Consider the following 49,849-nt stretch of genomic DNA (forward strand, 5'->3'; position numbering starts at 1 on the left):
TTCCTTCTGGGCAGTGATTCACTTGGCCGGGATGTTGCCTCTGGCATCGCACATGGTGCGAAAACCTCTCTGCTCATCGGCTTGTTGGCCACACTGGTGGCCGTGTTCATCGGGGTGATCATGGGCGCGCTCGCGGGCTACTATGGTGGCATCATCGACAATCTGTTGATGCGCACCACCGAGATGTTCCAAACCATCCCATCTTTTCTTTTTGCCATCCTGCTTGTGGCGATCATGAAGCCGTCGATCCAGAGCATTGTGATCGCCATCGCCGTGGTTTCCTGGCCAGCTGTAGCGCGACTGGTACGCGGCGAGTTTCTCAGTCTCAGAAATCGAGAATTTGTTCAAGCCTGCCACACTTTGGGCATGGGCGACGTCCGGATTATGCTGGGAGAGATCTTGCCCAATTGCCTGTCACCGATCATCGTCATCGGCTCGCTTATGGTGGCAACAGCGATCCTGATCGAAAGCGGGTTGGCCTTTCTCGGCCTCGGTGATCCGAACATCATGAGTTGGGGGTTCCAAATCGGAGCGGGACGCACCTTGCTACGCTCGGCCTGGTGGGTCTGCACCTTTCCAGGCATCGCTATTCTGCTGACAGTGCTGGCCATAAATCTTGTGGGTGAGGGTTTGAACGACGCGCTCAACCCCCGTCTGAGGGACCGCTCATGACCGCTTTGCTTGAAATCACCGACCTGCATGTGGGCTTACCTGCCGGGGGGCAGCGTGAATTTGCGGTCGAATCTGCAAACCTGCACCTGGATGCAAATGAAATCCTCTGTGTGGTAGGCGAATCCGGATCCGGTAAATCCCTGACGGCGCGGGCCATTATGGGCTTGCTGCCCAAACCGCATGTGCATATCGCCAAAGGTCAGGTCAATTTTTTGGGGGAAGATCTCGCCAGCGCGAGTGAAGCCCGTCTTCGGCAGATACGCGGCTCAGAGATCTCGATGATCTTCCAGGAACCAATGACCGCCCTCAATCCGGTGATGACCATTGGCAACCAGATCGACGAAGTTTTTCGCTTTCACGAGAAAATGCCGGGTACTGAACGGCGTGATCGTGCATTGAAGCTGTTGCAAGACGTGCAACTCCCCGACCCTGAACAAGCTCTTGGCGCCTACCCGCATCAACTCTCGGGCGGACAACGACAGCGCGCCATGATCGCCATGGCATTGGCGCTTGACCCCAAAATTCTGATTGCAGATGAACCAACCACAGCGCTGGATGTCACCACGCAGGCTCAGGTATTGCGGTTGATCAAGCAGATGCAGGAATCTCATGGTACCGGTGTTGTTTTCATTACCCATGATTTTGGCGTGGTCGCGGATATCGCTGATCGTGTGGCCGTCATGCAGAACGGTTTGGTGGTTGAGACAGGTACCACCGAAGAAGTACTGCGTCACCCGACCCACCCTTATACGCAAGCCTTGATGACAGCGGTCCCAAGCCTGATCCCACGCGCCGCGCGGCCGCGGTCAGAAGAGACCGTGTTGAGGGTCAAAGGACTGACAAAAACCTATCGCGGCGGTGGCGGTCTTTTTGGTGGTAAGGCCCGTGTGGTGCATGCTGCCAAAGAGGTCACATTAGATCTGACGCGGGGCGAAACACTCGGGATTGTGGGGGAATCCGGCTCTGGCAAATCTACCGTGGCCAGATGTGTGGTGCGCCTGAATGACGCTGAAGCCGGAGAAATACTATTAGGCGACGTCGATCTACGTCCTTTGGGACGGGCGGCGATGCGTCCTCATCGCGCGCAGATCCAGATGGTGTTTCAAGATCCTTTCGCCTCTCTGAACCCGCGCGCCAAGGTCGGAAGGATCATAGCGCAAGGCCCGGAGATGTACGGCGCCAGCCGAACCGAAGCCCGCGAAAAGGCGCTGGAATTGCTGCGCATTGTCGGGTTGGACGACCGCGCCTATGATCGGTTTCCGCATGAATTCTCAGGCGGGCAACGGCAGCGCATTGGCATTGCGCGCGCGCTCGCGCTGGAGCCCAAAATTCTGGTTGCGGATGAGCCTGTTTCTGCTCTGGACGTCTCGATCCAGGCGCAAATCCTGGACCTTCTGGACGATATTCGCGATCGGATGAACCTATCGATGATCTTTATCACGCATGATCTGCGGGTGGCCGCACAGGTCTGCGACAGAATCGCTGTCATGCAACGCGGCGAAGTGGTTGAGATCGGGCCCACGGCTGATCTTTTTGCCAACCCTAAACACCCCTATACCACCGAGTTGCTGGCCGCTGTTCCGGGAAAAGGTTGGTTTGCAACGGAAGCGCCAGTATTGACTGAAGTTTCCTGACCGGTTTTTGCGCGGCATCCCTCGCTTTACCCGCGTCGGGAACGTTTATCGCATTCCATTCTTTGCCAATGACAACGCGCCGATGACCTAATTCCATATCTACAAACCCTTTTCCTTGCACTTGATGCGAATGGCATGAAAAGGGCTTGCGATCTGGTTCGTTCAAGCGAAAACTCACTGGACACTCCTGACAGTAAGTCACCTACAGTTTCACAATCTCAGGTGCGGTGTATATCTGGGTTGGTGAAGTGTCGGCAGGCGCAGCTTCGACCTCCACAAGACACGAATGCGCAATCGGTCCTTGAGCTAGCCGCGAGGTGCCTTTGTCCGGGGTGAGCACATTGGGGTTGCCGTTGCGACATGCCGTGCCTTCGGGATCGTACCATGCACCGGTCGAAATCTGAATTACACCCGGCATGATATCATCCGAGATTTGAAGTCCCGCAATGCAGGATCCGCGGGCATTAAACAGCCTTATGGTCTGCCCCGGATGTAACCCGCGAGCCGACGCATCAGACGGATTCATCAAACACGGCTCGCGGCTTTCAATCCGATCTGATTGGCTCACCGACCCATGATCCAGTTGCGAATGCAGCTTGTTGCGGGGCTGGTTTGAAATCATGTGGAGGGGGTAAACCCGCGCATTGCCCGCCCATTCCAGCGGCGCAATCCAAACCGGATGACCGGGGCAGTCATCGTAACCAAATCCGGCGATTTTTTCGGAGAATACCTCGATCTTACCGCTCGGCGTTTGCAATCGATGTGCCACGGGGTCCTTTCTGAACGCCTCTAACATGACCGTATCATGCTCCGGTGGCAGTACGCGATGTACTCCATCACGTTGAAAACTATCCCAATCCGGTAGTGTTACGCCTTCACGGGCAGCAGATTGACGCGAGATATCGTAAAGCCAGCGTTGCCATTCGACAGGACTACGCCCTTCGGTGAATTCCGCTTCGATCCCCAAATTGGATGCGATCCCTCGAAAGATATCATGATCACTTCTTGCCTGCCCAACTGGTTCTATGATCTGGTCCATAACAACCTGAAACGGGTCTTTTGGGGTCAAGGCGATATCACTGCGCTCCAGCGAAGTGGAACAGGGCAAAACGATGTCAGAATGGCGCGCCAGACTATTCCAGCACCATTCGTTCGCGATCACAGTTTCAGGTCGCACCCAAGCTCGGCGCATGCGGTTGAGGTCCTGATGATGGTGAAACGGGTTGCCACCAGCCCACCACACCAGCCGGACGTCCGGATAGGTCAGGCGCTGGCCGTTATAGTCAAAAGCGCCACCGGGGTTTTCCAGCATGTCAGTCACGCGCGCCACCGGAATGAATTCCGTCACCGGATTGCGCCCTTGCGGCAAGGAGGCATAGTCAATCTCGCGGCGTTGCGCCCCGACATTGTTTACGGCGGAATAGCCAAAGCCAATTCCCGTCCCTGGCAATCCGATCTGCCCCAACATTGCGGATAGGGTGATGGCGGCCCAATAGGGTTGTTCACCATGATCCTGACGAGTTAAGGACCAGCTCACCGAAATCATCGTACGGTTTTGCGCCATGCGACGGGCAAGCGTGCGAATGGTATCAGCAGACAGGGCACAGATTTCGCCCGCCCAATCTGCGCTTTTGGGAATACCGTCCGTATCGCCCCGAAGGTATGCAGCAAAAACATCGAAGCCGACCGTATACTTTTTCAAAAATGCCTTATCGTACAAGTCTTCGGTCAAAAGGACATGCGCCAAGCCCAACATCAGCGCTGCATCTGTAGACGGACGCGGTGCGATCCAATCAGACTGGGCAAATGGCGGCAAATCATTTTTGAGCGGAGAGATGTTCACGAATTTCACTCCGGCGTCGAAAGCCGCAGCCACACCCGCTTTTTGCACATGTTCGCCAAGCCCCCCTTGGGAGATCTGCCCGTTTTTAAGAGGCACGCCCCCAAAAGCAACAAAGAGTTCGCAGTGCTTGGCAATCGACTGCCAACTGGTCGTCTGATCCAGAGGCCCGCGAAAATCGCCCAACACATGGGGCACGACGACTTCCGCTGCAGCAAAACTGTAAGTGTTTTTGGAACGTGTAAAACCGCCGATACAATTGAGGAACCGTTTGAGTTGACCCTGAGCATGATGGAACCTGCCAGCACTCGCCCAACCATAGGAACCGGCATAAATGGCGCTGTTGCCATGGGCGTCGATCACGCGTTTCAGCTCATCCGCAACCAACCTGTTCGCCTCGGACCAACTAACTTCCACGAAGCCTTCATCGCCACGCAAATGCCCCGCCGTACCAGGACCGCCTTCCAGCCAGCTTTTGCGTATCATCGGCGCAGTAATCCGGGTGGGACCATCCAGCACATCGGAAATCCCATGGCCAATTGGCGATGGATCGCTGTCTTGGTCAAAGGTCCGCAGCCCTGTGACGCGGCCTTCTTTCACATCCACATGATAGGTGCCCCAATGGGCACTGGTCAGCCGGTCGCGCTGCGTTTGGTCCACGATACATACTCCCGTTCGCCGCATTGATCGTCAACGTGTGCGCACAGTCAAGACAATGGTCCCACTTCGGGTTCAATGCATTGCAATTTCGATAGAACTCGGCAAGTCTTCGAGCAAGAATTGATCAGAGCGGGCACGATGGCGAAACAAGAAAACGACTTGCCATTGCTGGGTTATGTGGACCCGCTGTCGGCCCGGCCCGGCGATACTCTGGAATTCAAGGTGTCGAGTTGCTGCACGGACCCTTTTGAGGCCCGTCTGATGCGCTCCATCAGCGCAGATCCAAATCCTGAAGGCCCTGGTATTGTTGAAGAAGACGCCTCGCAGTATTTCGCGACAGCGCATTTTCCATCGGTGCATCGACCTTTTCAGGCCGGCTCTTATGGGATGGGTCGAAAAGATGTGAAAGCGACACCTACTTCAGAAGTCACATTGTCCGCCGTCATCAATCCCATGTTTAGGAGCGATCAAACACAAACGATCCTGGCAATCGGCGACGATGAACTGAGACTTGACGCATCCGGCGTAGCTACGGCGGTCTTGAATGGGCACAGGGTCTCCACGGAACATCCCCTGCCCTTGCGGCGTTGGACACGGATTGAAGCCCGCTTCGCGGCGGATGAAATCTCAATCTCTCGTCAGCCTGTGCGTCAAAGCAGCGAGGTGTCGCACTCAACGAAAACAACCGCAGCATTGGACCTTACCATCTCCGGGGTGCCGACTGTCGCGGCCCGGCTGTTCAAAGGACAGCCTGCGCAGTTTTTCAACGGCAAGATCGAGGCGCCTTCTGTTACGGTGGATGGCAGGCCCCTGTGCCAATGGGACTTTTCGCGGGACATCTCGAGCGCGTGCGTGCCTGCGTGTCACGGGCCGGATTTGCAGCTGATCAACGCCCCAGCGTGCGCTATGACCGGTTCGGCCTGGGACGGCAGCGAAATGAACTGGACGCACAAACCGTCTCACTATGGTGCGATCCACTTCCACCAGGACGACATCTATGATTTCGAATGGGAAACGGATTTTTCCTTTACTTTGCCCGATGACATGCCCTCGGGCGTCTACGTTATGCGGATAAGCTGCGAAAAACATGAAGACGCGATACCGTTCTTTGTTTGCCCGCCTTTGGGTCAAAGACGCGCAAAACTCTGTGTCTTGTTCTCTACTTTTACCTACGCCATCTACGGCAACCATGCACGGCCAGATTTCAAACCGTCATGGCAGGACCAAATTCACGAATGGGGTTCTTATCCCTACAACCCAGCCTCACATCCGCAATATGGCTTGTCGACTTACAACTACCATGCTGATGGCTCCGGAATTTGCCACGCCTCGCACAAACGCCCATTGTTCAACCTCAAACCGGGCTACTTTACTTTTGGCCAGACGAGTTGCTCGGGCCTACGCCATTTTCCAGCTGATATGCATCTGATTTCGTGGCTCCATGCAAAGGGAATCGACTACGACATCATCACCGATCGGGAATTGCACAACGAAGGTGTAAGAGCGCTTGATGGCTATAGTGCCGTCACAACCGGCACGCATCCAGAATACCACACCAGCGAAAGCCTCGACGCGCTGCGCGACTATCGCGACGATGGTGGCAACCTGCTCTATCTGGGTGGCAATGGATTTTACTGGCGGATTGCCTTGCATCCAGAGCGCGAAGACTTGCTTGAAATTCGCAGAGCAGAAGATGGAATTCGCGCTTGGGCCGCCGAACCTGGCGAATACTACAACGCTTTTGATGGCACCTACGGAGGCTTGTGGCGTCGCAACGGTCGTCCACCCCAAGCGCTTGTAGGGGTCGGGTTCGCGGCCCAGGGCGAATTCTACGGCGACCCGTACCGGCGTGTCTGCATGGACCCTGCCTACGATTGGGTTTTTGATGGCGTCAAATCGGAGCTCATTGGCAACTACGGGTTTTCTGGGAACGGCGCCGCAGGGTTCGAACTGGACCACATGGATTTCCGCCTTGGAACCTTGTCAAACGCGGTCTTACTTGCGCAATCGGTCACACGGGAAAATGGCTTCATGCTGGTCCCTGAAGAGCAATTAACCCATTTGACGAACCTGACAGGCGGCAGCGCAAAAGACGCAATGCATGCCGATATGGTTCTAACCGAATACGAGGGCGGAGGATCTGTATTCACAACCGGGTCCATTACTTTTTGCGGCTGTCTGCCCTGGCAGAATTTTGACAATGACGTTTCGCAGTTGCTGCAAAACGTGGTGACACGTTTCCTGAAGTGATAGCGTCGCGTCAACGGTGAGGTTCCGCCTCAAAAACTTGGCTACCCGTGATCTTAAACCGAAACAGCATCAACTTGTACACAAGCCCTCTGTTAGTGGGGTTTACTTGGATGTTGGCTCGCGACCTTTGGCCCTTGCGTAAAAAAGCCAACTCTAAGGCGTTTTGGCCAGTACCGCTTTGATGGAGATTGCCAACAGATCCGCCCATAGCGAGATTTGCGCGTCACTGCGCAGTTGATCATTGCACACCTCGATCAGCGTATGGCGCAACTTGTTTGGCTCAGCGTGATGCGGAATGAACCAATCTCCCTGATCATCGATCTGGTAAGGTTCGTTGATCGCCAGCATCAGACCAGATGCGCGCTTTTTTATGGTATCGACGAATGTCTCTGCGGCAGCCACGTCCCGCCTGCATAAGAACCCCGCATCCCATTTTCGCCGAGGGCCTAGTTGCATCTGACGTGTAAAGGAGTGTACCGAAAAAGTAGCCTTGCGAGGATATAGTTCAAGTCCTTTTGCCATTGCAACGTCAAGCGGATCAAAGATCAACCGCCTGCGTGTCTTGCACGCGGTTGGATGCAGGTTTTGATTGCCGGGGATGACTAGCTGATCGCTGGTTTCAGGAATTGAATCAGGCACGCCCGGTGGTCGATTGCAATCAATCACCAATCGGCTGTAGCGTTGTAACACCAGCGGCGCATCCAGCTTCTCAGATAGCAACCGGGCCAATCGTGCCGCACCAATGTCCCACCCGATGTGGAGATCTATGGCGCCGACTGGCAACCCCAAACCCTTTAGATCAGTAGGGATCGCCTGACCGGCATGCTCGCAGACCAACAACACGGGGCTCTGGCTTTCCGGACGGACCCACTCAACGGGTTCTGGATCATGTGGACCAAAGTGCGCGTTTTCGATCAAGGCGGCATCTCCCGGGCAACGAAGCTCATTGGCGGCCAGCGGTCTTCGTTTTCAAGACCGGTTTGCATTGGTTGCCGGGATCAAGCCATCCGGACGCCACAGCAATGCTGCGATCACAAGGGCCAGAACAATGGCGTCGCGGTAGGGTGACAATCCGTCGGGCAAAAACGCTTGCGTCAGAACTTCGAGAATGCCAATGACGAATCCACCCAGCACAGCACCGCCCAAGCTTCCCAATCCGCCCAGAACCGTTGCGATAAAGGCCTTCAGCACCGGGAAGAACCCCATCATGGGATCGACAGAACCTCGTTGCGCCGTCCATATCACTGCCGCAATTCCTGCCAGAAGGCCTGAGAGCGCAAAGGCAAAAGCGACCACCCGGTTGGCCCGCACGCCCAGCAACTTGAGCATCTCGAGATCTTCGGCTGCAGCTCGCATCGCCATCCCCGTGGGTGTGCGACGCAAAAAAAGCGTCAACCCGGCCAGCGCAGCAAAGGCCACGATGATTGAAACCGTAGGCACGACGCCGATTGTTGCGCCGCCCATCTGGTATGTGCCCGACCATGCGGCCGGCAATGAAATGGGTACCGGACGCGCGGAAATGCCATTTTGGAAGAGCACTTTAAGGATTTCAGATACCGCAAAGCTCGTGATCAGCAAGGTTACAACATCCGCCCCTCTCATGGCCCGAAATGCCGTACGCTCCAGTGTCAATGCCATGACCACAGCAGCCCCGATGCCCACGGCCAGTGCAGATACAGGTGACATGCCAAAGGCAAGCGACAAGAATATGCCATAACCGCCAAAAGTCATGATATCACCATGGGCGAAATTGATCAGCCCAACGATGGAAAACACGATAGCCAATCCAAGTGCCAGCATCGCATAAACGCCGCCAAGGCTGATGGCATTGATGGATTGTTGTAAAATCAGGTCCATATGTCAGGCCGCCAGATAAGCTGCTTGTAGCAATTTGTCGTTTTTGAGATCCGCTGGTTTGCCGGCCGCTGCAACCGCTCCATTGGCCAGCAAGACCGCATGGTCGGCGACATCGAGCGCCAGTGTGGCATTCTGTTCGACCAGGAGGATGGAGATACCCTCGCCGCGAAGCTCTTCGACAAGGCCAAATATGGTATCCACCATCTGAGGTGCCAGCCCCAACGAGGGCTCATCCATCAACAGCAACCGAGGGCCGCTCATCAAAGCGCGCGCCACGGCCAACATTTGCTGTTCGCCGCCTGACAATAGTCCTGCCAATTGCTTTCGCCGTTCTCCGAGAATGGGAAACCGTTCCATCATCGCGCGTTTGCGTTCTGCCGCTACTGCCGCATCCGTGACCACCGAACCCGCAAGGATCAGGTTTTCCTCGACCGAAAGAGCAGCAAAAACACGTCGACCTTCGGGTGAAATGGCCACGCCCGCGCGCACGATGGCGTCGGGCGTGGCCCCCGTCATGTCTTCATCAAAGATGGAAACTGACCCGCCAGAAATCCGACGAGCCCCTGCGATGGCCATCACGGTAGAGGTTTTCCCAGCACCATTCGCGCCCAGCAAGGCGGTCACACCGCCCTTCACGGCGGTCAGATCCACGCCGAGTATGGCGCGGACCGGACCGTAACGAACATCAAGTCCTGTGATCTTCAGTGCAGTTTCCATCGCCACGGGATATTATGGCTGCGGCAGGGTTTCAGGATCGGCCTTGGTGCGGAGAACAAACTCCTTTTCACCACTGCCTGTAATCCGCGCCACTACGACTTCGCGGAGCGGCATCCGATCGGTGTCCTTGAAGGTGAAGTTCGACATGATCCCCGAGCCGTCTTCGATCTCTGCCATGGCCGCGGCCACGGCGGCAGGATCGGTCGATCCGGCGGCTGCAATGGCCTGTTCGATCATATTGGCAATATCACAACCGTTGACGTAGTAATTATTGTCCGGCGTAGTGCCCGTTGCAGCCTTGAAATCGTCGATAAACTGGGCATAGGCAGAACCTTCATCCGGAAAACCGCCCGAAGTATGGATCACACCATCCACCACTTCACCCAGACCACGTACCGTCGGCGTGTCCAACACATCACCGCCCATCACCGGCGTCTCTACGCCTGCGCCGCGCAGCGCTTTGATGAATGCTGGGAAATCTGGCTCCCAGGCCCAGGTCACGATAACATCCGGTGCAGGTTCCGTTGCTTTGATTGTGGTCACAATCGCTGAAAAGTCGGGCTGGTTGAGCGAATAGTTGGACTGTCCCGCGATACTGCCGCCAAGAGCCTCAAACGCTTCACCAAAATACTCTGGTCCGCCAAGCGTATAGGCACTGTCTGGTGACTTCACCAAGTAGACATTGTCCATACCCTGATCGCGCGCATAGGCCGCTAACACGGCCCCTTGCTGATTGTCCGCAGGATAGCTGCCGAAAACATGCGGTCCCACTTGCGTCAGAACCGGCGCTGTGCCTGCGAAAGTCATGGTCGGGATACCATCCGCCATGGTAATTTGCGCGGCAGCAATGGTCGGGTCGGCATCGGCAGACGAGACGATAAATTGTGCACCGTCATCCAGCATTTCCTGAACCACTTTGACACCTTCGGCAATGTCAGATCGGGTATCCTTTACGATGGTCTTCACCATATGCGTGCCATTTAGACCGCCGTTGGCATTTTTCTGGTCAATACAATATTGAAAGCCCGCATAAGCCGGGCCATCGTAAGGGGCGAGATAGCCTGATTGCGCGGACATCACGCCGATGATGTACTCTTCCGCGCTGGCCACGCCAACAACACCAAGCATACTGGTGGTTGTCAAAAGCAGATTTCTGAAAGTCATGGTTTTACTCCTTGTTTAGGGGGCAGTTTCTTTTTGATTGTGTGCAACAGCAGCCGCGGTGCGTCCACGACCGATATAAGCCTCGATGACGCCGGGGTCTTCGCGTACGTCTTCCGGGGTGCCTTCGGCGATCAATGTGCCCCTGTTCATGACTACCGTCCAACTGGAAAGGCGATTGACGAAACGCAGATCATGATCGATCAGCAAAATGCCAATACCGCGCGTATCACGCACTTTGATCAACCTATCCGCAAGATCTTCGGTTTCAGACGGGTTCATTCCAGCGGCAGGCTCATCCAGCATCAATATGACGGGGTCCTGTGCCAGCGAACGCGCGACTTCCAAGCGTTTCCGTGCGCCATAGGGCAGTTGATCCGCCCGGGTCGCTGCCAGCGCGCCCAAATCAAAGGCCTGCAGCTCACGCAATGCAATGGCTGCGGCGTCCGACCGCGCATGACCGGCGGCTAAAGCTGAGACCAATACGTTTTCGTAGACCGTCAAACCCTGAAACAGGCGCAGGTTCTGAAAGCTACGCGACACTCCGGCCCGCGCAATGCCTTCACGGGAAACGGCACTCAGATCAATGTCAGACAGCATCGTACTGCCAGCATCGGCATGGTATTGGCGCGTCATCAGATTGACGAGCGTTGATTTGCCCGCACCATTCGGACCAATCAAGCCGGTAACCTGTCCCGTCGGGGCGGTAAAACTCATGTTGGTGACGGCTTTTACGCCGGCGAAACTCTTTGACAGACCTTGCGCCGCAAGTGTCGTTTGCCGGACGCGCCCAGGCGGTGGCGCTGGATCTGTCCGTCGCGTCATCCGGTTAAACAGGCGCGCATCCGCACCCGGACCCAACTCGAACCCACCGACAATTCCAGTAGGACGCAGCCAGATCACCAACAGGATCGCCAGTCCCAACACCACCGTTGTCAATCCGAAAACCTCGGGCAATGCGAAACCAAAGAGATCCACGCCCCCTTCAAACTGGCGCACACCGTCCTGCAGCAGTGTTACGCCGATCACGCCAGTCACGGCGCCACCAACGGACGCCATGCCTCCCACGATCATCATAGCAACATGGGCAAAAACCAGCGACAGATAGAAGGACGCGGGCGAGAAAGCCCCCAGCATGTGCCCATACAGCGCGCCAGCGAGAGCGCACATCGTACCGGAAAGGCACCAGCTGACGTACCGAGTGCGCTGTGGATTAATCCCTAGGGCAGCGGCGGCATCTGCATCATCACGGGCTGCGCGCGCAAAAAGGCCCCGAGGACTCTCGCGATACAGGCGCGCGACCACGATAAAGACAAATGCTGCGCCAAAAGCCAGTGGTAGATCAACAATGCGCGGCACTCCGAAAAAGGTCTGGCTACCGCGCGTGATTTCGCGGGCGCCAACCGCGACACCATGCGTGATGATCAGCAGTCCCAGCGATGCGATCGCCGCCGAAGCCCCCGCCAACCGGGCAATTGCGCTTCCACTCAGAGCGGCAAAGCCCAGTCCTGCAAGCGCAACACAAGGCAACGCTATCCAGAATGAGAGTTCATGACCTGCCAGAAATACTGGGAGTTCGGGTAGAGCTGTGCGCTGAATGCCCGCTGGCATTGTCAGGATCCCCGACAGATATGCACCTATCGCCATAAATGCACAGTGGCCAAAGGACACGATACCAGTGTTGCCGCAAAACACCCCGAGCGCCACCACGGCGGCCACGTTCACGCACATCTGCACCGCGATACGTTCACCGGCACGTCCGAAAAACACCGTCAGAACAGCAACCGCAACGGCTAACAAGATCACACAGACCATCGTGCGGCTGACATTTGCCGCCCGCAAGCGCACGGGATGGGTCAGCAGCCCGGCATCACTCATGCAGACACCCTTTGTGTCCGGTCCATTTTACCCATGTTCGGCAAGCTCATCCAAAATCTGTTGAGTGGTAACCTGGCGGCAATAGCCCTTGATGGTGCTTAGCGAATTTTCGTGGCGTTCCATGGAGTACGTCAGACAGGCATCCGTGACTTGGGTTACCAAATATCCCAGATCGCAGGCGTCGCGGATGGCGCTTTCTACGCATTGGTCCGTAATTAAACCACTCAACACCAGTTGTTTGACGCCCAAATTGCGCAGGATGTAATCGATATGGGTGGATACAAAAACAGAAGAGGATGATTTGGGCAGCACGATCTCATCGTCACCCGGTGCGAGCTCTTCAATTACCTTGCCGTCCCAGGATCCTCTGGGCACGTTGAAGCCGGTGATTTTGTAATCCAGACTCCGATCCCTGCCGTCTTTGGTCAGGCTTTCGATGGTGGTATAGAGGACTTCGACCCCGGCCGTGCGGCATCCTGACTGAAGCGCTTGCATTTTGGGCACAACACGGCTTTCCAGCTGATCAAAAAACCATCCATAAGTTTCGTTAAACTCGGCATCCGAGAGGTCCTTGAATTCCGCCCCTTCGCGTTTTGCACTGAAGTTCTGAACATCAATTAACAAGAGCGCTGCGTGGTCAGGGTTCAACGAAACCTCACGCGTCAGTGCAAGATCAGGGTCTTCGACCATATCAAAATTCTCTCTCAAAACCACTACGCGCAGACCAAGAGCCGATGATTTTCGACCTCAACGGACCGTCACGCAAAAGTGTCTTGCTGCGCGTAAGGAAACGAAACTGCTGTTTCATTGTCAATAAAAATTGTTGACGTGAAAAAATTATTCGAACAACTTTGCCCAAAAGAAAAGCACGCATATTACCTATGATTGTTCGTGAACGCATCGAGAAGGCTGCTGAAAGCCTGACCATCGGAGAGCGCAAGCTTGCCGCAGCCATTTTGTCGGACTACCCTTTTTCGGGGCTGTCACCGATACATGAACTGGCCAGACATTCGGAAGTATCCGCACCATCTATTTCCCGTTTCGTGACCAAAATTGGCTTGGAAGGGTACCAGGAGTTTCAACGTGAACTCATATCTGAATTGAAGCAGGGCCTGCGATCGCCTATCGAGTTACACGCGCCGGGTCGCGAGGTAAAGGGCGGTTATCTTGGCGATTTCATTGCGAAATCCACCACGCAGATGGCCATTGCTGCAGACGCGATCACCGAAGAGCAGTTCAATCAAATCTGCGGTTTGTTGACTGATCCGAAACGCCGCATTTACGTGCTGGGCGGACGCATCAGCGATACCATCGCCAAACATCTGACCTTTCATTTGCAGTTCATCCGCAAGGATGTCTATCACCTTCCCGGCAACACCGAGTCCTGGCCAGACTACCTCTTACGCATGCGTCAGGGTGACATCCTCTATCTGGTAGACTTTCGACGCTATGAACCCATGCTGGAACAACTGGCGCGAAGGGCGGCGCAACAACGTCACGCCCGTGTGGTGCTGATGACCGACAAGTGGATTTCCCCGATTGCAAAACATGCACGCGAAGTCATGCCGGTGCCCATCGACAGCGGCACGCTTTGGGATACGTATTCCGCAGCACTGGCTGTGACCGAAGCAATCGTCACACACATTGCCGAACACCACTGGGACCAGACACGCAGTCGAATTGAAGCGTGGGAAGCCCTGAGATTAACACCAATGGATGACCCCAGATGACCCAGATGCCTCTTATTTTCGCAGCCATTTCCGACATCGCCGGCAAGGTGCGTGGTAAGGCTTTTCCTGCGGACCATTTGGAAAAACGCCTAATTCGCGGTGTCGGATGGACACCGACCAACGTACAAATCACCTGTTTTGATAGCATTGCCGACAGCCCGTTTGGTGCGCTGGGTGATCTGTTGTTGATTCCCGACCCAGAGGCTGCTGCAGATGTGGGTTTTAGCCAGGACTGCAACGAACATTTTATGCTGGGCGACATCACGACACTGGATGGTGACCCATGGGATCTGTGCACCCGATCCATGCTCAAAGCAGCTCTTAAAAGGCTTCACGATACAGCAGGCGTGCATTTGGTCAGTGCTTTCGAACATGAATTCCAATTATTGGCACCGCCAGCACGTGACCACCAAGCCTATGGCCGCGAAGGTTTTGAGCTGCAACGTGTTCTGTGTGAAACCCTGATGGCAGGTCTGAAGACAGCCGGGCTTGATCCAGACAGCATCATGAAAGAATACGGGCCCAACCAATATGAAGTTGTGGTCGGCCCAGTCCAAGGTGTCCGGTCCGCTGATCAGGCCGTGATCCTGCGTGAGCTCACCCGATCTGCAGCGCGATCATTGGGTGAGACCGCCACCTTCAGCCCAATCCGGGATCCCGCGAGCGTCGGCAATGGAGTGCACATCCATATGAGTTTTGTGGACGAAGCAGGCATGCCGGTAACCCATGACACAGCAGGTCCTTGCGGCATGTCACAAATCACCGATGCTTTTTCGGCAGGGGTTCTGCGGTATCTGCCTCACATCATTGCGCTGACCGCGCCTTCGGTAATTTCATACGTGCGTTTGACACCGCACCGGTGGTCGGCGGCCTACAACAACCTCGGGTTTCGCGACCGAGAAGCCGCTTTGCGTGTCTGTCCGGTGACGGCAAAAGACCCTGCCTCGATTGCACGCCAGTTCAATATCGAATACCGCGCTGCAGATGCCGCGGCCTCGCCCTACCTCGCCCTTGCCGCCATCGTCCACGCGGGCGCGCAGGGCATTGAAGACGGATTAAAGGCCCCTGCCCCGACAGAGGAAGATTTGTCGCTTTTGGACACTGAGACCCTTCAATCGCGGGGCATTGTGCGCCTGCCCGAAACACTGGAAGCCGCTCTTGACGCCTTTGAAGCCAGCGCGACCGTAACAGGTTGGTTTCCCAAAGACTTTGCTACGGTTTACCGTGCACACAAAGACGCCGAAATTGCGCATTTGGCCGACATGGACATCGCGGCATGCTGCGCCGCTTATGAGGCGACATATTAGTACGATCTGCGCCACTTGGATCGGTTCGGCGCGTGCAACTCGACAGGGACGCATAAGATAAGCAGAAACATTAGTTGCCTAGCGGCTGTTTTAGATTCCGACTATTTCGGCCTCAAAACCCTGCAATCCCTGAGGCGAGAAAACCACCGCCCGGCTCTCTGGCACGCGTTTTGCCCATTGCTTTTTTTCAAATTGCGACAGCATCGCGCGCCCCAAACTTCCCGCCAGATGCGAGCGCCGTGCGCTCCAATCAAGACATTCCTTGCACAATGGTGCCTTCCGCGCCCGCAGTTCGGCCAAACACACGCCAAAACCTTCGACAAATTCGCTCCCACCGTCCGTCAACGACAAGGCATTGTCTTCTATCCGGAGAAAGCCGCGCGCCACAAAACGATCAAACATCTGGATGCCCATATCGCCAGCCAGATGATTGTAACAAACGCGCGCTCTGCGGAGCATGGCGTCTTTCGGTCCGGTGCGTGTGCGCAAATGACCCGTTTTTGCCGCCAACCCCATGAGCCCTTCGAGAACGTCTGCCACGTCGTCGTTGGCCAATGAGAAATACTTGTGACGACCCTGTTTCAAAGGCCTTAACAACCCGCCAGCGTCCAGCTTTGCAAGGTGCGAACTCGCGGTCTGGCTAGTGATCCCGGCTTCGACCGCCAACTCACTGGCCGTCAATGCTTTACCAGTCATCAACGCGGTAAGCATGTTGGCTCGGGCCGGGTCACCAATCAAGGCCGCTATGCGCGCAATGTCAGGTCCTTCTTTCATAGTTCGATCGTAGTCGAAGCATTCACGACAATCAATCCACTATGATCAATGAGAACACAAAAGGACCAACGCCATGCTGACATGCATTATCCGCTACCAGATCGATCCAACAAAGACGACGCATTTCATACAGTACGCCCGAAATTGGGGTCAGGCCATACCGCGATGTGGCGCGGATTTGATTGGCTATTTCGCGCCGCATGAGGGATCATCCACTTTGGCATATGGGATCTACAACATCTCCAGCCTTGCCGAATACGAAGCCTATCGCGCACGTTTAGCCAATGACCCGCTCGGGCGCGAAAATTATGAGTTTGCGCAGAAGGAAAAGTTCCTTCTGCGGGAAGATCGGACCTTTTTGAAACTGGCCTCAGTGCCACATGGAGAACCCGGGTGATTGCCGTAATTTTCGAAGTTGAACCTGCTAAGGGTCGCAAGGAAGACTATCTTGAGATCGCAGCACGTATGCGCCCGATGCTGGAAGAAGTCGAAGGTTTCATCTCTGTCGAACGCTTTCAGAGCCTGACAGATCCTGCCAAGTTGCTGTCACTCTCCTTCTTCGAGGATGAGGCGGCCGTGAAACGGTGGCGCATGCTGGCTGCTCATCGCGGCGCACAGTCTGATGGGCGGTCCGGTGTCTTTGCTGGCTATCGTCTGCGTGTGGCCGGTGTGATCCGCGATTATGGCATGCACGACCGAGATCAGGCTCCGGATGACAGCAGAGCGGCTCACGATGGCCGTGATTAGAGCCGCTACCCCGCCAAAGATGGCAGGAACAAAACGATGCCCGGAAAGGCGACCAGAAGCGCAATCGTCACGCCATCTGCAACAAAGAAGGGGGTGACGCCTTTAAAAACGTCCTGAACAGTCAGGTCATCTCGCACACCGGCCACCACAAAGCAGTTGAGACCAATGGGCGGGGTGATTAGACAGAACTCCGCCATCTTGACCACCAGAATGCCGAACCAGATTGCACACATCGGGCCGGACATGCCAAAGGCGCTGTCTGCAGCACTCACCATTTCGCCGCCGTTCAACGCCATCACAGCCGGGTAAACGACCGGAAGGGTCAGCAGCAGCATACCGATTGCATCCATGAACATGCCCAACACAGCATAGGCGAGCAGAATGCAAATCAGGATCAGCATGGGCGACATTTCAAGTGAGGTGATCCAGTTGGCAAAAGCCTCCGGCAATTCGGCAAACCCGAGGAACCGCACGTAAATGAGTACACCCCAGATGATGGAGAAGATCATGACAGTCAGCTTTGCTGTATCCAAAAGGGCGTTTTTAAGCTGCGGCCAGCGCATGCCGCGAAAGAGCGCCATCAGGAAAATAATGAAGGCACCAATGGCGCCACCCTCTGTCGGGGTACCCCAGGCATCACCAAAAGGGTTGTAGACAAAAAAGATTATGATCACCACCACGGCCAGAATGGGCAAGGCAGGCGGGAGCGATTCAAAACGTTCGCGCCACGTGAACCCGCCAACTGGCGGGCCGACGTTTTTGAAAATCATCGCAATGCCAATAATGAGCGCGGCATAAACCACAGCTGAAAACATGCCCGGCAAAAACCCCGCAAGCAGTAGTTTGCCCACATCCTGCTCCACGATGATGGCATAGATCACCAGAATGGCCGAGGGCGGGATCAGCGAGGCAAGCGTACCGCCAGCTGCGACGACACCCGCAGCGAATTGTTTGTTGTAGCCAATCTTCAGCATTTCGGGGATCGCAATGCGCGCGAAAACCGCCGCCGTTGCAACCGAGGCGCCCGAGACAGCCGCAAACCCGGCTGTTGCAAATACGGTCGAGACCGCTAGCCCACCAGGCACCCAGGCAATCCACCTCTTGGCAGCGGTGAAAAGCGCCGTGGTCAGTTTGGCATAATACGCCAGATAACCGATCAGTATGAACACCGGGATCAGGCTGAGCACCTGAGCAGAAACTTTCGAATGCGGGGTCAGACCCGCAATTTTCACGCTGATTTCAAAGGCTTTCCAAAACCGTTCGGGATCATAGTCAAATCCGTTCCAGCGGAGCCAAACCAGCCCGACAAATCCCGCAAGAGCCGCAGCAAAAGCGACGCGCATGCCCAACACGACAAAAGTCAGCAGGCCGGCGCTGACCCATAATCCGATTTCAATGGGTTCCATCAGTCGGCCCCGTCCAATGCTTCGGCCTCAAGACGGGCCTGCTCTGCTACGCTGAGGTTTAGTGGCACTGCAACCGGGTTTTCCAGGCCCAAGATCAAAGCGCGCCCATACCCCCAGGCCTGCAAGATCAATCGCAGACACAAGACGGCAAAGGCGATTGGCACCACCAGTTTCGAGGGCCAGATCGGCAGGCCGATGTCAATCGAACTGTCGCGGCTGCACAGCGGTCTGGCGCAGTCAAAAGAGCGGCCAAAATGGTCCCAGGCACCCCAGGTCAGCGCGACAATCAAAAAAAGAATGAGGAGCACCGAGACCAATTCGAAGAACCACAACATGCGCCCCTTAAGCGCACTCACCAACATGTCCATGCGCACATGGGTGCCGTCGCGCTGGACATAGGACACGCCCATAATGGCGATGATCGGCATCGCTGCTTCAATGTAGTCGACGTATCCCGCAAGGGGTGAAGCAAAGAATTTGCGTCCCGTGACAGAATAAGCCGCCAGAAACATCAGCGAGAAAATCGCAATGCCGCTGAGCAAGGCACAAAACTTTTCGATTGGTAACAATGCACGATCCAGCCGGCTGAGCAGACTGGAATCTTCGAGCACGGCTGCGGAACCCGCCATCGCTCTGCCCCCTGATTATTATTTTGTGGACCGCCCCATATCGGGACGACCCATTTCTTTAGCTGCCACTTTTGGCGTCGGCAAGCGTTTTGACCACAAGATCATAGAGTTCCTGACCCGGCAGGCCTTGCGCCTCCATATTCGCGATCCATGCGTCTTTGGCAGGATCAGCCGCCTTCGCCCGGAATTCGCTGATCACGGCCGGGTCGATCTCGACCTTTTGCACACCCTTTTCTTCCAGCACCGCGTCCCATTTTTCCAGGAGCAAGCCGTAGTTGGTCAGATAGTGATCGATGGCTTCAGGAACTGAACTGTCCAGCGCCTCGCGCTCGGCATCGCTCAGCGCCTCATACGCGTCGATGTTCACCACAACCGGGCAATTCACCGTGCCGGGGTTGAGGTTCGCCGTCCACCAATCGGCCTGATTGATCGTGCCGAAACTCAGATGCGCGTGCTGTGCAAAGGCAACCGTATCGACCACGCCGCCTTCCATTGCCTGATAGGCTTCAGTAGCGGTTACCGACGTCGGCACACCACCCACGGCCTTAAAGGCCTCACCCAGGCCGCCAGTGGCCCGCACCCGCATGCCTTCGAAGTCTGCCAGTTCATCGCGAGGCTCGCCGGTACCTACGAGATTGTATTGCGGCATCGGCGAGGTCATCAGCAGTTTGGCATTCCACTGCGCCATTTCTTCGGTCGCCGCCGGGTGGGCGTATACGGCAGTTGAGACCGCAACCTCCTGTTCGAGATTTTCGACACCCAGGAAGGGCAGTTCCAGAACGGTGATCACCCGGTTCTTATCTGCGTGGTATCCCGCGCAGAACTGCGCCATTTCAAACGCACCAATAGAAATGCCGTCAAGGTTTTCGCGGTTCTTGGACAAACCGCCGTAGCTGACGTTCATCGTGAACTCGCCGTTGGTCTTTTCCGAGACCAGTTCTGCCAGCTTTTCGACGTGCTCGGTAAAGGCGCGGCGCTTGCCCCAAACGGAAACATTCCATTCAGTTGCAGCAGCTTCCGAGACGAAGGCAAAGCTGAGTGCTGCAACAGCAGCACCCGAAAGATATTTGTTCATTTGATTTCTCCCTTTTGACGTACCTTACGAAGGGCACGCTTGGCGCAAAGCTACCGAAGCCCGCGCGCAGTGCCAAGTCCAGAATGCGTCGACTGTGCAGCGACGACGGCTTATTTGATTCTCAAAGACGATAACGTTTTGTTGCTGCCGTCATGTCCATCGACCTATTGCTCGGTGCGCATCGGTCAGTGGCCAAGTGAAACGTCCAAAGAATTTCGCTCATTTTGGGGCCAAAAGCGCCGTTATTGGTATCGCAACCAAATGATTTTCAAACGGACAGGATAAAAATCAACAATGAAACCTTTTAATATCTGTGTCTTATTCCCTTCTTTCCCATTCACGTTATGATCCCGCCAAAAGGAGGAGCACGCCAAAGGCGATCTTGTTGCTCGTCCGTCACTTTGCGACCCTAGGGAGGAGCCTTCATGTCCGACACATCCACTTCCGCCAAAACCTATCCGCCCTCACCCGAAATGGCCGCCAAATCACATGTGGATGCGGCAAAATATGAGGAGATGTACGCGGCTTCTCTCGCGGACCCGGAAGCGTTCTGGCGAAAAGAGGCAGAACGCATCGATTGGATGACACCTTTCACCCAGGTCAGCGACGTCAATTTCGATCTGGGAGCGGTTTCGATCAACTGGTTCGCCGATGGCACTCTGAATGTGTCAGCCAATTGCATTGACCGCCACCTGGCAACACGCGGCGATCAAACGGCCATCATCTGGGAGCCGGACAGCCCGGACGAGGGCGCGTTGCACATAAGCTACAAGGAATTGCACACCTCGGTTTGCAAGATGGCCAATGTGCTCAAGAGTTTGGGCGTCGGAAAAGGCGATCGGGCCATCATATATATGCCGATGATCCCCGAAGCGGCCTATGCCATGCTTGCCTGCGCGCGCATCGGCGCTATTCATTCCATCGTATTCGCCGGTTTTTCGCCAGATGCCCTGGCCGCACGGGTCAACGGGTGCGAAGCAAAGGTTGTTATCACGGCGGATCACGCGCCTCGCGGCGGGCGCGCCACTCCCTTGAAATCCAACGCAGATCAGGCCCTGCTGCATTGCTCGGACAAGGTCAAATGTCTGGTTGTCAAACGTACAGGTGATCAGACCACGTGGATTGACGGACGTGACTATGACTACAATGCGCTGGCCGCTGAAGCCTCCCCCGATTGCGCACCTGAAGAGATGGCTGCCGAAGACCCGCTCTTCATTCTCTATACATCGGGTTCCACCGGACAGCCAAAAGGGGTCGTGCACACGACCGGCGGTTACATCGTATATGCCGCCATGACCCATGAAATCACGTTCGATTATCATGATGGCGACATATTCTGGTGCACAGCAGACGTAGGTTGGGTCACAGGCCACAGCTACATCGTCTATGGCCCGCTGGCGAATGGCGCCACAACGCTGATGTTTGAAGGCGTGCCAACCTACCCCGATGCCAGCCGGTTCTGGGAGGTTTGTGACAAGCATCAGGTCAACCAGTTCTACACTGCGCCCACAGCCATTCGCGCCCTGATGGGTCAGGGTACCCAATTTGTGGAGAAGTGCGACCTCTCTAGTCTGCGCCTGTTGGGGACCGTTGGTGAGCCGATTAACCCTGAGGCGTGGAATTGGTACAATGACGTCGTGGGTAAAGGTAAATGCCCGATTGTAGACACCTGGTGGCAGACCGAAACCGGAGGTCACTTGATGACGCCCCTGCCCGGTGCGCACGCGATGAAGCCCGGCTCGGCGATGAAACCCTTCTTTGGCATCAAACCGGTCGTGCTCGAACCCACAACCGGCGAGGAGATAAGCGGCAATGATGTAGAAGGCGTCTTGTGTATTGCGAGCAGTTGGCCCGGACAAATGCGGTCGGTTTGGGGTGATCATGAGCGTTTCGAGAAAACCTATTTCGCGGACTACGCCGGATATTACTTCACTGGAGACGGCTGCAAACGGGACGCAGATGGCGATTATTGGATCACCGGTCGCGTGGACGATGTGATCAATGTTTCCGGTCACCGCATGGGTACGGCCGAAGTCGAAAGCGCTCTGGTCGCCCATGCCAAGGTGGCTGAAGCTGCCGTCGTTGGATACCCGCACGACATCAAAGGTCAGGGCATATACTGCTACGTGACCCTGATGGGCGGGGAAGAACCAACCGAAGAATTGCGCAAAGAATTGCGAACATGGGTGCGCACGGAGATCGGGCCAATCGCCAGTCCCGATATGATCCAATGGGCGCCTGGCCTGCCAAAAACCCGTTCCGGAAAGATCATGCGCCGCATTCTGCGTAAAATCGCCGAGGATGATTTCGGGGCTTTGGGGGATACTTCGACTCTCGCGGATCCATCCGTCGTCGAAGATCTTATCGAAAACCGCATGAACAAGGGCTGAGGCAAAGCAGTCACCGTTATCATACAAGGCCGACCCGTACCGGGTCGACCCGTTTTATCAATTGCCAATCAAGATCGTCAGATACGATAATTGTCTTGCCACGCAGCCTTTACGTAATACCTAGCAGACAACCGAAGAACAGGACATCGCACATCATGAAAGCACGCCACGCCCAATTGCACAAAGTGCCTAACGATGTCCGGTAATGCTGCGCTTTTCGAGCCCACACCTGACCGTCAACGCGAATTACGGCACGCATTTGCCTGCTTCGGTACTGGCGTTACGGTTGTAACGACCCAAACAGATGCAGGGCCCCTTGGCATCACGGCGAACTCCTTTTCATCCGTGTCGCTAGATCCACCTCTGGTCCTTTGGTCGCCAGCAGTGGCCTCGGGCCGCCATGATGCATTTGCAGAGGCTCAGACATTCTGCATCCATGTTCTCAGCGCCAGCCAATTGGATCTGGCACAGCATTTCGCGCGCAATGGCGACGGTTTTGAAAACTTTGACTGGTCTGTTGGACCCGTCGGCGTCCCTCGGTTTTCCGGGTGTTTGGCAGAGTTCCATTGTATCAGGTACGCGGTACACCCAGCGGGCGACCACACGGTTGTACTAGGCGAAGTTACCCAAGTGCTGCACGCAACAGACAATTCGCCAGGGCTTCTGTTCAAGCATGGTCAGTTTGGTCAGTTTTCCGCCAACACCGAGTGATACCGCCTCAATAGTCTCGCTCGAAAAACAGGCCAAGGCCCGTATTGCCGTCATTTTCAACAGTGCCACGCGCTTTTAGCGAATCTGTCAGTTCAAGGTTGATCGACAGTTCCGTTTCACCACCGCCTGTAAAGACATCGGTGTAAATGGTGTCTGTCAAGTATTTGCCCGCACGCACCGCAGCCTCGCCGTCGTCCGTTGTGGTCACGTCAAAGTCGTCCAGTCCAAACCCGTCGCGCAGGCTTCCCACCACACCAATGCCACTCCGGCCCGCCAGAACAGCAACCGCATTTGCCAGTTGCAGCGCTTGAAATCCGGAAATCTCGCTCAGGTTCCTGCCAAAAAGCAATTGCGACAGAACCTCATCCTGCGGGGCTTCCGGTACAGATTCAAACTTAACTTCCGGCAGATCTACAGGGCCTTCCAAGACAATACTTGCTGTGCCGTCATCCGTATCAGATATCGTTTTGAAAAGTATATAAGGCACCAGATCGCCCTGAAACTGTATGGTTCCTTCTTCGAGCGTAAATCGCTTGCCAAGAATATCGATCCGTCCGCGCACCAAGTCCAGCTCGCCTGCTGAAATCACCCGCGCTGTCGTGCCGGTGACCTCCAAAGAGCCGCCTAATTCCGCGTCCACACCGCGCCCACGTACAAAGATCTTTCTGGGGGCATTGATTTGCAAACCGAGCCCATAAACGCTGCTCGGTCCTGCGTTTCCTTCGGTTGTGGGTTCCGGGATCACACCTGCCCGATCGCGGGTTGTGGTCACCGATTGAGGCGCGCCAACATGGATGATCTCAGGGATTTCGCCAATACTGGTAAGACCCGAAGAAGGAACGGTAATCAACGTCTCGCCGATATTGATCGTCCCATCTACACGCGCACCGCCTGACAAGGGCCCCGCAACTGCAATATCGCCGCTGATCACGGTCGAATAGAGCCGCGGATCTGATAATACGACGCTATTCAGCAGAATCTTCAAATCCGCAGCGAGGCTGGTCAAGTTCAATCCTCCGGCAACTGAAACCGAGCCACCGCTCTCTACCGCGCCCTTTACGTCGAGATTTGCATTGCCGTTGGCGAGATTGATCTTGGTAACCAAATTGCTCAACGCCAACCGCAGGTTAGGCTCAGTAAACCGCGCGTCATCCGTTGAAATGGTCCCTGATATCGCGTCGAGCCCAGGCGCGCCCTTGGCGGCCAGATCAAACGTCGCCTGTCCCTGTAAGACGCGGGGCTCGAGAAACGGCTCCGACAGGCCCAAAGGTAGTGCACCTTTGATTGTCAGATCGAGCATTCCGTCTTCCGCAACGCGCCCTGCAACTTTGGCCTGCGTGCCAGCGGGGCCTTCGGCGGCGGTATCAATTTGCCATTGATCCCCTGCACGCATCACGTCACCTTCGATGGAAAAGGGGCCGTTAATCTTGGGAACAAAAACGCTGATATCCGGCAAGGCTGCCAAGAAGGTCAAAGCCGCATCCGGACCGGTGGCCAGACCGGCCACGCTCACCGCGGATTGAAACGGCCCGCCTGCATCGACGTCCACATTATAGCCCGCTTCTGTCAGCCATACCCGTCCGTCGGCATCCAGCGGCCCGTTGATCGACGCAACCAGCGGTCGCACCTCCGGCACGGACAGGTTGAATCTTAGGTCCGTATCCGGACCTGTCGCCTTACCCACAGCACTGAAGGAGCTGTCATACGGGGCTTTTGCGAGCAAATCCACAGACCAGCCAGACAGGTCCTGCGTGGCCTGTGCATCTACCGTAAGCGCGCCTGTATATTGAGGTGTCACCAGAGCCACATCGTTCAAACGCGCGATGACATTCACGTCGCTGTTGTTTTCTTGCAATGACACGTCACCAGTGATGAAGAGCGCTTCATTCGTCAGCGTCAGGTCGTTGACAAAGGTGCCGGTTTCGTCGCGCCGGGCTTGCAAATTGAGCGCAGTGAGCCCCGCCAAGATTGCGTCTGCTTGAGGAATGTCCAGTTTCAAGTCTCGGGTTGTGCCTTCGATGTTGAGATCGAACATGCTGCTCAGAGGCGTAATCATGCCCGCTACGTCCAAGCGCGCATTACCCGCAATCGGCTGTCCTGCAATACCCGCAAAGCGCGCGAGCTCTTTGGCTTGAACCGAAAGATCAAGCTCCATCGGAAAGCCCCCCGCCAAACCCTGAACGACGACGTCACCCGCCAATCCATAGTCCGCTCCGGCCAGTTCCAGCCCGTTGATCTGAATGGGTTGATCTGCGGCATAGTCAATGTTCGCTTTGCCACGAATGTCCTGACCAAGTGCTTCTGCCGCTTGTGCATTGTCTAGTTCAAGCCCACGCGTTACCAGATCAAGATCGCCCAGAAAGCGTCCGACCGTTCCTGCTGCGCTTTGCAATGTGCCATCCAAAGTGAGTGCCGTATTTTCGAACCGAATGCCCTCACGCGCGAATTCAGAGATATCAAATTCTCCGAGAAAAGCGTCGCCTGAGCTAGCATCAAAGTCGACGCTCAGCGTCACCGAACCCACGGTGGTCTCGGCCCCAGAGCCAGGCAACAAAACTGGCTGGCCATTGGTCTGCGCAATTTTGCCATCGACATCCACAAATTCTGGCCAGTGATCCTTGTTGAGACGCACCTGGCCAGCCAGTTGCATCGCTTTGGCGTTCAGATCAAAAGCAGACACATCGATAGCGCCATCTGCACGGCTTAGAGCGTCCACTGTCAAGGCAACCTTGGTGCCAAAGAAATCGCGGGATTGCGGCGCCACCAAAGCAGTAATGTCGCCCCCCAAATTGGCGCGGATACGTCGGTCCGGCCCTGCGCCTTCGTCGTCAACTGGCAAAGCTGTTAACACGACCTGTCCCGCAATGCGCTGCATACCGTCCGTGGCCAGAGCAATATCAGCGGTGAAATCGTCCAATGGGCCTGTGCCTGCGACCGTCAAGTCGATCTCCGGTTGACCCGGCAAATTCAGAAGCCGTCCGGCGATCCCGCCTGGGGCTTCATCCAAATCAATGTTGATATCGATCTGAGATCCTTCGCGCGCAAAACTGCCGTCAATAACATAGTTGCCTCGTGTTTCATCTATGCGGTTTGCAGACAGTTCAACAAAGGCTCCTTCATCATTCAGTTGAATGGATGCTTGTACTGCCAACGCTGCCTCGGCACCGAGAATAGGCGCGCCAAGATTGATCCTGGAAACCTCAAATACCTCTATGTCCACCGACACAGGAAGTTCAGGCAAGGCAAAAGGCGCGGCTTCTGCAGAGGGTATCTCGGTGGTTTCCTCGGCCTCGGGCAGTCGTGGTAAATCCAAGGACGCAGCGCTCAGATTGTTTACCTCCAACCTACCGCGCAGCAGAGCCAACCGGCTCCAATTCAGCTTCACATCTTCAAGCGTCAGCCAGATGCCTTCGCGGTCCGAAATCGTCATACGTTCAAAGGAGGCCTCGGAACTCAACGCTCCCGCAAAACCCGTGATCTTGACCTCACGTCCGGCCCCAGACAGAAGGTCCTGTATTGTGCGAGTTAAGAACCCCGCGTCATCATCGTCTTGTGCAGCGAGGCCGAGGGGTATCAGCAAAAATACGACCAGAAAGGTCCTTTTGATCCAGCGAAACTGCATTAAAACGCTTGCCCTATCCCAATATATACTTGCCAAGACGACCCATCGTCATCGCCCGAAGTGGGCACAGCAACGTCAAATCGGATCGGTCCGATTGGCGTATCATATCGCAAACCGAGACCAGCGCCACTTTGCCATTCTCCCGAACCGTCGGGGAAGGCTTCCTCGCCAATATAGCCGGCGTCAATAAACCCGACATATCCCAAACTGCCTTCCGTACGGTAGCGTACTTCCGCGGAAAGCCCCAAAAACGAACGCCCGCCCACAATCTGATCATTGCCAATATCGACACCCAGCGATTGATAGTCATGCCCGCGTACGGTGTCCCCACCGCCCGAATAGAAAAGAAAGTCTGCCGGTGCATCAGCAAGGCTGGGTCCAACGACTGACCCGAGCTGACCGCGAAGGGCAAATGTTGTGGTCGAAACCGTGCCGAAAGTTTTGTAAACCCGCGCGTCCACCTCGGTCAGCAGGCCATTGTCTGCGCCATCTATTGCATAAAAAGGTGTCAGATTGGCGTCCAGATAGTAGCCCTTTCGAGCGTCAAGTAATTTGTCCCGGTAATCGAATGTCGCACCCGCCGGAAACAGCAACAAGGTGTACTGATCGTCACCAAAGGCATCCCGGGTGTTGGCACGCCTTATTGCAACCCCAAACCGATAGGATCGTTGATCTGAGGCAAACCGTTCAATGCCCGCGCCAATGGTGGCCTGACGCGAGAAGTAGTTCACTTCATCTTCCTGTTCGATTTCGCCAAGAATATAAAGATCCGTATCCTCGTTAAAAGTGGATGGACGCTGATATCGCGTACCAATCAGGAAATCTGTGCCACCGGTATCGCCGCCAATGCCTGCGATTTCCGCTTCAACGCGCAACCGTTCTGCGCCGCCAAACAGGTTTCTATGCACCCAAAACGCACTGACCGAGAGACCTTCAATGGTAGAGATCTCGCCGCCAAAGCCAAATCGTCTTGGTTTGTTGTCAGCCACGCGTGCTGTCACGCCCAACTGATCGCCCGGTCCGGCATCTTCTGCCTCGATCATCGCAACCGAACTGAACGCACCGGTGCGGCGTAAGCGACTTGCCGCATCTTCCAGTTCCTTGGGAGAATAGACGGTACCTACGGGTAAACCCGCTATTTCAAGGATGCGTTCTGCGCGCACGGTACTGTCTCCTGCCACGTCAAGATCACCGAACCGCAACTTTGGCCCCGGGTTGAGACGCACGTCCGCAGCAATCGTGGCATCAGTATGCCGTGCTGTAATGGTCTGGCTATCCAGTTTAACCTTGGCGTGCCCCTGATCCCGCCAGGCTTTGGTTGCCGCATTGACCGTATCGCGCATCAAACTCAAACGTGCTGTTTCACCCTTTTTGAAGCCTTTGGGCAACTCGGTTCCGTCCGCAAGCGGGGCAATGGTTGCCGCATTAAATCGAAAGGGTTTTCCGGGATCGATTGTAATTTCTGCACGTGATACATCGCTGGGGGGCGATACCGATTTGATCGACGACGCTTCGCGACCGTCCACCGATATGCCAATTGTCGCACCATAAAACCCATAGTCGTAAAGAACCGCCAGAACGCGTTTGTAGTCGGCTTGTGCAATGGCAACCAACTCTTGAGGAGAAACTTCTGTTTCAAGTTTGGACTGCTCCACCAATAATGACCCGCCCTCTAAGGCCGTGCGCAAATCTTCTTCCAACGTGCCCGTTATGGTCACCTCCAGAGCGGAAGCGGGTAGATTTGAAAACAACGTGAAAAGTACTGTTGCGAGGAATCTGAAACAGGGAGAACCGTTCCTCTTTTTCGAAATCCGCACAACATTCCCCCGGTTCGGCGTTATTTTTATTGTCATCGATTGGGTTGGACCCAGCAGGACAAGTGACTCGCCATCGTCCTTCTTTTAACGGAATTCAAGCATTGCCTGCAAACAGCAATAGACGCTCCGGGAAAAAGGTGTATTTCGCCTACAGCAACGAATTGAAATGGTAAGTTTCAAGCAGTTTCACCTGTCCCAAAGAACGGAAAGAACAGGGTCGAAAAACCCTGAGCTTTGCAAGGCACGAAAGGTCCGATGGGGTTCACCAAGTGCAACTTCAATTACGATGCATTCTATGTCGCTTTAAGATCTCATCTGAACCTGGATTTACAGGGCAGACATGGAGCGTGGCTTGCTTCGAAGTTGAAAACCAAGCCGTCTCAAGCGTTTATCTTCTGGTGACCGACCCATCCGCAGGGTCAACGGTATCGATTGAACTTCAAATTACAATCTTTCAACGTGAAGCAAATCCGCGCCTGCGACTCTTTTCAGCCGGCGACGTACCAGACACCGGCTTGTCATGTCACATTGTTGGGAACAAAGGACGCTCGCACCTTTCCCAGGCCCATAGCTAGCGCAATTGGCGCTTTGGTCTTTGGTCTTTGGTCTTTGGTCTTTGGTCTTTGATAACTGCCTAATTTACAGATAAGCGGCATTCGGTGCAAAAAATGCGAATCCCAAACCGACCATGGTCGTGCGACAACCCTGAATTACAATTCCCGCTAGAAAACCCGGCATTGGATACCCCGAATTTATGTGTGATGACCAAAACCGCTGACCGACCTTAAGTCCGCCAAGGTACAGCATCCAACAGGATCAAGCAACCAAACCCCAGGAAAGCCAGCCCCAAATCATCGCTATGTAGGTCACCTGATGCAAGGCTTGATCAACGCCCGTTGCGCGCCAATAGCCGGCATCTTGTGGCGTCAGGTTTTGCCGATAGGTGTAGTGGCCTTTCCACCAATCAATATGGAAATGGATAGCCCATTCGATCAAGATAACCGGTAATATGAAAGCGAGGTGCGTTCCGACCACTACAAAGACAATCATTGAGCCTGTCGCATGGATACCAGCGTGCAGGAACCGACCGAAATGTTTGTACTCGGCTCGTCCATCGAGCATGCTTCTGGTCTGAAGGAAATAGTCCGCTAGCATGTGTTTTACTTGAAAAAGGCACAGTAAAACAAAAAGTGTGCCGTAACTCGTAACCAATACAAATTTCCTTTCAGTTCACAGCATGAAGGCCAGTTTCTTCTGACCACCCCCGCAAATCCAAAACTCTTAAATTGCCTAGGGCAGCTGTCTCCTTAAACCCCGAACTGTGCCTAAGATATACGGTCAAAGCAAGCGCCGGAGCAACGCACCAGCGCCTGCCTTCCGCTCTAGTCGCGATATAAAAGCGAATGACCGTTGGCAAACAAATGCACCTTGTCAGGGCTCGCTGAGAGCTTCAATGTTTTACCCCGCATGTTAGTGTGAATGCCCGCCAGCTTCGCGATCACTGTATCCGTGTTCTTGGAGGAGCTTGGCGCCTCAAAGTAAAGCTGTGTCACTTCGCCGAGGGCCTCCACGATGGTCACCTTGTCCGCAAACGCGTAGTTTTCGCCATCGGTGGCAATCATGTCTTCTGGCCGGATGCCGACATTGACCTTCATACCCTTGTCAGAGGGCAGCGTTGGCACATTCGATTGAAAGGTGCCGCCTCCTTCCGGGCAGGACAGCGTTGTTACCTCTCCCGTTTCGATGACCTCACCCGCCAGCAGGTTCATTGCAGGTGACCCAATAAACTGCGCCACGAATTCGTTTTCCGGGCGTTCGTAAAGTTCCAGCGGTGTACCAACCTGCGCTATCCCCTTGTTGGCCAAGACGACGATGCGGCTAGCCAGAGTCATGGCTTCCACCTGATCGTGGGTCACATAGATCATGGTGGAGTTGGGCATGCTTTCCTTAAGCTGTGCGATCTCGATCCGCGTGGCCACACGCAATGACGCGTCCAGGTTGGAGAGCGGCTCGTCAAAGAGGTAGACCTTGGGATCCCGCACAATCGACCGGCCAATGGCAACCCGTTGGCGTTGCCCGCCAGACAAGGCCTTGGGCAGACGGTCGAGGTATTCATCGAGTTGCAACACCTTAGCTGCACGGTTTACCGCTGCGTCAATGTCGCTTGGTGATTTCTTGGCCAACTTCAGCGCAAACGCCATGTTGTCCCGCACGGTCATATGCGGATAAAGCGCATAGGACTGGAACACCATGGCGATGCCACGCTGCGCGGGGGGGACGTCATTCATCCGATCTCCATCAATCAGCAATTCGCCGCCGGTGATCTTTTCCAACCCGGCAATCATACGCAGCAAAGTCGATTTTCCGCAGCCTGAGGGTCCGACAAAAACGATCAGCTCCCCGGTCGTGATGTCCAGGTTGATGTTTTTGAGCACTTCGACGCCGCCGCCGTAGGACTTCCCCACATCTGTCAGTTTCAGATCGGCCATATTCTTGTCCCTCCCAAGACGCGGGTTAGTCCTGTTTCACAGCCAGACATGCCTGCCATGGCTCCAGGTGAAGTGTATGATCAATTGACGGGGTGGCCCCGCCCAATTCTTGCCCAATGGAAACCCAATCGCCAGTGGGCATGTCATGAGATAGCGGCGTACCGGACAGGTTAAACGCGCAATACAATGTCTGACCCTGGTGCCGGCGCGTAAAGTGCAAGACCTGACCATCGGCACAGACACCACCGTGAGCACCCTTGGTGAGCGCCGGGTACTTTTTGCGTAACGCAATCGCGCGCCGATAGTGATGCAGGATCGCTTCCGGATCATCTTCCTGTGCGTTGGTCGATCGGTTGAGATGGTCGGGACTTACCGGCAGCCAAGGCGTGTTTACAGAAAAACCACCGTTTGTATTGGACTTCTCCCAGACCATCGGCGTGCGGCACCCATCTCGGCCTTTGAATTCAGGCCAGAACGCGATGCCATAAGGATCCTGCAGATCTCCAAAATCGACATCCGCCTCGGGCAGTCCAAGTTCTTCGCCCTGGTAAATACACACCGATCCGCGCAGGCACATTAAGAGCGTCGCAAAGAGCCTCTGTGCCGCTGGCGACAGGTCCCAGCGAGAGGTGTGGCGCATAACGTCGTGGTTGGAAAAGGCCCAGCAGGGCCAGCCGTCCTTTGCCACACGGCCCAATTCATCGAAAACCTGTACGACACGCGGCGCGTCCAACTTGGTATTGGCCAGAAATTCAAATGCATAACACATGTGTACCATTTCCGGTCCACTGGTGTATTGCCCCAACAACTCCAAACCGCGCTGTGCGTCACCAACCTCGCCAACGCAGGCCGTCGCCGGGTATTCATCCAGAAGGGCGCGGAATCGCTTGAGAAATGCAATGTTCTCAGGTTGGTTCTTGGAGTGAATATGTTCCTGGTGATTATAGGGGTTTACAGATGGTGCGATATTCGCATTGCGCCGTTCTGGCGGCAACGCAGGGTTATCGCGCAGGTCCTTGTCGGCAAAATAAAAATTAATTGTGTCAAGACGGAACCCATCCACACCCAGGTCTAGCCAGAACCGTGTGGCCGCCAGCAATGCGTCCTGCACTTCATCACAGTGGAAATTCAGATCCGGCTGCTCAAGAAGGAAATTATGCAGGTAATACTGTTCGCGTCCCGCGTCCCACTGCCAGGCCGGGCCTCCAAAGATCGACAACCAGTTGTTAGGCGGCGTGCCATCTGGTTTTGGGTCGGACCAAACGTACCAGTCTGATTTGGGATTTGTCCGGTCTGCTTTGCTCTCCTGAAACCAGGGGTGTTGATCGGAAGTGTGACTGAGAACAAGGTCAATCATCACCTTCAACCCATGCTGATGCGCCGTTGCCACCACAACATCGAAGTCGGCCAGCGACCCGAACATCGGATCGACATCACAGTAGTCGCTGACATCATATCCGAAGTCTTTCATGGGCGAGGTGAAGAACGGCGAGATCCAGATCGCGTCCACACCCAGCGAGGCGATATAGCCCATGCGCTGCGCGATTCCGATCAGGTCACCAATGCCGTCGCCATTGCTGTCTTGAAAGCTGCGCGGGTAAATCTGATAGATCACAGCGCCCCGCCACCAGTCTTGATCAACAAGCGGCGCGTTCAGCTGATGTTCCATTTTGCTCATCAAAAGATCGCTTTTCTATTTAACGGAGCCGGCCAACAGACCGCGCACCAAGTAACGTTGCATGGTGAAGAAAACGATGAGCGGCACCGCTATCGAAATGAAGGCCGCGGATGCCAGAATGCCCCAATCTCCGCCGCGAGACCCCAGCAGATCATCGGCGATCTTGACCGTCATCACCCAGCTTTCGGAATTGGACGGCAGGAACACCTTGGCCACCAGCAGATCGTTCCAGGTCCATAAGAACTGGAAGATGGCAAAGGAGGCCAATGCCGGAAAGCTGAGCGGCAGCACGATTTTTGTGAAGACCTGAAAATCAGTGGCCCCATCGACTTTGGCGGACTCGATGATGTCGCGGGGCAAGCCGACCATATAGTTTCGCAAGAGATAAATCGCGAGCGGCAACCCGAAGCCGGTGTGCGCCATCCAGATCCCAAGAAAACTTTGCCCGATGCCAATCTTGTTGTGAAACTGCAGGAGTGGAACCAATGCCAGCTGCAGCGGTACTACCAGCAAGCCCACGACCACCGCGATCAACAGACCCCTACCTGCGAAATCCATCCACGCCAAGGCATAGGCCGCGAAAGCCGCAATCAGAATGGGAATGATCGTTGCGGGAATAGTCACCGTCAGCGTGTTGATGAATGCGATGTCCATGTTGTTGGAAAACAGGATGTTTCGATAGTTCGATAGAGAGAAATCGGGCGGGGTCGCAGTCGAGTAATAAACGCTTGGATCCCGTTTGATCTCGGCTGGAGAGAAATAGACAAAATCGCCGTTTTCCTGAACCGTCAGTGATCGATCACGTGTCAGTTCAGCAGTTTCCCCTGCCGCCGCAATTGTTGGGTTGGACCGCGCGCCACCAAAACGCATGACTTCAGTGTCTGCACCGCCAAAAATGTTGCCTTCGATGACAAAACCATTGTTGCCCGGTTTGGCCTCTTCTGCAGGGATTTTGGCTTGATAGTTCTGCTCTACCGCGAAGGGCGAGAGCCACCATCCCGAGGCCGAGATCTGGTCTCTGTCACGGAAAGAGGACACTAACAACCCAACCGTGGGGATCAGCCAGATCACGACCAGAAAAATCACTGAAAGATTTACTGCCCAGCTGAGCGCGGATTTGGTACCGGCGATATTGTCCATTATCTCATCTCCGCTCTGGCTTGCCGGATGTTCCAGATCATTACAGGCAAGACGATGATCATGATCACGAAAGCCACCGCCGTCGCGCGCCCGTCATCCCGGAACATGTAGGACATCATGTAACTGGGCAGAATTTCCGTGCCGAAATTGCCACCTGTCATGGTGTAGACGATGTCAAACACCTTAAGCACCAAGATGGTGATTGTTGTCCAAACCACGACAATGGTGCCCATAATCTGCGGCACCTTGATCTTGAAAAACACCTGAAACGGGTTTGCTCCGTCGATGATCGCGGCCTCGATGGTTTCTTCGGGAATGCCACGCAGAGCGGCAGAGAGGATGACCATGGCAAAGCCGGTCTGAATCCAGACCAGAATGAACATCAGGAAAAAATTGTTCCAAAAACGCACTTGCAGCACGTCCAGAGGTTCCGCAGCGCCAAAAAATTCGCGAATGGCATTGATCAGACCGATATCTGCGTTGTTGGCGTAAACAAATTTCCAGATCAGCGATGCGCCGACAAACGAAATCGCCATGGGCATGAAAATCAGTGATTTTGCGATATTGCCCCACCTGAGCCGATCGGTAAGTTGCGCTACGAGCAGCCCGAAGAAAGTGGCTGAAGCCGGAACCACCAAAACCCAGAGAAAGTTGTTGAAGAGCGCGGTTTGGAACCCTGTGTCCGCAAACATGACCGAGTAGTTGCCAAATCCAATGAACTCATCGCCCGACCGGTTGTAGAGAGACCGCCAGAATGAGCCGACGACGGGGTAAACCAGGTAGAGGCCCAAAGCCGCGATCGCCGGGAATAGAAACAACCAGGGACGGACCAGATTGGCACGGTTGATGTTGCGGCCGGGGTTATCGGCTCGCGGTGGAAAGATGATCTTGTCGAGGATGAGATTGGATAAAAAGAAGTACCCGACACATCCACCGACCCCCACGATGACCGTTACGATTCCCTGTAGCAGCGGTGACATGGCGCGCTCTCCCAAGATGCGGTTAAGTGGTCCGGCACCAAGTGATGCCGGACCGGTGTTTCAAAAACGCACTACTGGATCGTATCCCAGCGTTCCTGGATGCTTTTGGCGACGTCTTCCGCGCTTGCGCCGGTGGTGTAGTCAACCATGCCAGTCCAGAATGCCCCTGCGCCGATTTCACCAGGCATCAGGTCGGATGCGTCAAAACGGAATGTGGTTGCGTTGAGCAGAATGTCACCCTGTGCCTTCAGGCTTGCGTCGGCATAGAGGTCCGTATTCACGCCAGCATGAGCTGTCAGAAAGCCGCCCTGTGCCATCCATAATTCATGCGCAATCGGCGTTTTCAAGAACTCGATGAAAGCATTTGCGGCGTCAGACGGATTGGTGATGGCGACCACTGTGCCAGCACCTAGAACCGGCTTGCCGAGATCCTTTTCCGCGTAAGCCGGGAAGTAGAAGAAATCCACATCATCGCCAACGCTTGTTCCTTCTGGGAAAAAGGCAGGAATGAACGATGCCTGACGGTGCATGTAGCACTTTGGCGGGATCGAAAAGAGACCCGATGGGCTGTCGCGGAAGTCGGTGTTCGCCACGGCGGACGCGCCGCCATCGACATAGGCATCATTTCGCGCGAAAGCGCCGAACTCTTCGATGGCTTCGATCACTTTGGGATCATCGAACTTCATCTCATTGCTGACCCAAGCGTCATAATCCGCGGGCGATTGGGTGCGCAGCATCATTTCCTCGACCCAATCCGTCGCTGGCCAGCCGGTTGCAGCTCCAGACCCCAGACCGATACACCAGGGCGTACCTCCTTCTTCAACGATCTGATCTGTCAGCGCTTTAAGATCTTCCATCGTTTCAGGGATGTCATACCCTGCCTCATCAAAGGCTTCCGGCGAGTACCATACCAGCGATTTTACATCGACCCGATAGAAGATACCGTACATCTGGTCCGTTCCATCTGCATCGGCATATGTACCCAGATCGACCCAAGACTGACCAGCCGCGTAATTGTCTTTAACCCAATCGGCTGACCCGTCGGCAAGCGGTGTCAAAAGCCCCTGGCTGGCCATGTCCGCTGCCAGACCGGGCTGCGGGAAAACGGCAAGGTTTGGAGCAGAGCCAGAGCGTGACGAGATCACGATGTCCTGTTCAAAGCTGTCAGACCCCGAATAGTTGACAGTCGCACCTGTTGCGCTTGTGAAATAGGAAAACGCGATATCCACTTTCTCTTTTTCATTACCCGTCCAAGGCCCAGTGATTTCGATTGTCTGGCCGCTCAGGTCATATGCATCAGCAAATGCGGTATAGCTGTCCCAACTGAAATCACCCTCACCTACGGCAAATGGCTGATGCCCATCTGCCTGCACCATACCGGTGCAGAGTGCCAGCGCAGCCGCGCCCGCGTAAAAACGTGCCTTCATGATTTCCTCCCGTTGCGGCGCCCATTTTGACGCCATAGTGCTTATTATCTACGCTCAAAGAATCACCTCAAAGCGCTTTGGATATGAAGAAAGTGGCTTACAGCTCTAATTCTGTCAACTGGTGGTTAGGTTTCCCACACGTTTTCAAAGGGCTAGTTTTTGGATCACAAAAAGATCTTTTCTGCTTTGACGTGCCCCGCATCGCTGCATAGGCTGGCGCGACTGCAGAAGCAAAAGACAACCGATCTTATGAACTTACGTGAACTGTCAGAGCGTTTGAAACTGTCACAAACGACAGTCAGCCGCGCCTTAAACGGCTATCCGGAGGTCAATGAAGCCACGCGGAAACGGGTGGCGGATGCTGCTGCATTTTATCACTACCGCCCGAATGTGCTCGCACAAACACTGGCAACCGGGCGGTCCATGTCTATCGGGCACATCATACCTTTCTCAAAACAAAACGAGATGGTGAATATCGTTTTTGCCGATTTCATCGCGGGTGCCGGGGAGGTCTATTCCCGCCATGGCTACAATATGACCCTTTCCGTTGTGCGGGACGAAGACGAATTAAGTGCATACCGCGGGATCGCCGAAAAAGGTGTGGTTGACGGCATCATCGTGCACTCGCCCACCCGCAATGACCCGCGTATCGATTTTTTGTCCGATCTCGACATTCCGTTTCTGGTCCATGGTCGGGCCTCCGAAGTGACGACGCCTTACTCCTGGATGGACGTGAACAACACCCGTGCGATAGAAACTGGCACGCGGCATCTGCTCGACCTCGACCACCGACGCATCGGATTTATCAATGGTCAGGAACGGATGGATTTTGCGCAACGGCGTCGCGAAGGTTACCTCGCCGCTCTGAAATCACACAGCATCCTGCCCGATCCACAGATCATGCGCTCCGGCGAGATGAGCGAGCCTTTTGGGCACGCTTCAACACTGGAAATGCTGGACAGCCCTGAGCCACCAACCGCGTTTGTGTCCTCGTCGATTGTGCCCGCTCTGGGCATTCGGCGGGCCCTCGAAGAACGCAGTTTGCGCATGGGCAAGGATGTTTCGATCCTTTGTTTTGACGACGATATTTCTTACCTTCCCAATGGACTGGATGCGCCGGTTTTCACGGCGATGCGCTCTTCTGTAAGAGATGCTGGAAGACGCTGCGCCGAGATGCTTCTAGAGCAAATCTCTACTGACGCGCCTGACATCAAAACAGAGCTTTGGGACGCTGAACTTATCATCGGGCAATCCACTGGCCCCTGCCCATAAAGGACTGACCATGAATTTTAGCAGATCCGACTTCCCGGCGGGTTTTCAATTTGCTGCCGCCACTTCGAGTTATCAGATCGAGGGGCATCAATTCGGCGGCGCGGGCAAAACCCACTGGGATACCTTCGCGGCGACGCCGGGGAATGTGGTGCGCGCGGAAAACGGTGCCATCGCCTGTGATCACTATCACCGAATGGAGGAAGATCTCGATCTGATGCAAGCGCTGGGTCTTGACGCGTATCGTTTTTCCACCAGTTGGGCGCGGGTATTGCCCGAAGGGCGCGGCACGCCCAATCAGGATGGTCTCGATTTTTACGACCGATTGGTGGATGGGTTACTGGCCCGTGGGTTGAACCCGATGGTAACGCTCTATCATTGGGAGCTGCCGGTGCCTCTGGCCGATCTGGGCGGTTGGCGCAATCCGGACATTGCCCATTGGTTTGCAGATTTCACGACCGTGCTCATGAAACGGATCGGTGACCGCGTATTCAGCGTCGCCCCAATCAACGAGCCCTGGTGTGTCGGGTGGCTGTCACATTTCATGGGCCACCATGCGCCGGGGATGCGTGATATTCGCGCCACCGCACATGCTATGCACCACGTCCTGACAGCGCACGGGCGTGCGATTCAAACAATGCGAGCGCTAGGCGTCAAAAATCTCGGCGCCGTGTGCAACCTGGAATTCGCGCATCCTGCGAATGACAGCGCAAAGGCCGAAGAGGCGGCCCGGCTTTATGACGGTTACTACAACCGTTTCTTTCTAGGCGGGTTGTTTCAAGGGGCTTATCCTGAGGATGTGATGGAGGGCCTCGCACCCCACATGCCCAAGGGATGGGAGCATGACTTTGACCTAATCGGGCAGCCGCTGGATTGGTGCGGGTTGAACTATTACACCTGCAAACGTATCGCGCCAGTTGAGGGCCCATGGCCGGCCCATGATGAGGTTCCAGGTCCGCTGCCCAAAACCCAGATGGATTGGGAAATCTATCCGCAAGGTTTGCATCACTTTCTGATCTGGGTGCACGAAAACTACACGAAGGGCCTGCCGCTTTATGTGACCGAAAACGGGATGGCACACCCCGATCAGGTTGATGTGCCGGACCAAGCGCGCATTGATTACCTGAATGCGCATGTGGCAGCGGCCCGACAAGCCATGACCGAAGGCGTACCCCTGGCGGGCTATACTTTCTGGTCGTTGATGGACAACTACGAATGGGCGCTGGGATATGAAAAGCGTTTCGGGCTGATCCACGTGGATTTTGACACGCTGGATCGCACCCCCAAAGCTTCTTACCACGCACTGTCGGACGCCTTGACGCGGTAACGTTCAGGGCTTGAACCAATCCGGCACGCCAAAGGGGGGCGTATCAACTGTTGACCCGGTCAGGCTTTCCAGAAATGCGACAATCTGGTCGATTTCCTGGTCCTCTAACAACTGTGGCACCTGTTGAATGACACGGGCCTGCCGGACCATTTCGCGCGCATCCGACTGAATGATGAAATCTGTTGCGGCGAGCCATGCAACATCCGGCAGCTTTGCATCTTCTGGTCGCCATTGAGCGCGCATCGCCACGGGATCAAGATGGTGGCGCACCATGTTCTCGAGCGTCGGATAGGCCCCGTTGTGACCGTAAGGGGCTGTGAGCGCCACATTGCGCAGCATCGGTGTGCGAAACGCATAAGCGTCCTCAAGCCGGTTGCTCTCGCCCATCCGGCCGACGTCGCGCGCATAGGGATCAAAAGCACGCGTGCGCCCCGGCCCAAACGCGGGCAAACCCAGAGCATGAAATCGTTGATCTGACAATAGCGCTCCGGAATGGCACGTGTCACAGGCGGCCTTGCCGTAAAAGAGAGACATGCCGGCATGCTGGAATTCGGTCAGCGCGGCTGTGTCACCGGCGAGGTAGCGGTCGAAGGGACTGTCAATGCTGGTCCATTCCAGTGCCATGAAAGCCGCCAATGCATTGGCAATTTCGACAATTGTCACCTCTTCGGGCACTTTTATGTGGTCAAAAGCCGCGACAAATCGAGGCCCGTAGACATCGTCCACACGGACGCGTTTCGCCAGGATCGGCCACGCACCATCGATGCGGTTATGCACGGCGCCGATAATCTCATTTTCACCCGGATTGCCCGCCATTTCAAACTGAGACGTCAGTGGGAAAAGGGCCTGAGCGGCCAGCAGCGAATTGAGCCCCTCTGGCAGCCATTCTTCCGCAGGGGAGTTAAACCCGTTACCAAAAATATTCGATTTGCTCAGTCGCCCGTCATGAAAAAATGTATGCAACTCCCGTGCACCCAAGTTCCACAAACCGGGCGCGTTACGTGGAATGCGCTTGGCGATGCGCGTGGCATCGTCTCCGGGTGTGCGGTCCGGTCCAAGCCCTACGCCGCCTTCTCCGATGCCCAAAGACAGCCCGTCGCCGGTGCCAAAATCAGGGTGGTGGCAATGGGCACAGGCAATATTCTGGTTGCCGGAGAGGATTGTATCGTAGAACAATGACTGGCCCAAAGCGGCTTGGTCCCGATAAAAGTCCAAAAAATCCGCTTGGGTTAAAGCGGGTGGCAGATCGCCTGCGCCAGCCGCACAGGCAAAACAGGAGAACACAAACCCATGCGCGCCGTATTTCTTGCCTGCACGCTTTTCGCAGCGCCCGCTTTTGCGGAAATCGAAGCCGCGCGCGACATGATGGAAGAGGGTCGATTTGAAGAAGCCTATAGCGCGCTGTGGCCAGCCGCCCGGTCGGGTAACGCTGACGCGGAAGAGTTGATCGGGGTCATGTATGCTATGGGATTGGGGGTGCCGCGCGACGATGTGCGCGCTTTCGAGTGGTACCTGCGTTCGGCTATGAAAGGACATCCCGGTGCGCAATCGGGAGTCGGGTGGTACTATGAGGTCGGGCGCGGATTGCCCGCCATCGATCTGGTGCGCGCCTATATGTGGTACACGCTTTCGGCGATTGGTGGCGACCCGGATGCCGCGATCAGCCTGGAAGAAGTGGTCAAGAAAATGACACCTGAGGAAATCGAAAAAGCGCATGTCCTGGTGGCTGACTACAAGGTTTGGATGTATCCGTTTCGGTAGGGGCGGCATGCTGTGGCCGCCCCTCGCCAGACTAATTCAGGTCCGCGGCACGTGCCGCCCCGATTTCCGCTTCGGCTTCAGTTACGGCTGTGGATAGCGCATCGAAGATCTCTTCGCCCCGACCCACGTTTCCCTTGAACCAGTCAAAAACCGGTGCAGCACCTTCTTTGAAGGCTGCTTTTTGTTCAGGCGTGGGTACATAGAGGTCTCCGCCTTCGGCCACGAATTGCTCATAGGCGGCGATGGATTTGCGTTTGGGAGAGGCAAAGGTTGCTTGCTGCAAAGCGTAAAACCCATCCACGACTACGCGGCGCATGTCTTCGGGCATCTCGAGGAATTTGGCATTATTCATCCACCAAAGCGCGCCCATATATGCGTGCCCGTCCAGCGTGACATATTTAAGCCCCGCATCCGGAAACTTCATGCCCATGATGTCGGTGATCCCGTTTTTCGAGCCTTCAACCACGCCAGTCTGGAAAGACGTAAACAGTTCCGGCCAAGGGATCGGGGTTGGTGCTGCACCCAATGCCTTGACCAATTCCTGCGGTAGATCGGCAACGACGGTGCGGATCTTCAGGCCTTCCATGTCGCTGGGCTCTGCGACCCGGCGCTTGGTGTTGGCAAAGTTGCGCCATCCGCCGGTGTTACCGATCGTCATCAACCGGATCGTATCTCCGGAATCCTCCAACGCCATTTCGCGCATTTTGCGGGTAAAGTCGCCGGAGAGAACAGTTTCGGCGATGCGGTCATCGGCCATCAGATACGGCAGATCAAGCACTTGAACATAAGGGAAAATCCCCGAGGCACCACCCGATGTGGAGACATAAACGTCAATGGTGCCGTCGGCCACACCCTGAAGGCATTCCGCCCCGTTGCCACAAAGCTGCGTGCCTATAAAGAGTTCCACTTCAATCGCGCCGTTCGAAGCGGCTTCGACATAGTTCTTGAATACGACCAAACCGTCATAGTCTTCGTCATTCTCATTGGAATTGGCCGTAGCCCGGATTTTAATATCGGCTGCAGAAGCCGCCATCGCTGTCCCTGCAAGCAGCGCTGCAATGGTCAGTGTTTTCAGTGTGTTTTTCAGCATTAAACTCTCTCCCGTTCAGTTTCAGATGGCTTGCAACTGGCGTATGTCAGTTTGCAAATCCGGTAAGACGCGGCACCGTCATGGATATTGCCGGAATGTAGGTTATGAGAAATATGACTACGACCTCGATGGCAAGAAAAGGCAGGATCGCCTTGGAAATGGCCTCCACCCGTTCACCTGACACAGAGGAGGCGACAAACAGAACCAGCCCCATGGGCGGCGTCGCTAGACCCACGGTCAGATTGACGCTCATGATAATGGCGAAGTGGATCGGATCGACGCCCAGACTGACAAAAATCGGCCCTAAAATGGGTCCAAGAATGATGATCGCGGGCCCCGCATCCAGGAACATGCCTACAACAAAAAGCAGCAGGTTGATGAGGAACAACAGGATCAGAGGATTGTTAGTGAGGCTCAGGACAAACTCGGCCATCGCCTCAGGCGCGTGGCTGAGGCTGACGACGGTCTTGAACGCCATGGCGGCGCCTACCAACAACAACACCACGGCCGAGGTGATCCCAGCGCGATTGAGCACATCCGGCAGATCACTAAGCTTGAGCGTGCGCATCACAAACAATCCGATCACCAGAGCATAAGCCACGGCGACAGCGGCGGCTTCGGTCGGTGTAAACACACCTGCCAGGATGCCGCCTAGTATGATCACCGGCGTCAGCAATGGAAAGAAAGCCTTCAGGCTGGCCTGCCCCCGCTCGCCCCAGGAGTGCTTCTTCGTGGCAACTGGAAAGTCGTATTTGTCCGCTTGGAATTTCACCATCAGCATCAGGCCAAGACCGACCATAATGCCCGGCACGATGCCGGCCAGAAACAGCGCGGCGACACTTTCGCCCATCACGTAGGCATAGATGATCATGATGCCCGAAGGAGGAATGATCGGTCCGATCACGGAACTGGCTGCTGTAATGGCGGCGGCAAACCGGCGGGTGTAGCCCTGTTTCTCCATCGCGGGGATCAGCATGGATCCTAACGCAGAAGTATCGGCTACGGCGGACCCCGAAAGACCGGCGAACAGCATCGAGGACAGAATGTTCACATGCGCCAAACCGCCGCGAAAATGCCCCATCATGGCCTGAGCAAACTCCACCAGGCGCATTGTGATCCCGCCACGATTCATCAATTCGCCCGCAAGCATGAAAAACGGGATCGCCATCAATGGGAAACTGTCCATCCCATTGTAAAGGTTGCGATAAAGAAGCGTGATGTCTTTTTCCTGACCATTCAGCCACAATAGGATGCCCGGCGCGGCCAAAAGGCCGAAAAAGACCGGCAGGCCGATCATCAGGAAGACCAAAAACAGTGGGAGAAACCAGACCAGCATTATTCGGCTCCCACTTGTTCTTCGAGAGTGATCGGCGGCAATTCATCCCCGCCGCCCATCATTCTCACCAAGGCGCGCAAAATCAATTCGACATTCACCGAGATGAGCAAGGCCACGCCAACCAGCAGCGACGCCATCATTTGACTGCGTGGCATTTTTTCCCAGCCCCAGTCGAGTGTGATCCAAGGGAAACCATCCGCAAAACCGAAGGCGACAAAGGTCTGCAGCGAGGCTGTTTTAAAACTGCCTGCAAAGCCAGTGACTTCGGACCAGCCGATCTGCACTGCCACAAGCAGAACGCCCAGGCTAACGAAAAGCAAAAGCAAGGTGATCAAGGCGCCAATGCGCTGCGGTAAAAGGCGCACCAATGTATCGATTGCAACAAACCCTCCGCGCTTGAAAGCGGTCGGTGCCATCAGACCGGTCATCCACATCATGCAAAACCGCGCGGCTTCGTCCGGCCAGGGCAACGCGCTGTTCAGTACATATCTGAAAAACACCTGTATCAGGATCGCGACAACCATCGCAGCGACCGCAAAGACGCCAATGGCCCGGCCCAGCGTCAGCAAAGCCTCGTTCACAAGCCGGAGCGGTGTCATCACCGCCAGCAATGCTCCCATATCGGAGCCTCCTCCCTTGCGCCCGGGTATTCCGGGTCACCTTGCACGGGTTTTCCCCGCACACTCCATTGGTTGGCCTTTTAGGCCTCTTTGTCAAACCGTCTGAAACGGCCTCGGCAAAAAATCAACGCCTCCCCCTCCCGGGAAGCAGCTGAAAGAACACGGCCCAAAATAATCGAATGATCGCCCGCGTCATGAACTTGATGTGTGCTGCACTCAAATCGGGCCAGGCAGTCATTGAGCAATGGCACGCCGTGCACGTTGAGCTCGAGGTCCAACCCGTCAAAGGCTTGGCCGGATCGGGCAAAGCCCATGACAATGTCTTCATGTTCGGCACCCATCACATGCACTGCAAAATGCTCTGCCTGTAAAAAAGCGGCATAGCGGCTGGATGATTTTGCCGGGCTCCACATCACCAATGGCGGATCCATCGAGATACTGGAAAACGAATTGGCCGTCATACCAACTGGGCCTTGCGCGGCCTGCACAGTAACAACCGTGACGCCAGTCGAAAACTGACCCAGCGCGTCGCGAAACTGTCTTTGGGTGTCTGGTCCCGGTGTAAACCCGTGCATTTGGGCCATTTGCAGTGTTCCGTCCGCCATCACGCGACCTCCTGACCATTTGCTGCTTCATAAAGCTCGAACCACGTCTGACGATCCATCTCCACCTTGAACGCATCGGCAAATGTGGCGATCCGCGACAGGGTATTGGTGCCCATCACCGGTAAAATACGGGACGGATGGGCCAACAACCAGGCGACGGCCACTGCGGCACGATCAACGCCTTGCGCTATTGCCATCTCATCTATCTTGGCCGTCGCAGCGCTGCTTTCAGTCATCAGGCTGCCGCCACCCAGAGGCGACCAGGCCATCGGCGCGATTTTTTGCTGCTGCGCATGAGCAAGATCGCCGTTTGTAAAACTTTCGCGTGCAGCCAAAGACAGTTCGATCTGGTTAGTGACCAGCGTATTCGTCATTGCGGATTGCAACAAATCGCAATCCCAAGGCCGGAAGTTTGACACACCCGCCGCTCCGATCTTGCCACTTTCGATCAGCGCATCGAGCGCTTCGCCGGTCTCGGCCGCATCCATCATGGGGTCGGGACGGTGGATCAACAGAAGATCAATATGCTCGATCTCCATTGCTTCCAAAGACGCCTCGACTGATGCATTAATATGCGCCGCCGAAGTATCGTAGTATTTCACGCGTCGATCGGCGTATTTTCCAATCGGGGCCACGATGTCGCACTTCGTGACGATTTCGAGTTGATCGCGCAGACCAGGGCTTTGCTTCAGGCAGGCGCCCAACACGTCTTCTGCGGCATACCCGCCATAGATGTCCGCCTGATCCATCGTCGTGATACCCTGCGCAAGACAGGCATCAATTTTCGCGCGCACGTGACCGGGCGCGGTGTTAGGGTCATCGGCGAGTCGCCACATGCCGTAAACAAGGCGGCTGACTTCCAAGCTGTCTGAGAGGGCAATGCGTTCCATCAGCGACGTACTCCTGCGGCCAAAGGTGTATCGGGCGCAGATGTTGGCACCCGACCATAGGCATGCGGTAACGAACAGGTTGTCAAATGCGGCATGACCAGACGCCCAAAATGTTGCGCTTCTTCGATGTGGGGGTAACCCGAGAAGATAAAAGCCCGAATGCCCATCTTCTGATAGGCTTCGATCTCGGACAACACCTGATCCGCAGAACCAACCAACGCGGCACCACAACCTGAGCGCGCGCGTCCAACGCCCGTCCAGAGATGCGGTTCGACATACCCGAACTCATCCGCAATATCGCGGTTTTTGGATTGGTGCGATACGCCAAGCGACGTGGCATCCAAGGCCCTTTCCCGGATTTTGCGGCCATATTCATCGTCCAACTGGGACACGATATACTCAGCGTATTCCTTGGCTTCGGCTTCAGTATCGCGCACGATCATGTGGACCCGGAGACCATAATCCAGCGTCCGACCTTTCTCCGCTGCAAGTGCGTGAACGGCCTGCATGCGCCCAGCGATCTGATCCTTGGGTTCGGGCCACATCAGGTAAACGTCGCAGTGCTCAGCACATAATTCCAAAGCCGCCGGAGAGTAGCCGCCAAAGTAAAGCAACGGTCCGCCGGTTTGAAAAGGCCGTGCCGGGTCCGAAGTCACATTATCCAGCTGGTAAATCTCGCCCTGATGATCGATCTCATCGCGAGTCCAGGCTTGCTTGAGGATCTCCACCACTTCGCGAGACCGTCGATACCGGAAGGCGCTTTCCGCCTTCTCTCCAGGAAAATCGGAACTGATGATGTTTACCGTCAGTCGACCTTCAAGCATGTGGTCCAGCGTCGCGATCGTGCGGGCTAGCATGATGGGCTGCATCTCACCACAACGGACAGCCGCCAGTAGGTTGATCTTTTCGGTGATGGGCGCGCACCCTGCCACAAAGCTCAGCGTATCTTGCCCAACCTGATAAGACGAGGGGCACAGGATGTTGCGAAACCCCTGCGCCTCAGCGGTTTTGACAATCTCGGAACAATGTTTCCAGGACGACCTCAGATCACCATCCGGGACCCCCAGAAACTGGTAGTCATCCGAGCAAAGCGCCGAAAACCAGGATACTTCCGCCGCATCCAAATCAGCCGAGGTGACCGGTACGATCGTCATAAGTCTTCCTTTTGCCCGAACCGATATGAGATGCCCCTTGAATAGCATCCACAAACTGGTAGATCAATGGTGTATCAATTTTTGGAAAACGTACCGATCCCGCCATGGCTCTCCCCCCGCAGAACGCCAATGCCCTGCCAAAGTATGTCCAGTTGAGTGAGCTGATCGCGCGGGACATCGATGCCGGACGTTTACTGAATGGAGAACGGTTGCCGCCAGAAAGGGATATGGCGGTTTCTCTTGGCACCTCAATCGGGACCCTGCGCAAAGCTTTGGCAACGCTGGAAAGCAAGGGCCTGCTGCGCCGTGTGCAAGGATCGGGCAACTACATTCAGAAATCCGCCAAGGCTGCTGGTTTCTACGCCATGTTCCGACTTGAACTGCTCTCTGGCGGTGGCTTGCCTTCGGCTCAGGTACTGGCGGTTCAAGTCATGTCAAAACCGGTGGACCTACCACCCTTCGGCACGAGCGCCCGCGCCACGCGCATACGGCGTAAGCGCTTTCTCAATGATGTAGCAATTGCGGTAGAAGAAATTTGGCTCGACGCCAGTGTGGGTGAATTGAGCGCAGATCGACTGTCTGATTCCCTGTACCAAACCTATCTCTCGCAATTGAACTTTTGGATCACGCGTGCGGAAGACCGGGTCAGCATCGGTACGTTGCCCGATTGGACGCCACGCGATTTGGGCGAAACCAATGCGCCTTGCGGCTATGTAGAACGCTTCAGCTGGGCAGATAAACCCACTGCAATTGAATTTTCACGCACTTGGTTTGACACCAGTAAAGCCGTCTATGTGCAGCGGTTGAAATAAGGATCATGGGAATGAGTAAAGTCATACGCTACGGCATGATTGGATGTGGTATGATGGGCCAGGAGCATTTAAAAAACATTGCTTTGCTGCCAAGCACAACGGTCGCGGTCATTTTCGAGCCAGATGACGGCATGCGGAAGATCGCAAGCAGCTTGGCTCCGCATGCTAAATTTGTGGGATCATTGGATGCTCTTCTCGATGAAGACGCAATGGATTGCCTTGTCATCACCAGTCCGAACTTTTGCCACGCGAGCCAAATAATCGAGATCGCGGCGAAACGGCCTCTGCCCCTTTTGGTTGAAAAACCCCTGCTAACGGACCCTGCGGACATTCCGCGGTTACAGGACGTCGTGGGTGACTATCCCGCGCCCATCGGGGTAGCGATGGAATACCGCTATATGCCGCCCATCGCGGCGTTGTTGCAGGAGGCGGAGGCTGCGACGGGCGGTGTGAAGATGCTTACAATTCGCGAACACCGATTTCCATTCTTGCACAAAGTCGATAATTGGAACAGGTTTAGTGCGAAAACAGGCGGCACACTTGTCGAAAAGTGCTGTCATTTCTTTGATCTGATGCGTCTGATCATGGGAACAAAGCCCATCCGTGTGATGGCCAGCGCAGCACAATCAGTGAACCACCTCGATGAAAAATATGAGGGAGCCGTGCCCGATATTATTGATAACGGCTATGTCATGGTCGATTTCGAAGACGACAAGCGCGCTATGCTCGAGCTATGTATGTTCGCTGAAGGCGCAAAGTATCAGGAAGTGATTTCGGCCGTGGGCGCAGTTGGCAAGATAGAAGCTTTCGTGCCCGGTCCCACTCGGTTTTGGCCCGATGATCTCGGTGCCGCACCGACGCCGGTTCTCGAAGTGAGCCCCCGCGCACCCAAACGTCCGATAACGCGCGAAATACCTGTACCCCCTGCCCTCTTGGCTGCTGGTGATCACAACGGGTCCACATTTTATCAGCATCAGGGCTTTCTGGATCTAATCAGAGGGAAACGTACAAAACCGGACGTGTCCTTCGAAGACGGTCTCTGGGCTGTAAAGATTGGCATAGCTGCGCAGCGTTCTGCGCACCTTGGTCAAGCTGTTGATTTGTAAAACCACTAGTCTGAATGCATCAAACTGAGTGGTCCAACTTGGCGCACCTCAGCATAGGCGTTTTTTGCCAGAACGTATTGATTTTAATTATCATTTTTCATGTCACGACGAAACTGGTGGAAATTTTGGGTCGCGATAATGGCTACAACACTAAGGTGCGATAAAGTGCACACCAGGAATGCTTTCAACGACGAAGACATCCTCCTCATAAATTGCGGTCATTTCGGAAACCAAGGCGTCTGTCCAACCCGGCATGGTCAGTTCTTCTTCAATGGCCGCATCGATGGCAAATTTCTCAAGGAACACTGCCATAACTTGCTGCAGTTGATCTTCCGAGATATCAGGGTGCTTGTCTAAATAAGCCCGCAATCTGTTCATCCCCTCCGGCTGGATGATATCCTGCAACAAATCCAAACCACCGGTGATTTTCCACGCGTTTTCAACGCCTAAAATGTGTCGAAGGACCTGCGGCCAGATGAGCGGCGCGTCTTCGTTGCACCAGACCGTCATTTTGACATCCGGAACGGCATCTCGAATGCGTGATAGCGTCTCTGACCAACGCAGTTTGTGCAGATCGATACCTGCAGTGAAGTCAATCAAACCATCAAGCGGTGATTGTTGGAAAATCGCAGGTAGGAAAGTCGCAGGGTTTCGCATCGCCATAAACAGTTCGAGCTGATCGTTGTGAAAGATCTGCGAAACAAAACCCATACGCTCCGATGCCTGTGGGTAAATCAAACCGTTTTGAACGGAAACTTTCGCGGTCGCGAAAAAGTCGGCATTTGACAAGATCAATCGGTTTGTCGTCTCGTTGTCGGTTATCGCCTTCAACAAAACGTCACGCGCATTTTCGGTGGCGTTTGACACGCGCATAGCGGACATTGTTTCCGATATCAGCTTGCGGTACTTCGCTGGATCCGGGATCAAAATTCCTCTCCCCCGAACCGCATCACTATTAAGCGAAACACACTTTAAAAGGCGTTCTTCTTCGGTGAAGTGGGAGCCTGTATGAAAAACCAGTTGCATAGCACTCCGATAGATACGTTTGGTGTTGGATCAATCTAGCTTGTGGCGTCAAGCTTCACAAACCCAATTGTTTTAGTAATTTCCCCTCTTGCGCGGGACGCACAAACTCACTAAATCACCGCGCAGTGCCCCTATAGCTCAGCTGGTAGAGCAATTGATTTGTAATCAATAGGTCCGCGGTTCGAGTCCGTGTGGGGGCACCATTTTACTTAAATTAATCATGAAAAATCAACGCCTTAGCGGAATTTTAGTGATTTGAAAC

41 protein-coding genes and 1 tRNA gene (1 of these 42 cut by a window edge) are annotated in these 49,849 nt (G+C 55.1%); 15 read left to right on the forward strand and 27 right to left on the reverse strand.

Annotated elements, in window-relative coordinates:
- On the forward strand, positions 1–672 hold the 3' portion of the coding sequence (locus AB8B75_RS14100) for an ABC transporter permease (protein ID WP_405363156.1). The gene continues 159 nt to the left of window position 1, outside the view; only the last 672 of its 831 coding nucleotides appear in the window; its start codon lies beyond the left edge, outside the window; it ends in the stop codon at positions 670–672.
- Entirely contained in the window at positions 669–2,306 is a 1,638-nt protein-coding gene (locus tag AB8B75_RS14105; protein ID WP_405363158.1) for an ABC transporter ATP-binding protein, read from the forward strand. The genes AB8B75_RS14100 and AB8B75_RS14105 overlap by 4 nt, the downstream gene beginning before the upstream one ends.
- 202 nt (positions 2,307–2,508) lie before the next feature.
- On the opposite strand, the gene AB8B75_RS14110 is transcribed toward AB8B75_RS14105, so the two are convergent.
- On the reverse strand, positions 2,509–4,806 hold the full coding sequence (locus AB8B75_RS14110) for a molybdopterin guanine dinucleotide-containing S/N-oxide reductase (protein WP_405363159.1): 2,298 nt from the start codon (positions 4,804–4,806) through the stop codon (positions 2,509–2,511).
- A 138-nt stretch (positions 4,807–4,944) separates the two neighbouring features.
- On the opposite strand from AB8B75_RS14110, the gene AB8B75_RS14115 reads away from it, so the two are divergent.
- Positions 4,945–7,056, forward strand: coding sequence for a N,N-dimethylformamidase beta subunit family domain-containing protein (locus AB8B75_RS14115; RefSeq protein ID WP_405363161.1), 2,112 nt, complete (start codon positions 4,945–4,947; stop codon positions 7,054–7,056).
- Between the two features lie 153 nt (positions 7,057–7,209).
- Here AB8B75_RS14115 and AB8B75_RS14120 read toward each other — a convergent pair whose 3' ends face one another.
- The 6 genes from AB8B75_RS14120 to AB8B75_RS14145 are packed head-to-tail and all read right to left on the reverse strand — an operon-like array spanning position 7,210 to position 13,359.
- Positions 7,210–7,974, reverse strand: coding sequence for an N-formylglutamate amidohydrolase (locus AB8B75_RS14120; RefSeq protein WP_405363163.1), 765 nt, complete (start codon positions 7,972–7,974; stop codon positions 7,210–7,212).
- Positions 7,975–8,025: 51 nt separating this feature from the next.
- Positions 8,026–8,913 carry a branched-chain amino acid ABC transporter permease gene (locus tag AB8B75_RS14125; RefSeq protein ID WP_405363165.1) on the reverse strand — a complete coding sequence of 296 codons (888 nt, stop codon included), beginning with the start codon at positions 8,911–8,913 and terminating at the stop codon, positions 8,026–8,028.
- Between the two features lie 3 nt (positions 8,914–8,916).
- On the reverse strand, positions 8,917–9,630 hold the full coding sequence (locus AB8B75_RS14130; protein ID WP_405363167.1) for an ABC transporter ATP-binding protein: 714 nt from the start codon (positions 9,628–9,630) through the stop codon (positions 8,917–8,919).
- Between the two features lie 12 nt (positions 9,631–9,642).
- Positions 9,643–10,794, reverse strand: coding sequence for an ABC transporter substrate-binding protein (locus tag AB8B75_RS14135; protein WP_405363169.1), 1,152 nt, complete (start codon positions 10,792–10,794; stop codon positions 9,643–9,645).
- Between the two features lie 15 nt (positions 10,795–10,809).
- Positions 10,810–12,669, reverse strand: a complete 1,860-nt coding sequence (locus AB8B75_RS14140) for an ATP-binding cassette domain-containing protein (RefSeq protein ID WP_405363171.1) — start codon at positions 12,667–12,669, stop codon at positions 10,810–10,812.
- Between the two features lie 27 nt (positions 12,670–12,696).
- A complete protein-coding gene (locus tag AB8B75_RS14145; RefSeq protein WP_405363173.1) occupies positions 12,697–13,359 on the reverse strand; it encodes an isochorismatase family cysteine hydrolase in 663 nt (220 codons plus the stop codon).
- A 191-nt stretch (positions 13,360–13,550) separates the two neighbouring features.
- Here AB8B75_RS14145 and AB8B75_RS14150 point away from each other — a divergent pair, with 191 nt between their 5' ends.
- Positions 13,551–14,399, forward strand: a complete 849-nt coding sequence (locus tag AB8B75_RS14150; protein WP_405363175.1) for a MurR/RpiR family transcriptional regulator — start codon at positions 13,551–13,553, stop codon at positions 14,397–14,399.
- On the forward strand, positions 14,396–15,706 hold the full coding sequence (locus tag AB8B75_RS14155; protein WP_405363176.1) for a glutamine synthetase family protein: 1,311 nt from the start codon (positions 14,396–14,398) through the stop codon (positions 15,704–15,706). The genes AB8B75_RS14150 and AB8B75_RS14155 overlap by 4 nt, the downstream gene beginning before the upstream one ends.
- A 90-nt stretch (positions 15,707–15,796) precedes the next feature.
- Here the strand turns inward: AB8B75_RS14155 and AB8B75_RS14160 are convergent, their stop codons facing one another.
- Positions 15,797–16,480, reverse strand: a complete 684-nt coding sequence (locus AB8B75_RS14160; RefSeq protein WP_405363177.1) for an ArsR/SmtB family transcription factor — start codon at positions 16,478–16,480, stop codon at positions 15,797–15,799.
- Between the two features lie 73 nt (positions 16,481–16,553).
- Here AB8B75_RS14160 and AB8B75_RS14165 point away from each other — a divergent pair, with 73 nt between their 5' ends.
- The gene (locus AB8B75_RS14165; protein WP_405363179.1) at positions 16,554–16,877 is read left to right on the forward strand and encodes an NIPSNAP family protein; all 324 of its coding nucleotides are present in this window, start codon (positions 16,554–16,556) and stop codon (positions 16,875–16,877) included.
- Positions 16,874–17,227 carry an antibiotic biosynthesis monooxygenase family protein gene (locus tag AB8B75_RS14170; protein WP_405363181.1) on the forward strand — a complete coding sequence of 118 codons (354 nt, stop codon included), beginning with the start codon at positions 16,874–16,876 and terminating at the stop codon, positions 17,225–17,227. Before AB8B75_RS14165 ends, AB8B75_RS14170 begins: the two co-directional genes overlap by 4 nt.
- A 5-nt stretch (positions 17,228–17,232) precedes the next feature.
- Here the strand turns inward: AB8B75_RS14170 and AB8B75_RS14175 are convergent, their stop codons facing one another.
- The 3 genes from AB8B75_RS14175 to dctP (AB8B75_RS14185) are packed head-to-tail and all read right to left on the reverse strand — an operon-like array spanning position 17,233 to position 20,337.
- Positions 17,233–18,633 carry a TRAP transporter large permease gene (locus AB8B75_RS14175; protein WP_405363182.1) on the reverse strand — a complete coding sequence of 467 codons (1,401 nt, stop codon included), beginning with the start codon at positions 18,631–18,633 and terminating at the stop codon, positions 17,233–17,235.
- Entirely contained in the window at positions 18,633–19,262 is a 630-nt protein-coding gene (locus tag AB8B75_RS14180) for a TRAP transporter small permease subunit (protein WP_405363184.1), read from the reverse strand. The genes AB8B75_RS14175 and AB8B75_RS14180 overlap by 1 nt, the downstream gene beginning before the upstream one ends.
- 58 nt (positions 19,263–19,320) lie before the next feature.
- Entirely contained in the window at positions 19,321–20,337 is a 1,017-nt protein-coding gene (gene dctP / locus AB8B75_RS14185) for a TRAP transporter substrate-binding protein DctP (RefSeq protein WP_405363186.1), read from the reverse strand.
- 425 nt (positions 20,338–20,762) lie between these two features.
- On the opposite strand from dctP (AB8B75_RS14185), the gene acs reads away from it, so the two are divergent.
- Together acs and AB8B75_RS14195 are read left to right on the forward strand one after the other, a co-directional pair.
- Complete coding sequence (gene acs / locus AB8B75_RS14190; RefSeq protein ID WP_405363188.1) at positions 20,763–22,727, forward strand: acetate--CoA ligase; 1,965 nt, start codon at positions 20,763–20,765, stop codon at positions 22,725–22,727.
- A 195-nt stretch (positions 22,728–22,922) separates the two neighbouring features.
- On the forward strand, positions 22,923–23,438 hold the full coding sequence (locus AB8B75_RS14195; RefSeq protein ID WP_405363190.1) for a flavin reductase family protein: 516 nt from the start codon (positions 22,923–22,925) through the stop codon (positions 23,436–23,438).
- Positions 23,439–23,445: 7 nt separating this feature from the next.
- On the opposite strand, the gene AB8B75_RS14200 is transcribed toward AB8B75_RS14195, so the two are convergent.
- The 8 genes from AB8B75_RS14200 to AB8B75_RS14235 all read right to left on the reverse strand — a co-directional run bounded on the left by AB8B75_RS14200 (position 23,446) and on the right by AB8B75_RS14235 (position 36,591).
- A complete protein-coding gene (locus AB8B75_RS14200; RefSeq protein ID WP_405363192.1) occupies positions 23,446–27,060 on the reverse strand; it encodes a translocation/assembly module TamB domain-containing protein in 3,615 nt (1,204 codons plus the stop codon).
- Positions 27,060–28,811 carry an autotransporter assembly complex family protein gene (locus AB8B75_RS14205; RefSeq protein WP_405363194.1) on the reverse strand — a complete coding sequence of 584 codons (1,752 nt, stop codon included), beginning with the start codon at positions 28,809–28,811 and terminating at the stop codon, positions 27,060–27,062. The genes AB8B75_RS14200 and AB8B75_RS14205 overlap by 1 nt, the downstream gene beginning before the upstream one ends.
- A gap of 882 nt (positions 28,812–29,693) precedes the next feature.
- Complete coding sequence (locus AB8B75_RS14210; RefSeq protein ID WP_405363196.1) at positions 29,694–30,089, reverse strand: DUF3307 domain-containing protein; 396 nt, start codon at positions 30,087–30,089, stop codon at positions 29,694–29,696.
- Between the two features lie 170 nt (positions 30,090–30,259).
- Positions 30,260–31,366 carry an ABC transporter ATP-binding protein gene (locus AB8B75_RS14215; protein WP_405363197.1) on the reverse strand — a complete coding sequence of 369 codons (1,107 nt, stop codon included), beginning with the start codon at positions 31,364–31,366 and terminating at the stop codon, positions 30,260–30,262.
- A 25-nt stretch (positions 31,367–31,391) separates the two neighbouring features.
- Positions 31,392–33,044: an alpha-amylase family glycosyl hydrolase gene (locus tag AB8B75_RS14220; RefSeq protein WP_405363199.1), complete on the reverse strand. Its 1,653-nt coding sequence runs from the start codon at positions 33,042–33,044 to the stop codon at positions 31,392–31,394.
- A gap of 15 nt (positions 33,045–33,059) precedes the next feature.
- Positions 33,060–34,184 carry a carbohydrate ABC transporter permease gene (locus AB8B75_RS14225; RefSeq protein WP_405363200.1) on the reverse strand — a complete coding sequence of 375 codons (1,125 nt, stop codon included), beginning with the start codon at positions 34,182–34,184 and terminating at the stop codon, positions 33,060–33,062.
- Positions 34,184–35,164, reverse strand: a complete 981-nt coding sequence (locus tag AB8B75_RS14230; RefSeq protein WP_405363202.1) for a carbohydrate ABC transporter permease — start codon at positions 35,162–35,164, stop codon at positions 34,184–34,186. Before AB8B75_RS14230 ends, AB8B75_RS14225 begins: the two co-directional genes overlap by 1 nt.
- Positions 35,165–35,235: 71 nt before the next feature.
- The gene (locus AB8B75_RS14235; RefSeq protein ID WP_405363203.1) at positions 35,236–36,591 is read right to left on the reverse strand and encodes an ABC transporter substrate-binding protein; all 1,356 of its coding nucleotides are present in this window, start codon (positions 36,589–36,591) and stop codon (positions 35,236–35,238) included.
- A 249-nt stretch (positions 36,592–36,840) separates the two neighbouring features.
- Here AB8B75_RS14235 and AB8B75_RS14240 point away from each other — a divergent pair, with 249 nt between their 5' ends.
- Together AB8B75_RS14240 and AB8B75_RS14245 are read left to right on the forward strand one after the other, a co-directional pair.
- Positions 36,841–37,863 (forward strand): substrate-binding domain-containing protein, encoded by a 1,023-nt coding sequence (locus tag AB8B75_RS14240; RefSeq protein WP_405363204.1) that lies wholly within the window; start codon positions 36,841–36,843, stop codon positions 37,861–37,863.
- Between the two features lie 10 nt (positions 37,864–37,873).
- A complete protein-coding gene (locus AB8B75_RS14245) occupies positions 37,874–39,187 on the forward strand; it encodes a GH1 family beta-glucosidase (protein ID WP_405363205.1) in 1,314 nt (437 codons plus the stop codon).
- 3 nt (positions 39,188–39,190) lie between these two features.
- On the opposite strand, the gene AB8B75_RS14250 is transcribed toward AB8B75_RS14245, so the two are convergent.
- On the reverse strand, positions 39,191–40,402 hold the full coding sequence (locus AB8B75_RS14250) for a cytochrome-c peroxidase (protein WP_405363207.1): 1,212 nt from the start codon (positions 40,400–40,402) through the stop codon (positions 39,191–39,193).
- 75 nt (positions 40,403–40,477) lie between these two features.
- Here AB8B75_RS14250 and AB8B75_RS14255 point away from each other — a divergent pair, with 75 nt between their 5' ends.
- Entirely contained in the window at positions 40,478–40,948 is a 471-nt protein-coding gene (locus AB8B75_RS14255) for a tetratricopeptide repeat protein (protein WP_405363208.1), read from the forward strand.
- Between the two features lie 31 nt (positions 40,949–40,979).
- Here AB8B75_RS14255 and dctP (AB8B75_RS14260) read toward each other — a convergent pair whose 3' ends face one another.
- The 6 genes from dctP (AB8B75_RS14260) to AB8B75_RS14285 all read right to left on the reverse strand — a co-directional run bounded on the left by dctP (AB8B75_RS14260) (position 40,980) and on the right by AB8B75_RS14285 (position 46,643).
- On the reverse strand, positions 40,980–42,038 hold the full coding sequence (gene dctP / locus AB8B75_RS14260; protein ID WP_405363210.1) for a TRAP transporter substrate-binding protein DctP: 1,059 nt from the start codon (positions 42,036–42,038) through the stop codon (positions 40,980–40,982).
- Between the two features lie 46 nt (positions 42,039–42,084).
- Positions 42,085–43,374 carry a TRAP transporter large permease gene (locus AB8B75_RS14265; RefSeq protein WP_405363211.1) on the reverse strand — a complete coding sequence of 430 codons (1,290 nt, stop codon included), beginning with the start codon at positions 43,372–43,374 and terminating at the stop codon, positions 42,085–42,087.
- A complete protein-coding gene (locus AB8B75_RS14270) occupies positions 43,374–43,994 on the reverse strand; it encodes a TRAP transporter small permease (RefSeq protein ID WP_405363212.1) in 621 nt (206 codons plus the stop codon). The genes AB8B75_RS14265 and AB8B75_RS14270 overlap by 1 nt, the downstream gene beginning before the upstream one ends.
- Positions 43,995–44,074: 80 nt before the next feature.
- A complete protein-coding gene (locus AB8B75_RS14275; RefSeq protein ID WP_405363213.1) occupies positions 44,075–44,599 on the reverse strand; it encodes a flavin reductase family protein in 525 nt (174 codons plus the stop codon).
- Positions 44,599–45,489 (reverse strand): aldo/keto reductase family oxidoreductase, encoded by an 891-nt coding sequence (locus AB8B75_RS14280; protein ID WP_405363215.1) that lies wholly within the window; start codon positions 45,487–45,489, stop codon positions 44,599–44,601. Before AB8B75_RS14280 ends, AB8B75_RS14275 begins: the two co-directional genes overlap by 1 nt.
- Entirely contained in the window at positions 45,489–46,643 is a 1,155-nt protein-coding gene (locus tag AB8B75_RS14285) for an LLM class flavin-dependent oxidoreductase (RefSeq protein WP_405363217.1), read from the reverse strand. The genes AB8B75_RS14280 and AB8B75_RS14285 overlap by 1 nt, the downstream gene beginning before the upstream one ends.
- Before the next feature lie 104 nt (positions 46,644–46,747).
- On the opposite strand from AB8B75_RS14285, the gene AB8B75_RS14290 reads away from it, so the two are divergent.
- Both AB8B75_RS14290 and AB8B75_RS14295 read left to right on the forward strand, forming a co-directional pair.
- On the forward strand, positions 46,748–47,455 hold the full coding sequence (locus AB8B75_RS14290) for a GntR family transcriptional regulator (RefSeq protein WP_405363219.1): 708 nt from the start codon (positions 46,748–46,750) through the stop codon (positions 47,453–47,455).
- Positions 47,456–47,466: 11 nt separating this feature from the next.
- Positions 47,467–48,561, forward strand: a complete 1,095-nt coding sequence (locus AB8B75_RS14295; protein WP_405363220.1) for a Gfo/Idh/MocA family protein — start codon at positions 47,467–47,469, stop codon at positions 48,559–48,561.
- Positions 48,562–48,711: 150 nt separating this feature from the next.
- Here AB8B75_RS14295 and AB8B75_RS14300 read toward each other — a convergent pair whose 3' ends face one another.
- Positions 48,712–49,488: a hypothetical protein gene (locus AB8B75_RS14300; protein ID WP_405363221.1), complete on the reverse strand. Its 777-nt coding sequence runs from the start codon at positions 49,486–49,488 to the stop codon at positions 48,712–48,714.
- Between the two features lie 226 nt (positions 49,489–49,714).
- Between AB8B75_RS14300 and AB8B75_RS14305 the strand changes: the two genes are divergently transcribed.
- Positions 49,715–49,790: transfer RNA gene (locus tag AB8B75_RS14305), tRNA-Thr, on the forward strand.
- Positions 49,791–49,849: the final 59 nt, after the last annotated feature.

The organism is Roseobacter sp., from assembly GCF_045106495.1.
Taxonomy (GTDB): domain Bacteria; phylum Pseudomonadota; class Alphaproteobacteria; order Rhodobacterales; family Rhodobacteraceae; genus Roseobacter.

Bases quoted from the DNA above. Each gene is read 5' to 3' on its own strand.
- acs (WP_405363188.1), top strand. From the start codon at position 20,763: ATGTCCGACACATCCACTTCCGCCAAAACCTATCCGCCCTCACCCGAA.
- AB8B75_RS14195 (WP_405363190.1), top strand. From the start codon at position 22,923: ATGTCCGGTAATGCTGCGCTTTTCGAGCCCACACCTGACCGTCAACGC.
- AB8B75_RS14245 (WP_405363205.1), top strand. From the start codon at position 37,874: ATGAATTTTAGCAGATCCGACTTCCCGGCGGGTTTTCAATTTGCTGCC.
- AB8B75_RS14160 (WP_405363177.1), bottom strand. From the start codon at position 16,480: ATGAAAGAAGGACCTGACATTGCGCGCATAGCGGCCTTGATTGGTGAC.
- AB8B75_RS14275 (WP_405363213.1), bottom strand. From the start codon at position 44,599: ATGGCGGACGGAACACTGCAAATGGCCCAAATGCACGGGTTTACACCG.
- AB8B75_RS14200 (WP_405363192.1), bottom strand. From the start codon at position 27,060: ATGCAGTTTCGCTGGATCAAAAGGACCTTTCTGGTCGTATTTTTGCTG.
- AB8B75_RS14255 (WP_405363208.1), top strand. From the start codon at position 40,478: ATGCGCGCCGTATTTCTTGCCTGCACGCTTTTCGCAGCGCCCGCTTTT.
- AB8B75_RS14150 (WP_405363175.1), top strand. From the start codon at position 13,551: ATGATTGTTCGTGAACGCATCGAGAAGGCTGCTGAAAGCCTGACCATC.
- AB8B75_RS14140 (WP_405363171.1), bottom strand. From the start codon at position 12,669: ATGAGTGATGCCGGGCTGCTGACCCATCCCGTGCGCTTGCGGGCGGCA.
- AB8B75_RS14265 (WP_405363211.1), bottom strand. From the start codon at position 43,374: ATGCTGGTCTGGTTTCTCCCACTGTTTTTGGTCTTCCTGATGATCGGC.
- AB8B75_RS14215 (WP_405363197.1), bottom strand. From the start codon at position 31,366: ATGGCCGATCTGAAACTGACAGATGTGGGGAAGTCCTACGGCGGCGGC.
- AB8B75_RS14295 (WP_405363220.1), top strand. From the start codon at position 47,467: ATGAGTAAAGTCATACGCTACGGCATGATTGGATGTGGTATGATGGGC.
- AB8B75_RS14180 (WP_405363184.1), bottom strand. From the start codon at position 19,262: ATGGCGGGTTCCGCAGCCGTGCTCGAAGATTCCAGTCTGCTCAGCCGG.
- AB8B75_RS14115 (WP_405363161.1), top strand. From the start codon at position 4,945: ATGGCGAAACAAGAAAACGACTTGCCATTGCTGGGTTATGTGGACCCG.
- AB8B75_RS14225 (WP_405363200.1), bottom strand. From the start codon at position 34,184: ATGGACAATATCGCCGGTACCAAATCCGCGCTCAGCTGGGCAGTAAAT.
- AB8B75_RS14280 (WP_405363215.1), bottom strand. From the start codon at position 45,489: ATGGAACGCATTGCCCTCTCAGACAGCTTGGAAGTCAGCCGCCTTGTT.
- AB8B75_RS14145 (WP_405363173.1), bottom strand. From the start codon at position 13,359: ATGGTCGAAGACCCTGATCTTGCACTGACGCGTGAGGTTTCGTTGAAC.
- AB8B75_RS14175 (WP_405363182.1), bottom strand. From the start codon at position 18,633: ATGGAACCCATTGAAATCGGATTATGGGTCAGCGCCGGCCTGCTGACT.
- dctP (WP_405363186.1), bottom strand. From the start codon at position 20,337: ATGAACAAATATCTTTCGGGTGCTGCTGTTGCAGCACTCAGCTTTGCC.
- dctP (WP_405363210.1), bottom strand. From the start codon at position 42,038: ATGCTGAAAAACACACTGAAAACACTGACCATTGCAGCGCTGCTTGCA.
- AB8B75_RS14130 (WP_405363167.1), bottom strand. From the start codon at position 9,630: ATGGAAACTGCACTGAAGATCACAGGACTTGATGTTCGTTACGGTCCG.
- AB8B75_RS14135 (WP_405363169.1), bottom strand. From the start codon at position 10,794: ATGACTTTCAGAAATCTGCTTTTGACAACCACCAGTATGCTTGGTGTT.
- AB8B75_RS14235 (WP_405363203.1), bottom strand. From the start codon at position 36,591: ATGAAGGCACGTTTTTACGCGGGCGCGGCTGCGCTGGCACTCTGCACC.
- AB8B75_RS14240 (WP_405363204.1), top strand. From the start codon at position 36,841: ATGAACTTACGTGAACTGTCAGAGCGTTTGAAACTGTCACAAACGACA.
- AB8B75_RS14155 (WP_405363176.1), top strand. From the start codon at position 14,396: ATGACCCAGATGCCTCTTATTTTCGCAGCCATTTCCGACATCGCCGGC.
- AB8B75_RS14290 (WP_405363219.1), top strand. From the start codon at position 46,748: ATGGCTCTCCCCCCGCAGAACGCCAATGCCCTGCCAAAGTATGTCCAG.
- AB8B75_RS14105 (WP_405363158.1), top strand. From the start codon at position 669: ATGACCGCTTTGCTTGAAATCACCGACCTGCATGTGGGCTTACCTGCC.
- AB8B75_RS14165 (WP_405363179.1), top strand. From the start codon at position 16,554: ATGCTGACATGCATTATCCGCTACCAGATCGATCCAACAAAGACGACG.
- AB8B75_RS14270 (WP_405363212.1), bottom strand. From the start codon at position 43,994: ATGGGAGCATTGCTGGCGGTGATGACACCGCTCCGGCTTGTGAACGAG.
- AB8B75_RS14230 (WP_405363202.1), bottom strand. From the start codon at position 35,164: ATGTCACCGCTGCTACAGGGAATCGTAACGGTCATCGTGGGGGTCGGT.
- AB8B75_RS14220 (WP_405363199.1), bottom strand. From the start codon at position 33,044: ATGAGCAAAATGGAACATCAGCTGAACGCGCCGCTTGTTGATCAAGAC.
- AB8B75_RS14285 (WP_405363217.1), bottom strand. From the start codon at position 46,643: ATGACGATCGTACCGGTCACCTCGGCTGATTTGGATGCGGCGGAAGTA.
- AB8B75_RS14125 (WP_405363165.1), bottom strand. From the start codon at position 8,913: ATGGACCTGATTTTACAACAATCCATCAATGCCATCAGCCTTGGCGGC.